This is a genomic window from Shewanella sp. MM_2022_3 (assembly GCF_022557375.1).
GTDB classification, from domain to species: Bacteria; Pseudomonadota; Gammaproteobacteria; order Enterobacterales; family Shewanellaceae; genus Shewanella; species Shewanella xiamenensis.
Window position 1 is genome coordinate 1 of record NZ_JAKZGV010000026.1, and the last position, 57,553, is coordinate 57,553.

The window sequence follows — 57,553 nt, forward strand, 5'->3', positions numbered from 1 at the left end:
ACCAAGCGGACAGGCCGGGCTTGTGTAGAGGTATTGTGGGAAGGATGGTTTAGGTTACAAACCATCCTTGAGGGTTACGAATTGGCCATGTCTCTCAATCACGAAGACTTGTGATCAAGAGACAGGCAATAGCAGGCTTTTTTGTTAAACATTTCAACGCTTAATTGGTTTTTTGCTGGCGGGCTAAGCCTTCGCTTGCTACCAGTTGCAGCCAGTTTTGCACTAAGGCCGAGTTGGCGCTGTGGCGGCGGTAGGCGCCAAATAGCGGGCGCTTTAAGCCTTCTTGGCCGAGTTTGACTGAAGCTAAACTCAAGCCATGTCCCTCATTGATAGACCAATTTGGTAAGGCGGCGATACCGTCCTTACAGGCAATCCGCTGCAATAACATCATAGTCAAATCGCAGGTCTTTTGTTCGCCCGCCTCAACACCTGCGGGTTCTAAAAAGTGGCGATAAATATCTAAACGCGCCAGTGGCACTGGGTAGCTGATTATGGGTAAACGCGCTAATTGCTTAGGCGTAACATAGGCTTCTTTCGCTAAGGGATGATCCTTGGCAACCACTAACTTCACTTCAAAATCAAACAAATGCTGATAGGCGAGCGAGTGTCCCGGCACGGGATCTGAGGTCAGCACTATATCCAGTTCGCCCATTTCTAGGGCATTGAGCGAGTCGAATAGATGACGGCTGGAAAGATCTAACTCGGCTTGGGGATGATCTTGCCTAAATTGTTCCATCACCGGCATTAGCCAGCGAAAACAGCTGTGGCATTCAATGCCAACTCTGAGCTGATTGGTTTCAGTTTCCAGCCCATTTTTGAGATCGGTTTCCGTCTCTAACACCTTAGGCAGGATCTCTTCGGCGAGGTGCAACAGGCGTGCACCTTCCTGAGTAAAGGAGAGCGGTTTGCTCTTACGCACAAAAATGGGCGAGTTAATTCGTTGCTCTAACTCCTTAATTTGATGGGAGAGAGCCGATTGAGTGACAAAACGTTTTTTGGCTGCGCCCGCCAAGCTGCCACTTTCCTTCAGGGCCATTAAGGTTCGCAGATGTCTTAGTTCGATCATGATCACTCCAAGTGAATTTCGCTCATGTTGTGCTTGAAATCAATTCGGTTGCTGGCATAGAGACTATCACAATAAACTTCTAGACGTCCAGACGCCCATTGTGATTTATCTAGGCTTAAATGCAAAAAGTTGCCAAGAAAACACCATCAGCTGGGTGCTAGTGCCGAATATGGCTTATCTCAAATAAAGGAAGATATGGTATGCAATTAAACAGTCTTGGTTTTCCCCGTATCGGGCGTCGTCGTGAACTGAAATTTGCCCTCGAAAAATACTGGCGTGGTGAGAGCACTCAAGCTGAACTGCATGAGGTGGCCAAGGAGTTACGTCGTACCCATTGGCAATGGCAAGTGGCCGCAGGGATAGAGCAAGTACCTGTAGGGGATTTTGCCTTTTACGATCAAGTGTTAACCCTGAGTGCGACCCTTAACGCTATCCCTGATCGCCACCGTGGCGAGGGCGCAATCGATCTTGATACCTTATTTCGCGTTGCCCGTGGCCGTGCACCAACGGGGGCCGATGCGCCAGCCTCGGAAATGACTAAGTATTTCAACACTAACTATCACTACTTAGTGCCAGAGCTTAAGCAAGACCAAGTGTTCACTATCGCTTATGAGCAGTTCTTTGATGAAGTCGCCGAGGCGCAGTCCTTAGGTTATCAAGCCAAACCCGTGTTATTAGGCCCTGTGAGTTACTTGTATCTGGCCAAAACCGTGGGTCAGGATTTCGATAAGCTGAGTTTATTGCCCAATCTAGTAAAGGCTTATGCCGACATTCTTGCGCGTTTTGCTGCGCAGGGCGTAACTTGGGTGCAACTTGAAGAACCAATCCTCGCGCTCGAATTAACTCACGAGTGGCAAGCAGCGATTAGCGAATCTTATCAAGCGCTTAAAACGGCTCAAGTAAAGATTTTACTCACCAGCTACTATGGCAGCATTAGCCATCATCAGGCGCTGGTTTCCGCGCTGCCAGTGGCGGGTCTGCACCTAGATTTAGTGACTGCCCCTGAGCAATTAGCTTTGTTTGCTAATGCCTTAAGACCAGATCAAATTTTGTCAGTTGGCGTAGTTAATGGCCGTAACGTGTGGGCGGCTGAAGTTGACCTGATTGTCGAGCGTATCGGCAGTGTTGCCAGAGACTTATGCTCACAAGACGGCTCGCGCCTATGGATTGGTACCTCCTGTTCATTGCTGCACAGCCCAGTGGATTTAGAGGTAGAGACAACGCTCACGCCGGCGCTACGTCAGCAGCTCGCGTTTGCTAAGCAAAAGCTGTTGGAACTGGCGAATGTGCGTCAATTGCTGCTGGCCCCTGAGTCTGTCGCGGCCAAAGAGATAGTTAACACCTGCGTGGCTCGCCGTGAGGCTAAAGCACAGGCGGCGGATGCTAAAGTAATCGCCCGTGTGAATGCGCTGACCCCAGCCGACTATGAACGTGTGAGCGAATTTACTGAGCGCCAAGCGGTGCAGCAGCGTAAGTACCGTTTGCCTTTGCTGCCAACAACCACGATTGGCTCATTCCCACAAACGCCCGCCATTCGTGGCTTACGTAGTCGCTGGCGCAAGGGTGAGCTAAGCGATGCCCAATATACCGAGCAGTTGCAGCAAGTGACCCGCGATACCATCGACCGCCAGCTTAAACTCGGTATCGATGTGCTGGTACACGGTGAGGCCGAGCGTAACGACATGGTCGAATACTTCGGTGAGCAGCTCGAAGGCGTGGGCTTTACCAAAAATGGTTGGGTACAGAGTTATGGTTCTCGCTGCGTTAAGCCGCCATTGATTTATGGTGATGTGAGTCGCCCGAAAGCCATGACGGTTGATTGGGCTGTATTTGCCCAAAGCCTGACGGACAAACCCGTCAAAGGCATGCTAACGGGCCCGGTGACGATTCTACATTGGTCGTTTGCCCGTGAAGATATCAGCCGCGATACCATTGCCACCCAATTGGCGCTGGCAATTCGTGATGAAGTGGTGGATTTACAAAATGCAGGTATTGGCATTATTCAAATTGATGAGCCAGCCTTCCGCGAAGGTCTGCCATTAAAGCAAAGCGAGTGGCAGGCTTACTTAGATTGGGCGGTGAATGCCTTTAAATTGAGTGCGGCGGGTGTGATTGATGAAACCCAAATCCATACCCATATGTGTTACAGCGAGTTTAACGATACGATTGCCGCGATTGCCGCCATGGATGCGGACGTGATCACCATCGAGACTTCGCGCTCACGCATGGAACTGCTCAACGCCTTTGAAGATTTTGAATATCCAAATGAAATTGGCCCAGGCGTTTACGATATCCACTCGCCAAATACGCCAAGTGTTGAGGCCATGGTACACCTTATCGAAAAAGCGGCGCAAAAAGTGCCAGTGCGCCAACTTTGGGTTAACCCCGACTGCGGCCTTAAGACACGCACTTGGGCTGAAGTCGAACCCGCGCTGAAGAACATGGTCGATGCGACCCGCGAACTGCGTCGCCGCCTTGGCTAAGCACTGTAAAATCTGCAATGAATGCCTCTTTGGCATAGCGTAAACAACAGGGATACCTAAGGTATCCCTGTTTTGCTATTGGTTGTTTGAACAGACCTTTGCTTATAAAAATCAGCGTTTCACGCCATGACCCTTTAGTTTGAGGTATGCAGACAATCTCAAGTAACACGGATTTATATGGTTCAAAGTGTTATCCGTATATTTAAAGGTCTAGGGCGCAAACTTCTACACAGATATTTGCAAATCTTTACCTGATATCGACACTTCCTTCGTCTACTGCGCTTAGCTAACTCTATATACTGGCTGCACTATTTTTCTTCCCGCAAGATACACGCTTGCGCCCATTGGCATTGATGGACACCTAGATTCAGATGAAAAAATCCTCAAAGCGTAAATTGATATTGATCCTAAGCGGCCTCATCCTCCTTGGGGGCGGCGCTTATTTTCTGCTACATAAACCCGAGGCGGCCCCAAGCTATGTGACGGAGCCCGTTAGACGCGGCGACATTGAAAACTCGGTGCTCGCCAACGGCATGTTGCAGGCCTCCAAGCTGGTGAGTGTGGGCGCGCAAGTCTCGGGGCAAATTCTGAGTTTGCCTGTGGAGCTAGGACAAGAGGTGAAAAAAGGCGATCTTATCGCGCAAATCGACAGTCTTGCCCAGCAAAACAACCTGCAAAATGCGCTGGCATCCCTTAAAAACATCAATGCCCAGTATCGTGCTAAGCAGGCGCAAATACGTCAGGCAAAACTCGAATATACCCGTCAGCAGCAAATGCTCGCCGATAAGGCCAGCTCCCGCGCAGACTTTGAAGCCGCCGAAGCCACGCTCACGGTGTATCAAGCCGAGCTTGAGCAGTTAGAAGCGCAAAAACAACAGGCTGAAATTAATGTCGACAGTGCCAGAATCGATTTAGGTTATACCAAGATCACTGCGCCTATGGATGGCACAGTCGTTTACTCTGCGGTCGAAGTGGGTCAAACCGTTAACGCCAATCAAACCACACCAACCATAGTCGAGATGGCGCAGCTCGATACCATGACGGTCAAGGCGCAGATCTCCGAAGCCGATATCGTCAATGTGCGCCCAGGACAGCCAGTGTATTTCACTATTCTTGGTAGACCTAACCATCCCTATCGCGGCACTTTAAGGGCGATTGAGCCTGGCCCGACGTCAATGGATGGTGACGATAGCAATATGAGCTCGAGCGATTCAGACGCCATTTATTACCATGGCCTGTTCGATGTCGAAAACCCCGACCGTACCCTACGCATTGGGATGACGGCGCAGATTTCGATTGTGCTTGCCAAGTCTGATGATGCGCTGTTAGTACCATCGCAAGTGCTGAGGGTAAAACCAAGGGATAAAGCGGCTCCGCCAGCGGAAGGCAAGTCCCGTGGGCCGCAATATCAAGTGCCTGTATTGGTGAATAATCAAGTGCAATATGTGGATGTAACTGTTGGTATTAATAACAAAATCAATGCCGAAATCCTGTCTGGCCTGAACGAAGGCGACCAAGTGGTGCTCGGAATGCCCGCCGACGGCTCGACCATGAAGTTCCGTGGCCCACCAATGAGGTTTTAAGCGTGACTAAGCCATTACTGGAAGTGTCAGCTTGCTACCGCAGTTTTCAGGCGGGTGAGCAACAACTGACTGTACTCAAAGATGTTAATCTTTCCATCGCCCGTGGTGAGATGGTGGCGATCGTCGGTGCCTCGGGTTCGGGTAAGTCGACACTTATGAATATCTTGGGCTGTTTAGATAAACCCTCAAAGGGCGCGTACTTTATCGATGGCCAAGATACCTCGCAGATGGATGTGGATGAACTGGCAAAGCTGAGGCGCGAGCATTTTGGCTTTATTTTTCAGCGATATCATTTGCTTGGCGATCTTAATGCCGTCGGTAACGTCGAAGTGCCCGCCGTCTACGCGGGTAAAGATCGTCTTGAACGTAGACAGCGCGCTGAGCACTTATTGTCGCGCTTGGGTTTAGGTGAGCGCCTCGATCATAAGCCGAATCAGCTCAGCGGCGGCCAGCAGCAGAGGGTGAGTGTGGCGCGGGCGCTAATGAATGGCGGTGATGTGATCCTTGCCGACGAACCGACGGGCGCTTTAGATAGTCACAGCGGCGAAGAAATGATGCGGTTACTACAGGAACTGCACCGCGAAGGCCACACCATTATCATCGTGACCCACGATATGCATGTGGCGCAGCATGCCGACCGTATTATTGAGATTAAGGACGGGGTGATTATCAGCGATGAGCCTAATCTCGCCTCAAACGTTGCGGCTGCGCCTAAGACTGAAGTGATCCCCGCCAAGACTAAGGTACGCGCCCGCGTGGCGGCATGGGACAGATATGCCGAAGCCCTGAAAATGGCGCTGCTGGCGATGTCGACCCATAGATTGCGCACCTTTTTAACTATGCTCGGCATTATTATCGGTATCGCTTCAGTCGTGTCTGTGGTGGCGCTGGGTGAAGGCTCGCAGCGGGAAATCTTAAAGAGCATTAGTTCAATGGGCACCAATACCATAGACATTCGCCCCGGCTCAGGCTTTGGCGATAGGCGTTCGGCAAAGGTACGAACTTTGACTGCAAGCGATGCTAATGCACTGAAAAACTTACCCTATGTCGATAGCGTCACCCCGAGCATCGGTTCGAGCGCGACGGTGCGTTATGGCAATAAGGCGGTGACGGCGACTGTGAATGGCGTGGGGCCAGAGTTCTTCCGGGTTAGAGGCTATGAGCTCGCCCAAGGGCAGTTTTGGGACGATGACAGTGTTAATGCGTTAGCCCAAGATGCGGTGATCGACGAGAACACCCGTAAACAGCTGTTCCCTAACAGTAGCGGCGTCATGGGCTCTGCCATCGGGGAAGTCATCTTCCTCGGGGATTTGCCGGTGCGGATTATTGGTGTCACTCAGCCTAAGGAAAGCGCCTTTGGTAACAGTGATGCCCTCAATCTGTGGGTGCCTTACACCACGGTATCAGGCCGAATGGTAGGCAAGAAATACTTAGATGGGATTACCGTGCGGCTCGATGAGTCGGTGCCGAGCAATGCGGCGGAGCAGGGCATTATTAGCCTGCTGAAGATGCGCCACGGTACACAGGATTTCTTTACCATTAACACGGATACCATTCGCCAGAATATCGAGAAAACCACCGCGACCATGACACTATTAATCTCGGCTATTGCGGTGATTTCCCTCGTGGTGGGTGGCATTGGGGTAATGAATATCATGTTGGTGTCCGTGACCGAACGCACCCGCGAGATTGGCGTGCGCATGGCGGTTGGGGCGCGCCAGAGTGATATTCTGCGGCAGTTTTTAATTGAGGCTGTGTTGGTTTGTCTGTGCGGCGGCGCGCTTGGGGTGGCCTTGGCCTATTTGATTGGCGTGGTGTTTGCCCAAGCGGGAGGCAGTTTCCAGATGATTTATTCGACGACTTCTATTGTTGCCGCCTTCGCCTGCTCCACCTTAATCGGGGTGTTGTTTGGCTTCCTCCCTGCCCGTAATGCGGCGCGTTTAGACCCAGTTGATGCACTAGCAAGAGAGTAACGCAATGAATGATCAAGTTTTAACGCATCAAAACAAATTAAACTGCCGTGTCGGTTTATCGCTCAAGGTCAGTGTGATTGCCATCAGCATCGCACTGCTGTCAGGCTGTGGCGCGCTGATGCGCTCCGACTTTGAGCCGCCGGCATTACAAGTGCCTGAGCAATGGCAGCGCACCCAAGTGAATGGTCAAGTGAGCCTCGACCCTTGGTGGCAGAAGTTTAATCAACCCGAATTAAATCAGCTGATTAGCCAAGTGCTTAGCAGCAATAATGATTTGACTCTTGCGACCTTAACCTTGCAAAAGGCGCGTTTACAGGCGGGGTTAGCGCGGGATGATTTGTATCCACAGCTCAGCTCTAATAATACCGCGTCTATGAATAAACCGCTGGAGGGCGGCAGTTCGAGCAAGACATTTCAGGCGAACCTGTCGGTAAGCTATGAGGTGGATTTGTGGGGTAAAGTGTCGGCCAATATCGACCAAGCTCAATGGACTGCGCTGGCAAGTCTCGAAGATCGGGAGAGCACGGCGCAGAGTTTAGTCGCGACGACGGCATCCCTCTATTGGCAGATTGGCTATCTGCATCAGCGGATTGAACTAAGCAATAAGAGTATTGAACACAGTCGGCAAACACTGGCGTTAACCCAGCGCCAATATGTCTCGGGCGCCGTGACTGAGCTGAATGTGCTCGAATCCCAACGCAGTTTAGCGGGACAAGAGGCTTCCCACAGCCAATTGCAGCAACAGTTAGCTGAAGCCGAAAATGCGCTTGCGATCTTACTCAATCGCGCACCGGGGCAAGTGGCGGTTGAGATTAAGCAATTGCCGGACAGTGCGGTGCCTGAGGTTGGCGTTGGCATTCCCGCCGAATTGGTCGGCCGTCGTCCCGATGTGAAGGCGGCTTTGTACCAATTGCGCTCGGCGCTGGCCAGTAAGGATGCGACCTACGCCAGTTACTTCCCAAGTTTGAGTTTGACTGGCAGCGTGGGGGAGTCGACCTCCGAGCTAAAAGAGCTGTTGCGCAATCCCGTGGGGAGTTTAGGTGCGGGTTTAGTGCTGCCTTTTTTGCAATGGAATCAAATGCAAATCAACAATGATCTTGCTGATATCGACTATCAAACGGCGATTGTGAATTACCGTAAAACCCTCTACAGCGCTTTTGAAGATGTGGATAACGCTATCTCGGCCAAGCAGCAATACGCCTACCAAGGTGAGAAGCTTGAGCAGCAATTTAGCGCCGCCGCCCAGGCCGAAGCGATTTATGAGAGCCAATATCGCCATGGCGCTATTGGCATTCAAAATTGGATTGATGCGCAGGAGAATCGCCGCAGCGCCGAGGCCGCATTGCTGGAGAATCGTTATAACCAATTAACGGCCCAAGCGACACTCTACCAAGCCCTCGGTGGGAGCGATATTACGCCAACGCTTGCTCAGGTTTCCAACTAAGTTTGTCTTATCTCTAAAAACCGCAGCGCCCATTGTTGTTGCGGTTTTTTTATATAAGTTGCCCCAATCTGAAAAATTAGCGAATACCATTTCGTCTGATTTGCCAAACACTTGCTATTATATAACCTAGGGACAAATTGCAATTAGTGGGGCCGTGATGCTGAGATTATTTACAATGAAAGACAACGATCTTAGTACTAACTCCCTTGCAGCTTCTCAAGAGGCGTTGCAACTACTCAATGGCATTAAGCCATTTGCTATGACTATAAATGGCATTTTTGCAATTCTGTTTGTATTTTTATCCGTATGGCCTTTGGCATTTATTTATGCTTTAGGATTAAGTTATCACCTTTGGGTGAATTACTGCGCTCAAATCCGTCCAGAACAATTACCGCCAATCATACAGTGGTCTTGGTTGGTGGTATTTATCCAATCCATATTCGCGGTGCTTATTTTAGGCGCTGATGCTGGATTTCAATATTATCTCCTTGCCACTATACCACCCTCATTTGCCAGTATTTTTAAACCACTACTTTATAAAATAATGCAGACTGTGATTATCATTATCTTCTTTCTAATTTGTGATGTGTGGTTTATCAATTACGAGCCTTATTACCAGCATTCTGAAGAATTGATTAGTTTGTTTCGTCATATCAATGTACTCGGGGCATGTGCTTTACTGGCGGGAGTATCTTATGCCTATTCTCAAATGGTGATATCAGCCGTTACTGTTTTACGTAATGTGGCAAATACTGATGAGCTAACAGGGTTGATTAATCGTCGGAGCTTAACGGCACTAATTGACCGAGAAGTGGCAAGATCATTGCGCACTCATATCCCCATGAGCCTGATTTTATGCGATATAGATTATTTTAAGCGTATTAATGATACCTATGGTCACGCTGCGGGTGACCATGTGCTGGCTAATGTGGCTAATGCATTACAAGGAGCGCTAAGGGAATATGATGTCCTTGCACGCTGGGGCGGAGAAGAGTTTTTATTACTGTTGCCTAGCACCGATATCGAAGAAGCTTTGAATGTTGCTGAGCGATTACGTGAAGTTGTTGCTGGGAGTCACGTTAGCTTTGAAACACACATTATCCCGATAACCATGACACTTGGCGTTGCCGTTTTAGGAAATGAAAATTGGCACAGTACGTTAGCCCGAGCTGATGACGCACTTTATCGGGGCAAAAAACAAGGCCGAAATTGTGTTGTACGGGCTCTTGCCCCGTAATGATACGGGGCTGTATTGCGTTTAGCTGCGCAGGATCTGGAGTGGCAGGCTTAACATATCATCGCCCGTGCCCGCTAAGTGCCAGATAATCCCAACGAGGGCGGCAACGGTCACTAAGTACCAAATGGTTGAGAATATCTGCCCATATCTGTCTAGCGGCAACAGGTGGCTTTGATGACGAGTACGCCACTCGAACACTATCTCTAAGCTACCGATAAGCAATAGGAAACCGAGCAGGGCAAGGCCTAAGGTGTAGCTGATATACACCCCAAAGGCGGCGCCGATGACGCAGGCAATTAACCCCATAATGCTGTTCATGGAGAAGCTAATGCTTTTTAAAATATGGCCACCATCGAGGGGTAAAATTGGCAATAAATTAAATAGGTTAAGTAGCGCATTAAAGGCTGCGAGTCCTGCAAAGAAGATATTGTCCGTCATGTGGTAAGCGATAAGCGAGCCTACCGACATCAACAGGCCGAAGGTTGGCCCCATAATCGAGATGACTACATCCTGCCAGCGGGTGTTAATCTTTTCGTCGCTGAGGGCGAGTCCCCCCATAAAGGGGATGAGGTAAATTCCTTTGGTTTTCATCCCAAAGTACTTCATCGCGCGAATATGGCCGTACTCGTGGAATACCAAACAGGCGATAAGTGCCAAGGCAAATTGGAATGAAAACAACCAAGAGTAGGCCGCCACACTCGCGCCCGCGAGAACCACTTTGATGACCTTAGCGCTTTTGAGTAGCTTAAATCCAAGGGAAGCTAAACCAACAAAGCTAAATTTTTGTGGTGTAGTCACTGGGATTTCAGGGGTTTGGCGTTCGATATCTTTTTCGGTACGAGTGCCTTGGGCAATCACTTCTTCATCAATAAGCAGTCGATAGTCGAATCTAAAGGGCTGCCAAACCACATCGGTTTCAAGCCGCACAAGGATTTTATGCTCAAGAACTTGCGCTTCGCCATGCTCGCTGGCCAATTGGCTATGCTGTTGAGTGAGTTCAAATTCATGGACTTTGAGACCGCCATTATCCACTGAAGCGGCTTTTTGTGAGACTAAGGTATTGTCCCAAAAGAGTTGTTGCCAACCTGCGAGGGAGCCTTCCAAACGCAGTGATTTGCCTAAGCAGTCAATCTTAAGTAGTTCCAATTTAGGTTCCGTTTGTTGGTGTATCCGAATGATGTCCAGCGTTGATTTGGCACTTTAAGGCAAAGTATGCAGACCAATTGCTTTGGACATAACGGGCTGGGCCGTTCGTGATAAATTATGCCTGCTAAATGTGGTTGAGGATATTAGCTTTTTGGATCATCTCGTCGAAGACTGTGAATCCTATCAGATTTTACTTTGCTTCTGCTTAGTCATCTAAGCTATGGACGATTTCCATCCCTTGGGCGAATGTTGTAAACGCTAATTTGGCCACACAGCATTGGCCTAAGGCATTGGCATGTTTTTGTACCCATTTAATAAAATCGGTGAGGGGCAATTTGTGCTCTTGTTTTAGCAGGTTAGGTAGCTCACCAATAGGATCTTCATGAATAGTGGTTGGGGTGGCGCGGATCAAATATTGGTTACCTAAGCTGTCGAGTAACAGGTCCGTATCGATAAATTGATGCTGGTAAAGGCAGGCGAGTTCTAACCAATCACGTTGATGGCCAAGATAAAGGAGTTCATCATTTTGAGTCAGCTTAACTACTGCAGGCCATTGAATATCAGCCATTTTTACTTGAGTCATGTGTATTCCTGGGGCCATGTTCTACTTCAACCTATCACATTTATCCTTATCCCCCAACGCTGGCGTTTACGTGGGGAATCGTAGGCAGTATGCCACCGACTAGGTCAAAGAAGAAAGCCATTGAAATGTTCTTGGGTGAGGATTCACTCGTGGATAACAATGAGGGGGCTATGATTGAGGCAGTAGCCCTAAGGGGCGCGCCACGTTGAATGACATGTGCGCCCTTAGTAAAACGCTTTGAACGTTATTTAACTGGCTGCCGCTTGTGCTTTAGGTTTGGCATTGTAATCAAAGTTAATCTCTTGATTAAGATTGGTGATGGAGCAAGTGCCATGTTCGCGGGTAGTTCTATGATTAGCTTGGCCAATATGAAATTCGACATTGAGGAATACATGCTTAATCACATCGATGTGATACTTATCGAAATAACTTTCCACTTCCTGTTTTAGGCTATCAAATTCGAGCTCTTCACGGGTGCGCTCGTTTAAAATCCGGTTCTTCTCATCGAGCATCATCTTAATCTGCTCAATCATTACTGGATCATTTTGCCATTCGGATTTTGGGGGAAGTCTTTTTAGGCGAGCTTCAATATCGAGGGTGGCTATCACCATTGATTGGACACTTTCCTCCAGCTGTTTGAGGTTTTGCTTGAGCTCGCCTTGCTCCATTGCACAAAAGACTTCTGTTTTTGTCCCCGCAGTGGCGCCAATGGCAACGGCAATGAGTCCTTTTTCGGCATGGGCGACGCCACCAGTTAAATCGCCGCGGCGACCGCTAGTGTCACTTATCGTCAGGGTTCCTGCTGTTTTGGTATTACTATGAAGTAATTGCTTAGTGATCAGAATATTCCCCTTTGCAGTTAATTGGGAATATTGCACAAACTGGGCGCTGATTTGCCCTTGAGCTGTGAGGTTAGTCGAAAACTCATTGACGCGAATTTGCCGACCAATGACGCCTTTACTAACGGTAATATCGCCTTCTGCCTCAAGGGTCGCTGAATCGACAAAGCCCATCACAGTAATATCACCGGAGCTTTTCACTATCATGCCTTCGTGTACATCACCTGTGATTAAAATACTGCCTTTAAAGGTGACATGGCCCGTGCTGATATCGACATCTTTTAGCTGTAAAACATCATCAACATTCATGCCTGTGCGGGTTTCAACGGGTTGCCCTGCTACAGTGGCGATGAGTTTGTTGGGATCATTCGGATGGATGCTGGTACCTGTTCCTGCGAGTAAAGGCAGATCCTTGCCAGGCTTTTGCTTAAGGACTTCTCCTTTAATGTTATAACCGGGAGAGCCTTCGGTCCCTGGGTGTTTGATCATCAAAATATCGTTAGGCTTGACCATTATCATGGAGCCAAGATTACGCATATCCACAGTACCATCTTCGCGCTCCTGCGGCTGGAGTAAGCGCTCACGGGCCAGCGAAACCTTACGCTCTAGCACGGCATTTTGGCCGTTTACTGGGTGCTTGCCTTGGGCGATTTCACTTTGACAGCTATCGCCGGGTTTGAGCTTAGTGATTTTTTGCAGCAAGGTTTGGATTTTAAGTTTGCTTAAGCCCATGCAAACATTATTTTTTTTAAGTTCAGTAAGAATTTCAGGTAAATCGACCGCTTTACCTCCACAAGGGGCGGTTAGGGTCATGGTGGCGAGCATTTTATCTGGGCTGATCTCAATCTTAACGCTACCATCTCGGCGTTCAGCCAGTACGGAAAACAGTTCAAATTTACCGTCTTCTTGATGGTACAGAGAGTTGGTTTGCGCCACCACTTTATCGATGGCCTGATCAAGTGGATACAGTGAGCAAAACTCTGGGAGCGATAACAGGCGCATCACATCATCACGGGTGATGGGGCCATGCTCTTTGGGGATCAGGCGTAATTCCGCCTTGCTTTTGTCACTGCTTAACTCGAGGAGTTCAGGGGCCAACATAAAGCGCTTCCTTACTCGTTTGTTTTATTATTGTTTTATCGGCTAACGCGAGTATAACAGTAGAAACTTTGCGCAAAGAAGCCTTTTCGACGCGAAAAAATGTAAATGTTGTGTTTTTGTTGTGATGGTCTATTGGTTGATTTATCAATAGATTTTTTATTTGATTAACGATAGTTAATCTAGTGTAATCTCTGGTTTTTTTCAAAATCTCAGCACGGGTGTTGATTGGGAAAGTTTTTTAGCTTAACAAAAAATAAACTTTACAACGCTGTCGGGTATGTTAGGGGAGAAGTAGACTGGACAACATTCTTGATAATTTAGCGTTTACTGCATTTGATACTGTTCACAAAATGATGAAAATCTTATCTAGATAGCAGCAAGTCTTCGGTTGCGGATCACGACTCTATTGAGGTGTTTTTGAGGGGATAACTAGTCTATCCAGACGCGTGCGGTACGTTAAAATCTTCGAATAGCCTAACTTAGGGGCAAAAGTAAGCTAGGTGCTTTGCTTCAATTTGTGGGGTTAGGATTAAATCGTGGGATTAAAAATTCTATGGTTAGCATTTGATTACCTCTACTCTATTCTTGTGTTACACCCCCATGAGTCAGCTCAAATCTGGGTTCTTTATTGCTTGGCCATGTCGGCTTTTCTATGGGAGATTCAAAAGTGGTCAGCCAAACCTCAAGCTCACCGGAGCCAGATAAACACCCCATGAAGGAAAAACACATGCCGCTATTTATCATGTTATTGGCAAATTGAATTGCCTCTTCAAGCGAGCCTTCTTCCTTGTTATGGCTGAATGTTTCATCGTCCCACACCCAGTTAATCGGTGCTCCATTTTCATCACAAGCAAGGTATCTTACGTTCTTATAACCTTCGCTAGCCGCTCTTAATGAATCCAAAAAGGATTCTCTGATTTCTGAGAATCTTTTTTTAAATTCTTCAATGCCGATATTTTTACTAATAATGTGCTTCATACTTGCCTTAGAGGTTAACGCCCTGTTAAGGTGTGAGCGACGCAATACCGAAGCTGCCGCATACCACCTTAAACACTAAAACCAACGCATAGTAAAAATGCCACGCGTTGCGAATCACTCTTAAACAGTTTGTTAGTAATCATCACGCTGAATATCAAATAGGCGATTGTAGAAAAGCCTTACATCACCATTAGTTTTATGTAATTCAGATATAGCCTCACTAATAGATAACGATTTATCTTTAACGTCATAATAATATGAACCAATAAGAACCGTCTTGTCCCATTCATATAAAGTGTCATCATCATTTGCAAAAGCGACACGGATTTCCTTTATGGCATTGAGGCTTGTTAGCAGCTGGGATACTTGATCATATGTAAGATACCTGCCAATACCAACAACAAACTCAGGTATCCAATTCTTTTGCCCAAACTCTTTAGTTATTGGAATCTCGGAATTCTCGAGACACTGCTTTACAAGGTCTGAGATTTTTAAGTGTGGATTGAACATTACTGTTGTATCAGACCATAAACCTGTATCGATAACCTCTTCAGCTTCTATAATTGGAAGTTCAACAATCTCCGGTTTTGATTGAAAATCTCTACCCAATTTATCTTTGAGGTATTGACTATAATAATGATCTTCTTGTATTTCAGCTCTAAATTTTGTTTGCAAAAGAAACAACGACACTAAAAATATAGGAACATTTGCGATAGAGGCTATAACCAAAGATGCTGCTAACCATTCAATAGAAATTAGCGATTGAGCAGTCATCAAAAATGTACCGTTAACAAAAATTAAGCCTACTAACCATGCTGCCAACAACTGAATTGGTTTTGTTATGGACTTTGCCTCAATTCCACCTTGTTTACCTAGACTCAAGTTATATTTCCTCGAATTTATAATGATGACTAACATTTTGTTCATGCGCATGCGCGTTTACCTTGTTGGAACAGTGAAAACGCACACAGTTAACTATCTGTATGCAAAGAACTTATCAGCTTTCTGCCGCTTTTCATATAAGTAATCCATCTGGAAAAACGCCCATGTGCGTTTTTCAAACCTATTAACTAAAAGTCGGTCTCTATAGTTAGTTGATTTTATAGGATTTTATTTTTGTAATAGGAGTTAATGCGCACTGTTCTTGTCTTCAAATTATTCAAAAATACCTCAATTTAAAGATGACTGTGTCCCCATACATTGTCAGTCGATTTATAGCAGGGCCAAACATAGGCAAATAGATAAGAATTGTATGGCAGCAGGTGTGGGAATTTTCGATTGTGCTAACGAGCCGAAGCACGGAATGGAGCATTAGCTTTTTAGTTAGATGAACAGTTCCATGGCAATAAATGCTATTTAAGAGATGGCTGCGTTAATTTGTTTGTGGGGGTATTTTTGATTTCAAATGCGCGTATTTGATAGGGTCGGCGTTATTCTCGTAATTCTTAACGAGTCTTTATTCCTTGGTACAGCATAGAGTCAAATTAAGTTAGCCCCACTCACAATCGAGCGGGGCGAAAGATTAGGCCTGTTGGAAGGAATAGAGTTTGTACTTGTTGTTTTCCGCTGGCACGGTTAATTGGCCGAACTCGGCGGCGATGGTATCCGAATAGGGCAGGTGGCGGTTAGCGACGATTTGCCAAATCCCTTTAGATTGTAATTGCTTGGCGCTATCGGCGACAAAGCGTTGGGCAATGCTGGTCGTGCTGGCAAGGCCATCGTGGAACGGGGGGTTGGAGATAATACCGTCGAATTTTCCACTGGTTTGCGCTAGTCCATCGGAGGGATAGACCTTGCCCGTCATGCCGTTTGCTGCCAACGTAAGTTCGCAGGAGGCTAGCGCCATAGCATTGATATCAATACATTCTAGCGACAGTGTCGGCTGCGCCTTTAACAGCGCCGCGGCAATCACACCGGCGCCGCAGCCAAAATCCAGTACTCGGCCAGAAAGCGTTGGCAGATGCGACAGCAATAGCTCTGTGCCTTGGTCTAAATGTTTTTCACTGAACACACCGACTAAGTTGCAGATGGTGATATTGCCCTGCGGAGTGGCAAGTTGATACTGGCTGGTCCAATCGCTGAGTTTAATCTCGGGCGCAGTATCGATTAGGCTGCTGCCAAAGAGTAGGCAATGACGCGCGTTATCGAGTTTGACCCCAGTGGCGAAGTATTTGGGCAACAGTTTGACTAAGGATTTAACCCCGCCTTTGTTCTCACCCACGACTAAGAGTTGACCATCGGCCACTAAATGCTGTGCGGCCAGATTAAACAAGTAGGGCGCTAACGGCTTAGCCTTAGGAAAGTACACAATCACAGTGTCGTACTTATCCTGGTGGGGCAGTTGATGGCCAAAATAGCAGCGCAGTTTGCCATTAGCCTGCGGCGCTAAATGCAGATAATGGTGGTAATCCAAGGCGAGGGCATCGACGGACTGGGCGACATCGAGCAGTGCTTTGGGCAGAGAGTCTGCCTCATGGTTTAGCACTAAAACTTTATGTTGGCTCAGGGTTTCCTGATTGCGGATAATGACTTGCGATGGATTCGTTAACACTGCATGGCTACCGTAAAAAATAAGTGCGGGCATTATACCCCTTATTCGGCTACGAGCCAGCCTGCAAGCCGCCGACTTAAGGGATGCAGCAAAACAGCGCTCACTCGAACGGTGCGAACTGAAAGCCAATAAAAAAGGCAACTGTGTTAATACGGTTGCCTTTTATCTGTTAGCTGGCGCGATATTCGATTGGCTTATTTTTAGCTAATCACAGCAAATTAGCCCTGTGGCTGCACTGGTGCTGGAGCTGGAGTTGATACAGGTGCGGGGGCTTTTGGCTTTTTAGGCTTAGGTAACAGGCTAAAAATCTTATTGGCGATATCAGTATTGTCCTGATGACCGTTAAACAGCCCAGCTGCGGGACCTGCGGCAAACACTTGCACATCGGTGCCTGTGTGTCCGTCCGTTGTCCAACCCGTATCGGTACGTTTATCAATCACATGACGAATAGCCATTGCCATGGTTTCTAAGCCCTGCATTCTGGCTACATTGAGTTTAGCCAGTTCTTCTTCCGTTAATTCAAAGCCTAAACCACGGGATAAGTCGGCTTGCCAGGTTTCCCCACCGATAGCGGCTTGCGCTAAGGTATCTGAACTGGCGGAAATATTGCGCAGGATCTCAGGATTCCAGTTGTAGTTTCCATCGACACCAATCGATAAACCGCCGGTATTATGGTCGGCGGTGATCACCATTAAGGTATCGGGATTTTGCCGCACAAATTGCTCAACGACTTCAATGGTGTTAGCAAACTCATCCATTTCGCCCATAGCGGCGGCGATATCATTGTTATGTCCTGCCCAGTCGATAAGGCTACCCTCGACCAGCAGTACAAAGCCTTGATCATTTTGCGACAGTAAACTGAGGGCTTTTTGGGTCAAGGTGCTAAGTTTTTTAGCATCTTTTTCATCGATAGCCCAAGGCAGTTGTACTTCGGCAAACAAACCTAAGACCTTAGGCTGGGTAATGCTGGCCAGATCATCAAAGCGGGTAATATGTTGATAGCCCTTGGCGGTAAATTGGGCCAACAGCTCGGGTGGAAAGTACTTTTGCCCGCCACCTAAAAACACATCGGCGTTGGTGTCGAGATAACTTAATGCCAGTGCATCGTAATTTTTACGGCTTTCGTTATGGGATAAAAAGGCCGCTGGCGTGGCATGGTTGATTTGTGAGGTAACGGCAACCCCAGTGCTCAAGCCTAAGGATTTGGCTTTTTCAAGAATGGTGGGCAGAGGCTGTTTTTGGGTATCAACCGAGATGGCGCCGTTATAGGATTTGACTCCTGTCGCGAGGGCGGTTGCGGCGGCGGCCGAGTCGGTCACATAACCACTGACACTGGCGGGATACGTACTTGCCATGCCAACCAATAAACGGTCAAAGACGGTTTGTTCTACTTCTTCGGTATCTGGATTGTCCTTGTAATAGCGATAGGCACTGGTATAGGAAGGCCCCATGCCGTCACCAATCATAATCACAATATTTTTGGGGCGTGATGGCGCCTTGGCTGGGCCCGTCTCATTCGCCCCAGCTTCCGCTGCAAATACGGGGCTTGAGAGCCATAAACTCATACCAAGCAGTAACAGTGGCGCTTTGGTGAAACTCATATCAGATCCCTAGAAGTCGTAGGCGCTCTTAAGGCGCCTTCAATGAATATTATTATCTTGTAGGTGTACAAGCTTACTGGGCGAGACGGGCTTCGATGGCATCGAACAGCATGCCAGTAATGTCCACATCGAATGCCGCTTGGATTTCACGGATACAGGTTGGGCTGGTGACGTTAATCTCGGTCAGCTTGTCACCAATCACATCCAGACCCACAAAAATCAGGCCGCGTTTTTTCAGCTCTGGGCCAATGGCGCGCGCGATTTTCCAATCTGAGTCCGATAGCGGCTGGGCAACACCGCTGCCGCCTGCGGCCAAGTTACCGCGGGTTTCGCCTTTTTTCGGAATGCGCGCCAAGGCGTAGGGCACGGGCTCGCCATCCACCACCAGAATGCGCTTGTCGCCCTTGGTGATTTCAGGAATAAAGGCCTGCGCCATTGCGTATTGGTTGCCATATTGGGTTAAGGTTTCGATGATCACCCCAAGGTTAGGGTCGTCCTGCTTGACGCGGAAAATCGAGGTGCCGCCCATGCCATCTAGTGGCTTGAGGATAATATCGCCCTTGGCTTGGTGGAACGCGCGGATCCGATTGGCATCGCGAGTCACAATGGTCTCTGGAGTAAATTCGCTAAACCATGCGGTGAATAGTTTTTCGTTGGCATCGCGCAAGCTTTGTGGCTTGTTGACGATTAATACACCTTGTTCTTCGGCGCGCTCTAACATGTAAGTGGCGTAGATATATTCGGTATCGAACGGCGGGTCTTTACGCATTAACACCACGTTCAGATCGCTCAGTGGCGTGTCTTGGGCATCGCCCAGTTCAAACCATTTATTGGCATCGTTGATGACTTTTAATGGACGCATATTGCCCATGGCTACGCCGTTGACCATAGCAAGGTCGGCCATTTCCATATAAAACAGCTGGTAACCCCTTTCCTGCGCCGCCATCAGCATGGCAAAACTGGAGTCTTTCTTAATGTTGATCTCACTGATGGGGTCCATCACTATGCCGAGTTTTATCATTAATCTGTTCCTTATTGGTTGCCGTCGCAGGCAAAAAGCATTTATGGATTAGCCAGTAATCAATTCGCTAGTTAGCGGTTAACCTTTAACCTAAATCACCGAATCTAAGTTGCAGCGCGGTAATCGCCGTGAGTGAGGCGGTTTCAGTGCGCAGCACTCGGGGGCCGAGTAACACGTCGGTAAACTGATAGGTTTCCGTCATAGCGATTTCTTCCGCCGATAATCCCCCTTCGGGACCGATCAGTAGGCGTACGCGGGTATGGGATAAATCTAACCCATTGATACCGTGCGCTGCCCTTGGATGCAAGTTGAGTTTGAGTGCGCTGGTCGGTTCGCTGCACCATTGCTGTAATTCCATGGCGGGGCGAACGATGGGCACTTGGCTACGGCCCGATTGCTCACAGGCGCTGATCACAATCTTTTGCCATTGCTGGATTTTCTTTTCGAGACGCTCACCAGTGAGCTTGACACCGCAGCGATCAGAAAATAGCGGCGTGATGGTATTTACCCCTAGCTCAACGGATTTTTGAATGGTGAACTCCATCCGATCGCCGCGGGAAATCACTTGGCCTAAATGCAGGTTGAGGGGCGACTCCGATGGATTGGCCTCACAGGACAGCACTTTTACCGTGACCGATTTTTTACCCGCATCGACAATTTCGGCAAGATAATCATTACCATCGCCATTAAACAGGCTAATTTGCTCGCCACTGCCCATACGCAGCACTTTGCCGATATGGGCTGCGCCATCTTCGTCTAGATTCAGCTGTTGGTTTACGGCTAATGGCTGAGGTTGATAAATTCTTGGAACTCTCATTGTCGACCTTATTCGGCTAATTGTTGGCGCAGTGGTGGTGCATTGCAGGCATTCTGCACAAAGGGATTATGATTACCTTGGATCTGCGCTATGGCGTTATCGCGTTTGCATTCAATAGTATCAACTGGATAGCTTTTATCCCATGCTTTGAACAATTTTAATTGCTGTGAGGCGATTTTAAGGCCATAGGTCTGCTGCATATACAGGTAAGTGCGGGCTATTTTGCCGCGGGCGTGAGCGGGTGGCTGGGCTTGGCGATTCTTAAAGTCGATAACCATAGCGCATTGACCATATTGGTCGGCCTTACCGTTCCATTGGCTAAAACGGAAGTTGCTGCGATCGCCGTTCACTTCACCAATGGCGGGCACCAGATTGTGCATATCCGCTTCCATTTTATTGAATTCTTGGCTGTTATCGGCGCAGTTTTTACGGCCACCCTTTTGCCAGCATTGTAATTGGTGGCCAAACTCCCATGCTGGGACGATATGCTCCCACTCGATACGGTTGGCACGAGTCTCTTGTTTACGCACTTGATAGCCGCAGCTATTGAGATCGGGCTTCCAGGATTTGCCCTTAATTTGGATATCACAGCCACAGTAAAAACTGACCGCGGGCAAGGTGCCTTGGCGAGTGCCTTGGTATAAGGATTGAGACAAGACCTTGGCTTGGCTAAAACTATTGGGGTGCGAAGGAGAGGCATTGGCTGAGGCCAACACCGCCAGCCAACTGAAAAGGCACAGCAAGGTTTGCCGAGACCTTAAGGCTATCTTGGAGTTGTTCAATATTTATCCCAAAAATAATCAATACTACGCGAGCCTGTGGCTCGTCTTTTATGCCTGAATGGTAAGGGAAATACCGCGTCCTATGCAAATCGCTCGTACTTTTGGCCGAGGATTTTTACGCTATGTGGGTTATTCCGCTGCTTCGGTAAAGGTGAGGTGGGTATGGCAGCGTTTACACAGATAACGGGTTTCACCACGCAGTACTTTATTATGGCGGCGAATACTTAGCCGAACTGGGCCGCAGGCACAGCGGTACTCAAAGTCTTTCCCTTTAACCGACTGAGTATCGAAACTGTGGGTGGTATTGGGGCTCACCTTAAACAACTTGAGCATGATGGATTGCCACTCGCGGCCATGGGGTTTGGTTTTGCCAAAGAGTTGGAAGCAGAGTAAGTGGCTGATTTCGTGGGGCACTACTTCGGATAAGAAGGCTTCGCTATTTTCCCTGAGTAATACGGGGTTAAAGCGCAGGCGATTCTGCTGCAAATGCGCTGTGCCCGCACTCCGTCCCTGCTGGGTAAATTGGGTCAACGGCCGCGCAAATGGACGCTTAAAGTAGATTTCTGCCTGCTGATAACAGTCTTCGATACGCGTAAGGATTTGCTGCTGCAGGGGTGTCAGTGGCTTTGGCTGCTGTTGTGGCGTGTTGGTTTTCGCCATCTTGGTCGCAGTCGGCGTGGTGATACTCTCGGATGAGATAGCTTTACGGCGCAGGCTATTGAGTAGGGATCTCGGGTTAAACATAGACTTAGGTGTTAACTCTTATTTTGCAAAGCATCAAGTGTGGCTAGGTGTGTCAGATGGATACCATGATGCGACCCGATAAGGCGCATAAAGCAAGCGTTCGCATCATAACCAACGCTTGCTGACAATGCCAGTATTGCGGCGGTTACAGGCTCGCCGCGGCCTGCATCACCATAGTACGCACTTGCTCGACAATGGCTTGTTCGGTGGCATTGTCGTAGCCCTTCACCCTCGGGGTGTGGATATGGCCCACCTTAGCGCGGCTATTGAACTTTTGCTGTAACACAATGGCGCGATAAGAAATCTCGTTTGAGAGATACCCACCACCAGAGCCTTCGACCGAGGTTTCATTTTGCAGCTCACTTAGGGAGCTGGCATTCAATTCGCCGCGCGCTAGGGTGGTCACAGTATGGTTATCGTTGACTTTCCACTGACCACCTTGCACTTGCATCGCTGCGACGGGTAATGAAAATTCAACAAATTCAGGGCCGATAAAGTCTTTACCGTTGAGTTTGGGGGCGATAGGCGCGGTTTTGCTTGCGCCTGTGTATAGATTTTGGTTATCGGGCGCTGCTGCACTACGGTTACGGCCTGGGAAGCGTTCAATATCAAAGTCGCTGCGCCCCATGCTGACGGTAAAGATAAACTGGGTTTTAGGGTCGCGATAAATGGGGCTGAGTAAGGATTCGATAATACCTTGGTCGAAATCCTCGAAGCGTACTGGGATCATGGCGGTTTCGATTTGGGCCTTTTTGCCATTGATATCAAATTTAAAACCATCGAGGGCGAGGGCGACTAAGCCCGAAGGATTGCTCTGACTGATGTCTTTGTCGAGGAAGAAGGGGTCGAATCCCGTCAGGAAGATTTTTATCTGCACATCATCATCGTATTGGATATCACTGAAGCCTCGCGATGCCTTCTCAACCGCGCTGGCTAAAATCTGTTGCTGCCAATCAGCCATTTTAAAGTTAGCACTGTTGTTTTTAAGGCTATTTAACATTGAGAGTCGCGCCCAATACAGAGATCTGTCATCAAAGTGTCCTGACTGCACATCACGCACAGCCTGTTGCCATAATCTATGTCCTTGGCGGGCGGCAAGTTGGGTAGCGTCGCGTTCATTTTTCTGTGCGGATAATTGATTCGCTAAGCCTTCATCCAATGCTTGATAACGGTTTACCACTTCAGCCATGACTTTTTCAGCGGTAGGAATGCGAGACACTTCCACATCGCCGAGGAGTTGTACGGCACCAGCGGTTTGCGCCACTGTGCTAGCGAGGATAAAAGCGAGGCAGGGCTTTAACATTGGCGTTTCCTTTTTTATTTTAATCACTTATTTTGCTGGAAATAGACGATGTTTCTAGGGCGTTCAGGCTTACTTCATCTTAGAAATAATGAAACTTATGCCAAAAAGCCACAATGATTGTTTTGAGTATAAGAGTTTACCTATAGTGATTCGAGGATCTTATTCCTATTTTGCATATCAGATCGATACTGACGAGTTGCTATGATTTTGGACTGGCGTTTAGTTGGGATAGCTAATAGTTAAATCTTGTAAAGCTTGTGCCTGATTGTTGCCACAATTGGTCAGCAGTTTGCTAGGGAATGAGAGGGCAGAGAATGATAAGCTTAGCACTTAATTTGTATGGATATATTGCATTAAGCAAGGGGACGTTATGCGTGTATTAGCCTTATCGGCTGTGTTTTTGGTGGCATCGATTATCGGAATGCCTGCGGTAGCAAAGGAATGGCAAGAAAACAAAAGTTGGAATGCTCACTTTACTGAACATAAATCACAGGGCGTAGTTGTGCTCTGGAATGAGAATAAGCAGCAAGGATTTACCAATAATCTTAAACGGGCGAACCAAGCATTTTTACCCGCATCTACCTTTAAAATTCCCAATAGCTTGATCGCCCTCGATTTGGGCGTGGTTAAGGATGAACACCAAGTCTTTAAGTGGGATGGACAGACGCGCGATATCGCCACTTGGAATCGCGATCATAATCTAATCACCGCGATGAAATATTCAGTTGTGCCTGTTTATCAAGAATTTGCCCGCCAAATTGGCGAGGCACGTATGAGCAAGATGCTACATGCTTTCGATTATGGTAATGAGGACATTTCGGGCAATGTAGACAGTTTCTGGCTCGATGGTGGTATTCGAATTTCGGCCACTGAGCAAATCACCTTTTTAAGAAAGCTGTATCACAATAAGTTACACGTATCGGAGCGCAGCCAGCGTATTGTCAAACAAGCCATGCTGACCGAAGCCAATGGCGACTATATTATTCGGGCTAAAACGGGATACTCGACTAGAATCGAACCTAAGATTGGCTGGTGGGTCGGTTGGGTTGAACTTGATGATAATGTGTGGTTTTTTGCGATGAATATGGATATGCCCACATCGGATGGTTTAGGGCTGCGCCAAGCCATCACAAAAGAAGTGCTAAAACAGGAAAAAATTATTCCCTAGAAGTGGTTAGCGCGTATTTGTGTGAAATAGCCGTCATATAAGCTGTAAAGATATATGGACAAAATGCTGATGCTCGATGCGCTTGTAGTTAATGGCTCATACTTAATCGGTTAGGCCAAATCGACTTAAGCTCCGCGCGTTAACTTTTAGCTTGAGCATTAGCATCACATTCCTAAACGTAAAAAGCCTAGCCAATTTGCTAGGCTTTTTTGTTATCTAAATGGTCATGGTCACTCAACATTGGGATGTGTATAAAGGAATGGCGATGTCAGTAAAGGTGAATGCCGCTGCGATAAAGTGCCTAGCCCATCAAGGATTGTAGGCTTTCTTGGCTGCTAAAGCGTTTGACGAAAAAGTCCAAGAAGGCGCTGATATTGGTGGCTAATTGTCTGCGGCTCGAATACACCCCGTAGACCTTAAAGGGTTCAATCGGCCATTCCTGTAAGATTGGCACTAGCTGGCCGTTGGCGAGTTCGGTTTTGCAGGCGGAGTTTGATAGCATTGCAATCCCAAAGTCATCGAGGGCTAACTGCTTAACCATTATCGGGCTATTGACCCTGACTTTACGCTGAAAGTTTACCATGGTTTTGCGAGCCCCTTTGCCTAAGGGCCATATGGGTGCTGAGCGGGATGTCCCTAGCAGAATACCACTATGGTCGCTCAGCTCCTTAGGTGTTGCGGGGGTGCCGCGTGCTTTTAAATAGCCAGGACTTGCTACCAGAATTGGTTGACGCTCGAACAGTAATCTTGCAACAAGATCAGAGGATTGCAGTGGTCCATATTTGATAGCTATGTCATATCCTTCACCCACCAAACCGATATCGTTGTCGGTAAACTGGACATCTAATTCCACATTGGGATATAAACGCATGAATCCGCTACAGAGGTTAGCAATTAATTCTTGGCTAAAAGAGACCGGAATGGCTATCCGTAATGATCCTGATACATCATCATGGGTACTCTCGATAACAGCCTTGGCCGCTTCCACCTCATTGCGAATGGAATCACAGTGTTGATAAAAGAGTGCCCCGACTTGGGTAAGACTCAGGTTACGGGTGTCGCGTTGTAACAATCGCACGCCTAGTTGTTCTTCAAGCTGCGCGATTTTGCGACTTATGGTGGATTTTGGATGGCCGGTTTCACGTGCAGCTTGGGAGAATCCCTTTGCTCTCACTACGGCTGCAAATAGCATCATACCGTTTAAATCTGGCATGTTTTTCCCACTGTCTCATATTTGGAACATAGCGTCTTATGCAGTTTAATGGCATTTGGCGGGATAACAAAGTTATATTTATTGGCTAAAAATTTTCAGAGGCTAAAGCAGAGGATCTTTTGATGACCAGCAATAATCAGCCCAAACACATGACTCAAGCCCAAACGCCCGATCCGCTTTTTTTACAGGCCGAGCATTTGGCAAAGGATTTTTCTCTGTTTCCTAAACACAGTAAACAGAGCTTATCAGAAGAAATTAAAGGTCTTTTAAATGAAGATGCCATTCAGGCAAATTTAAAAGACTTGGCATCGTTAGATGTTGACGGTTACGTCGCAAAAGTGATCCAACCGACCCAAGACAAAGGTCGTCCTGGTGCTAAACGTATCATTGCGGACCTAAAGGGGCGCTTGATTACCGAAACTCACTTGGGCTCTTTCTACAGTGCTGAGGTCGAGCTGAATTTCGGTTCACGCACTCGTCGTATCGGCTTTATTGCTCAAGAGCGCACAACGGCTAACGGTGCATGGATGCCTGAGCATCACTATGCCGCCTGTAAAGCGATTCGTCATTTTGCCGAATTGTCTATGCCTATCGTCTATTTAATCGATACCCCAGGGGCCGATGCTGGCGAAGTGGCCAACAGCCAAAACCAAGCACATTCTATTTCTAAGGCGATTGCCGAGAGTGCCAACGTTGACGTACCGACAGTCGGTATCGTTATCGGTGCGGGTTACTCGGGGGGTGCGATTCCATTAGCGGCGGCCAACATCCTGTTATCGCTGCGCGATGGTATTTTCAACACGATTCAGCCACAAGGTCTACAAAGTATTGCGCGTAAGTACAACCTGTCATGGCAGGAATGTGCTAAGTCTGTGGGTGTGTCTCCAGAAGAGCTTTACACCGCCGGTTGTATCGATGGCATTATCGATTTTTCTCCAGGTGACCGTGACGAGCGTCAGCACAATTTACGCCGCGCGATTATCAGTAGTATCGAAGCGGTTGAGCGCGCAGCAGTGAACTTTGTACGTGAATCTAAAGATTTACGTGAGCACTATGACCGCAGTTTAGCGCGTTTCCTTAACCCATCTAAAAACTTGATGGCATTGGAGTTAAACGCTGAATTGGCTGTGGCAACGAGCCCAACCAACCACCACAACTTGTTTGGTAGCGCTTACCGTTACCTGCGTTATTTAACGCTGCGTAGCCGTATTCATTCGATCTCTCAGGAGCAATACGGACGTTTGTCACGTGTTAGCGTGCCTGAAGGTGACTTGTTAGCGCGTATCCAGCAAGAGCAAGATCGTGTATTCCAAGCTTGGCTATCTAGCCCTGATAAGCTGGTTTACGATGAAGATCTGAACAAATTGTGGGCGAACTTTATTGCTAAGCGCGATGAAATTTCAACCGAACGTAATATGCTGACACGTTTTATTTTGGGTGAACCAAAAGAAAACTATAAAAAAGCTCGTAAGGCACTGTTATTTAACATCGGTTGGTCTTTATATCACCGTTGGAAGAGCAACGCGGCAAACAACTTTAAGGGCTTAATTCAGCATCTTGAAAATCTGCCTAAGTCTGTAACTCAAGCAAAATGGCCTGAGCTTAATCAATTGACTGTGCTCGATGTCGTTGTAAACGATGAGCTGCGTGAAGACTTTATTTGGCAATGCCATAACATCCTGATTTTTAACTCACTTTACGACAACGTTGTGGGTAGCTTAGCGTCTATCGCGAAAGAAGCCATGATGTCTAAGAGTCTGTCACGCAACTCTGTGAACAATCTACTGCACAAGTCGATTGACCATGCGCTGTCTACTCAGGATACCGCAAACGACAAGGCTAAATTCTACAAGTGGCTTAAGTACTTTATGAGCCAATCTAACCGTGCCGATCTCTTGGTGCGTGTAGAGCAGTGGAAGAGTGTGGGCTTCCCACAACTTAACGACAGTTTATTCGTTATCCTGACTTACTTCTTCGAACGTTTATTGCCTGAATACTTCGACAGTGAAAGCGACCACAGCAAATACACTGGTGCGATTAACCCTGTGCGTATCGGTCGTCGTAAGGACTTCTGGAACCGCTTGACCATGGGTTATCAGGACTTACTGATCCAAAAAGTATTACGTGACGAAAAACGTACCGGCAAGATGACGTGGGAAAATGTGATTAAGCAATTTTTCACTAATTTCGACGAAATCAATGGCGACAAAATGTCGGCTAACTTGCTCAACTTCCCTGGTTTCCGTTTATCGATTGAAGATGCGTTAGATAAAGGTATTCGTCCTTGCGGCCTGATCACCGGTATTGCTGACTTTAAAGAAAAGGGACAAAAAGTCCGTGTGGGTCTGGCGGTATCTAACACTGCATTCCAAGCGGGTGCCTTCGATATGGCGAGTGCTGAGAAATTCTCTGCGCTGCTGATCGAATGTGCTAAGCGTAAATTGCCAGTAGTTTGTTTTATCAGCTCAGGCGGTATGCAGACTAAAGAAGGTGCTGCGGCACTGTTCTCAATGGCTGTTGTGAACGACCGTATCACACGCTTTATCCGTGATAACGAATTGCCAGTATTGATGTTTGGTTTTGGTGACTGTACCGGTGGTGCGCAAGCGAGTTTCGTGACTCACCCATTAGTGCAAACCTACTACCTGTCTGGTACTAACATGCCATTCGCGGGTCAAATGGTGGTTCCTGCTTACTTACCTTCAACGTCGACTCTGTCGAACTATCTGTCGAAAGTACCAGGTGCAATGGCGGGCTTAGTCCACAACCCATTCAGCGAAACCTTAGATAACCAATTGGCGAGCATCGATCCTCTGATGCCAATGCCAACGGCGAAGATTAATGACGTAATCATCAATGCTCTGTCGACTCTGGTTGTTGAAGCGCCTGTTGAAGAAGAAGTGATTGTTCAAAACGATCCTCGTAAGTTAATGAAACCAATTAATAAAGTATTGGTTCATGCCCGTGGTTGTACCGCTGTTAAGTTGATCCGTAAGGCTCACGATAACGATATCAACGTGGTATTGGTGGCGTCAGATCCTGACATGACTGCCGTACCTGCGGATATGCTGAAAGATTCTGACAAGTTAGTCTGTTTAGGGGGTAACACCTCTGACGAAAGTTACCTGAATGCTTACTCAGTGTTGAAAGTTGCCGAATACGAGCAAGTTGATGCACTGCACCCAGGTATCGGCTTCCTGTCTGAAAGTCCACAATTTGCGGCATTGTGTGTGAATAATGGGGTTAACTTTGTGGGCCCTAGCGTGCATTCAATGACGACTATGGGTAACAAGTCGAACGCGATTAAGACGTCACAAAGCCAAAACGTACCAGTGGTACCAGGTTCACACGGTATTCTGACTAACGCTGAGCAAGCGGTAAACGTGGCCAATGAAATTGGTTACCCAGTGCTGCTCAAAGCGGTACAAGGCGGCGGTGGTAAAGGTATTCAGGTCGTTAAACGTCCTGAGGATATGATTGGTTTATTCCAAAAAACCGCTACCGAAGCGGCAGCCGCCTTCGGTAACGGCGACCTGTACTTAGAGAAATATGTTACGTCACTACGTCATATCGAAGTGCAATTACTGCGCGACCAATTTGGTCACGCTAAAGTATTGGGTTTACGTGACTGTTCAGTACAACGTAACAACCAGAAAGTGGTCGAAGAGTCTGGCTCAACCATGTTGCCAGATGAACTGAAGAAACAAGTGCTGGATTACACCCGTGCCTTAGGTGATGCGACCGATTATATGGGTGCAGGTACTGTAGAGTTCATCTACAACCTAGACGCAAACGAAGTGTACTTCATGGAGATGAACACTCGTCTGCAAGTAGAGCATCCAGTAACCGAAGCGACTTCTGGTATCGATATCGTAAGCGCGCAGTTTGATATTGCTGCGGGTCGTTCAATCGAGCATTTAGAGCCGAAAGAAATCGGTTATGCGATGGAAGTGCGTGTAACGGCTGAGAAAGCCGCACTCGACAGCCATGGCGTACTGCAACTGGTTCCAAACCCTGGCAAGATCACCGAATGTGTATTCCCTGATCATCCAGATGTAGAAATCATCTCGATTGCAGCACCGGGCAAAGAAGTTTCGCCTTATTACGATAGCTTAATCGCCCAGGTGATTATGCGCGGTGAAAACCGTGAAGACGTTATTGCGAAGCTACATGCTTACCTCGACAGCGTAGTGCTCAAAGGTATCGCGACTAACATTCCATTGCTGAAGTTAATCCTAAGCGATGGCACTTTCAAAGAAGGCGTATACGACACTAACTATCTGCCACGCTTTATGGCTGAGCTAGATATTCCAGCACTGATTGCTGAAATGGAAGCCGCTGCTGAAACCGTTGGTGTGGATACTGAGTCGCTGCGTGTGGGTGAAAGTAACGAGCTTAAAGTATTAGCCCAAGGCGCAGGTATCTTCTATACCTCTCCAGCGCCAGGCGAACCTGATTTCGTTAAAGAAGGTGATATTGTAACCGTTGAGCAAACCCTTGCCTTGACTGAAGCAATGAAGATGTTCTCGCAGGTTAACTTGGCTGGCTTTAACCGCCAAGGCGCCGTGCTCTATCCTGAGGATAAGAAGTACCGCATCGAGCGTATTCTGAACAGCAATGGTCAGCAAGTATCGCAAGGTGACCTACTCTTTGTTGTGTCACCAGTTGAAGATTAATCTTGTAAAAATAGATTAAGTAAACGAAATACCCGTCAATTTGGCGGGTATTTTTTTATCGGTAACAAGATTACGTTTCTCAGGTTCGGTGCATTTTTCTGCTTAGGATGAGCGCATTGGTATTATCTTAATATCATGTATACACTTTTTATCTACGTCAGCGAATTACGAATGTATTTGAGAAGCGACATGGGTTGTCGATTTTGGTTTTTATTCTTCTGTTTATGCTCACCCTTAACTGTGAGTGCAGAGCGTTTGGCTTCGCGCTATCTCAAAACCTCTGATGACGGTGCTAGCAGTAGGCAGTTAGTCCGTTACTGTGTTGATCCCGACTGGCTGCCCTATGAAGCGATACGAGAGGGAAAACATGTAGGGGTCTCATCGGACTATATTCGTTACATTGAGTCCCATTCTCCCCTTAAATTCATTCTTGTTCCCACAACATCTTGGTCTGAAACCCTTAATTTTTTACAAACTGGGCGCTGTGATTTAACTCCAATGTTGAACAAAACCGCTACCCGAGAGCAATTTTTACATTTTAGCCATGTGTATTTTCACTCGCCAAATGTGTTGGTTTCGCTAAAAGAACAGCCATTTTTACAAGGATTTGAAAACATAGGCTCACGAACATTAGCCGTGCCTAAAGGCTATCGTCTCGCTGAGTATATTCAGCAATATTACCCTAGAGTCAAAATCATCGAAGTGGCCAGTGAACCAGCGGGACTCGAGGCTGTGCTCGATAAGCGCGCTGATTTATTTGTTGGGTCAATGTTTTCGGTGAATGCTTATATTCAGCAGACAGGTTTTAACCATCTTAAAATTGCGGGGTGGGGCGGGCCAGAAGATGAACTACGCATGGGAGTGAGTTTAGGCCATGAAGCACTGCTGCCGATACTTAATCAAGTACTTGATGATGTTGATGAGCTTGAGCGAATTAGGATTTACCAGAAATGGAACAATATTACTGTTATCGATGAGACTAACTATTGGCTTATCTATCAAGTGATTGCAGGCACTCTGCTGGTGATATTTTTACTTGCGACTCGGACTTATTTTATCAGTCGCTATAATCGACGCTTAACCGATAAAAATACACAGCTTGAAGCCCTACGTCGGCAATTAGAACAAACCAATACTGAACTCGAGTTTTTATCTACCCATGATCCGCTCACCAAACTCTATAATCGCCATTACTTTAACCGCCAGTTTGTGCATGAGCATCGTTCTGAGACCGCATCAGAAAGTAGCATCTGCCTTGTCATGTTAGATATCGATTTCTTTAAAGAGATTAATGATACCTTAGGTCATACCGTCGGAGATAATATTTTGATGGAGCTGTCTACAGTGCTGCAGCATTGTGTGCGTGAATCAGATGTTGTTGCCCGTTGGGGAGGTGAAGAGTTCGTGATCCTTTGCCATCAGACTTCAATTACTTTAGTTAACTCATTGTGCCAGCGGATTGCTGCGGCGATTAAGGATTATCGCTTTAGTGGTGATGTGCGGCTCACCTGTAGTTTTGGGATTGCCAAATTAGCGAGTAATGAACCAATGCAGTCCTGCTTTGAACGAGCAGATAAAGCATTGTATCAAGCGAAAGCCTTGGGCAGAAATCAGATTTGTATTGATGAATCCAATGCTTAGTTTGCGAAATTAGATGCATTGCTAAGCCCATTGACACTTTACTCGATCAATTTCACATTTATGCTAATCAACTTTTAGGTTAAACCGAGTTTTAACCTGAGTTGAAGTTTGTATTGAGGTTGCATTGGGCTGGTCTTTTGCCATTTGTGAGTCCTTAAAGTATGAGAAATCTGCAATATCGGTAAAAAAACGCTTATTTTTAGGCTTTTTACTAATTGTTTGAAAACTGAGCTAAATTTTTTTATTTAATTGTTTTAATGCATTTTTCTTATTTTTTTTTAATTTTTTCCGCGACTTTATCGTGAAAAATTGCAAGAGCCATTTGCGCATAGCGGGGTTCCAATTTACAATATGCGCCTAAAATAATCTGATGTGCGGTGTGTCGGTGGTTTGTCGCATACTCCGTCTACTTCTTAAACTAATCATTAAAGTTGAATCATGACCGAATTATCCAAATACAGAAACATTGGTATCTTCGCTCACGTTGACGCGGGTAAAACCACGACCACCGAGCGTATTCTTAAGCTAACCGGTAAAATCCATAAAATCGGTGAAGTTCACGATGGTGAATCAACAACTGACTTCATGGTTCAGGAAGCTGAGCGCGGTATTACCATTCAGTCAGCGGCAGTAAGCTGCTTCTGGAAAGATCACCGTTTCAACGTTATTGACACCCCTGGGCACGTTGACTTCACTGTTGAAGTTTACCGTTCTCTGAAGGTTCTTGACGGCGGTATCGCTGTATTCTGTGGTTCTGGTGGTGTTGAGCCTCAATCAGAAACGAACTGGCGCTATGCGAACGAATCTGAAGTTGCTCGTATCATCTTCGTAAACAAGTTAGACCGTATGGGTGCTGACTTCTTACGTGTTGTTAAGCAAACTAAAGACGTTTTAGCTGCTAACCCACTGGTTATGGTTCTGCCAATCGGTATTGAAGATGAGTTCTGTGGTGTTGTTGACCTGCTAACTCGTAAAGCCTACGTATGGGACGATTCTGGTATTCCAGAAAACTTCGAAGTTAAAGATGTTCCAGCGGACATGGTTGACTTAGTTGAAGAATACCGTGAAATGCTGATCGAAACTGCTGTTGAGCAAGATGACGATCTGCTAGAAGCTTACATGGAAGGCGAAGAGCCATCTGTTGAAGACCTGAAACGTTGTATCCGTAAGGGTACTCGTACTATGGCATTCTTCCCAACATTCTGTGGTTCTGCCTTCAAAAACAAAGGTATGCAACTGGTTCTGGATGCTGTTGTTGATTATCTGCCAGCGCCAGATGAAGTTGATCCACAACCTTTAACTGACGAAGAAGGTAACGAAACTGGCGAATACGCTATCGTTTCTGCTGATGAGTCATTAAAAGCATTAGCGTTCAAGATCATGGATGACCGTTTCGGTGCCCTGACTTTCGTACGTATTTATGCTGGCCGTCTGAAGAAAGGCGATACCATTCTTAACAGTGCAACTGGTAAGACTGAGCGTATCGGCCGTATGTGCGAAATGTATGCTAACGATCGTATCGAAATTGAATCAGCTGAAGCTGGTGACATTATCGCAATCGTGGGTATGAAGAACGTACAAACTGGTCACACACTGTGTGATGTTAAGCACCCATGTACTCTGGAAGCCATGGTGTTCCCAGAGCCAGTTATCTCTATCGCAGTAGCGCCAAAAGATAAAGGCGGCAGCGAGAAGATGGCTATCGCTATCGGTAAGATGATCGCAGAAGATCCATCATTCCGCGTAGAAACTGACGAAGATTCAGGCGAAACCATCCTTAAAGGTATGGGTGAACTGCACTTAGATATTAAAGTAGACATCCTGAAGCGTACTTATGGTGTTGAGCTGATCGTAGGTGAGCCACAAGTGGCCTACCGTGAAACCATTACTCAAATGGTTGAAGACCAATACACCCACAAGAAACAATCTGGTGGTTCTGGTCAATTCGGTAAGATCGAATACATCATTCGCCCAGGTGAGCCAAACTCTGGCTTCGTGTTCAAGTCTTCAGTTGTTGGTGGTAACGTTCCTAAGGAATACTGGCCAGCAGTTGAAAAAGGCTTCGCGAGCATGATGAACACCGGTACTATCGCTGGCTTCCCAGTGTTAGACGTTGAGTTTGAACTGACTGACGGTGCTTACCACGCAGTTGACTCTTCAGCTATCGCGTTCGAAATCGCTGCTAAAGCGGCATTCCGTCAATCTATGGCTAAAGCTAAACCACAACTACTTGAGCCAATCATGAAAGTTGACGTGTTCAGCCCAGAAGACAACGTGGGTGACGTGATCGGTGACTTAAACCGTCGCCGCGGTATGATCAAAGACCAAGTTGCTGGTGTAACTGGTGTTCGCGTTAAGGCTGACGTACCGTTATCAGAAATGTTCGGTTACATCGGTACTCTGCGTACAATGACTTCAGGCCGTGGTCAGTTCTCTATGGAGTTCTCACACTACAGCCCATGTCCAAACAGTGTTGCGGAAAAAGTTGTTGAGCAAGTTAAAGAGCGTAAAGCTGCTGAAGCTAAGAAGTAATTCTTAACTTCCTCTAAATAGAAACCGCTGCTAAGCCTAGGCTAGCAGCGGTTTTTTTATGGGCGATGCACTGGTTGACGATAGGTTGACGAGTCAGCATTCAGCATTTAAGCTTTTTGTTTGCTTAATTCCAGTAGAGCATTTGCCGCGGGAGTTAACGGTAAGTTCTGCCGCCAAATCAGGGCTAAATCCCAAGTTAATGCCGGTTGCATCGGTCTAAAGACTAGTTTGCTGTGACTGAGTTTTTGGCAAATAGGTTCGGGTAATATGGCCAGTCCCATGTCGGCTTCAACCATGGTTGCAAGAAAGTCCCATTGACCACTGCGAAAGGCGATATTTAATTGCACGCCAGCCTTACGGCTGAGGCGAGTTATCAATTTGGCAAGTGAGAAGTCCTCGTTATAGAGAATAAACGGATAAGCTTCAAAATCTTGCCAGTTGAGATATGACTTAGCTGCAAGCGGGTGCCCATCAGGCAGGCAAGCTAACAGAGGATATTTTGTTAGCGGTTGGTTGACTAGCTCAGTCTCATGGGTTGTGGGTAACGCAGTAAAGGCAATATCTAAACTGTTATTTAGCAGTGCCTGCTCGCAGCCAAATCCCCCGTATTCATACATTTGTAGTTCAACCCCTGGATAACGCTTACGATAGCTCGTCAGTAATCCAATAATTAAGCTACTCATCATGGGGCAGACACCGAGTCTAAGCCGCCCCGATTTTAGGCCGCTTAAGTTACTCATATCCTCCTGCAATCTATGCCATTGTCCGAGGATCTCCCGCGCACTGTGTTCAAACAGTTGCCCAGCTTGGGTTAGCTCCACCTTTTGATTGTTACGGATCAGCAGGGTTTCTCCTACGCTTTCTTCAAGCCTTTGGATGATTTTGCTGAGCGTTGGTTGAGTGATAAAGCATTTTTGTGCTGCACGGGTGAAGTTTTCCGTTTCAACTAAGATCAGAAAACATTGTAAGGTCTTGATTGGAATGTTCATGCTCAAATGGAATCCATTGTATGGCGTTAATTCATTTTACTGATGATGGTCTAAGTATTACTTTGAACTTGTTAACAGAACAGGAGATTTGGTCATGAAGTCAACGTCAAGTTTATGGGTAGGTGCTTTGTGGCAGGCGGCGATGCCTGAAACAAAGAATGTGCAAACAGCAAAGGCAGCGCAAACAAGAGTAACGGCTCCGGCGGGTGATTTGCATAAAGCAAAACAACAAGTTAACCCAGCCTAGGCTGGGTTTTTACTTTTCCATTTTATCTATTGTCCCGTCTGCTTATTTTTCAGTTCGTCCAACATCTCCCCCACTGAGTTTTTAAGTTTATCTCTAATTTTGTTATGGATAATAAAAAGCCACTGGATGATCAGTGGCTTTGGTGCGGGCAGGGGAGGATTGTTTTACTGAGTTGAGAACTTATTATCAACTAAAGGCGCTTTGTTTTCTGCTTGTGCAACATGGCACTGGGTGCAGAAATAATTATGGCCATTGAGCGTGCCCTTATCGTCGATAACGTGGGATTTCGCCACTGGTGTGGCTTTCATCCGTGGTGCTTTATCCCAGCTATGGCAAGTTAAACAGCCATTTTTATCTAAGGTTATTTTGTAATCATCCTTATGTGGGATGAGTGGCGGTTGGTCAGTAAAACTGCGTTCCAACGCCTTACCGCGAGCTGGGTAAACGGGCATAGCATCAGCGGGGCGAATATCGGTCACTGCGCTATCGCCGGCGAGGGATTTGATATTGACTGGTGTTGCTTGAGAGTCTGCTTGTTGGCCTGAGCAGCCGCCGATGGCTAATACAATCGCGGCTAAGGTGAGTATTTTTTTCATTGGTCATTCTCCGCCTTGGGGGCAATGTGTTGACGAATTGGTGAAGTGGTTGATGGCGAGTGACAATCGGTCGAATCGCCTGAACTAAGTTGAGCCTGAGTGGCCGTAAAACGTGTTTGATAGCGAAATACGCGCTTTGCGCAGACATCGATACAGCGGCCGCATTGGGTGCAGTCTGGGCTAGTGATTACCGGATTTTGCCCTTTTAACGCGGGCTTTAATACTTGGCGCTCGGGGCATACGGCAAAGCAATCCATGCAGTTATCACAGGCGCTAGCTTTGCTGGCGACGATCTTAATGGGGCTCCATTTGCCGATTAAGCCAAATAGGGCGCCCGTTGGGCACAGATGACCACACCAAGCGCGCTCGGCGATAAATAGATCCAGCAGAAATATCGCCGCTAAAATCCATAAACCACTGAGACTGCCAAATAGCACGGCGCGATAGACTAAGGGGACGGGATTAATCCATTCCCAAATCAAGTTGCCCGTGAGCAGTGGCAATAACAGCACGAGAGCCAGCAGGTAATAACGTAAATTACGCGGTAACTCGCTGGTGCGAGGGAGGTTTAGTTTACGTCTGAGCCAGCTTGCGGAGTCAGTTACCAGATTGACTGGACACACCCAACTGCAAAACACCCGGCCACCGGCGAGGGCATAAAACAGTATGACCAAGGCTGCACCTATCAATAGGCTAAGCTCGGGAATATGCCCGCTAATGAGCATTTGTAAGCTCACTAGCGGATCGGCAAAGGGAATGATATCGAGCAGTAAACTGGCCGATAAATTACCCTTAAATAACCAAATCCCTAGTAGCGGCCCTAGTGCAAATAGCCCTAACAAGCCGAATTGCACTGCGCGGCGTAGTAGCAAATATTTGTGTGCGCCAAACCAACCGAGTTCTGCAATGGCTGCGACATGCTCGCCTTGCATGCGGGCTTTTGAGTTCATGGTCTTATGACTTATAGACTTGTTACTCATAGACTCATTGCTCATAACGTCAGCCCCTTATTCAACATCTCTAAGGTGGTTTCCTCGGTGTTGAGATAAGTATCATGCTCCGCTGCCTTACCGAGTGCTAATGCCGTCGGTAAGACTTTTATGGCGGCGGTATCGAGTACGCAGGCGTGCTCGCATTTGCCACAACCCGTGCAGGTATCACTGTTGACTGTGGGTAAAAACATCGCGTGGTGATCGCTATGTTGATTACGTTGGCGTTCTAAGGTGATGGCGTTGTCGATTAACGGACAAACCCGATAACAGACATCACAGCGTAATCCCTTAAAGTTAAGGCAATTTTTCTCATCGATCAGTACCGCAACACCCATTTTGGCATCGCTAATGTGCTCAAGTTGAGGATCAAGCGCGCCCGATGGGCAGGCTTTGATGCAGGGAATATCCTCACACATTTCGCAGGGAATGCGTCTTGCGGTAAAGAATGGCGTGCCAGTGGCGGCGCCATCGAACCACCGTGCCAGTGTTAGCGTGTCGTAAGGGCAAGCCGCAACACACAAACCGCAGCGCACGCAGGCCGAGAGAAAATCGCTTTCTTCAAGGGCGCCCGGCGGTCTGCAAGCTTGGGAGGCGAGTTGACCTTGGCTTTTTGCCGTGGCCGTCAAGCCTAATCCCACAAGCCCCATCACACAGCCAGCCTTAGCCGTCGTGGCCAAAAACTGGCGACGGTTGACTTGTTTGACTGTGAATGGACTCTTCACTTGCTGACTCACCTTAGACTCCTTAATCGCTTTCAAATACGCTTATCGCTATCAAATGAGGGCTTAGGCCTTCATCACTTTTACTGGGCACTTCTTAAAGTCAGTTTCTTTTGACAGTGGATCGGTAGCATCCAGAATCAACTTGTTGACTAACTGACGCGCATCGAAGAAGGGCATAAACACCACGCCGCGTGGCGGTTTGTTTCGGCCTTTGGTTTCGACACGGGTTTTGACCTCACCACGGGGAGATGCCACGATCACTTCATCACCACGTTGCAGACCGCGAGCCTTAGCGTCTTCAGGATGCATAAAGATTTGTGCATCAGGATAGGCGCGGTATAGCTCAGGTACACGGGCGGTCATCGAACCTGTATGCCAGTGTTCGAGCACACGGCCGGTAGACATCCACAGATCGTATTCTGAGTTAGGCTCTTCCGCTGCTGGTTCGTAAGGCAGGGCGAAAATTACCGCTTTACCATCGGGTTTACCGTAGAACTTAAAGCCTTCACCTGCCTTAACATAAGGATCGCTACCTTCAACGAAGCGACGCAGGGTTTCTTTCCCCTCAACCACTGGCCAGCGTAGGCCGCGGGTTTCGTGGTAACGGTCAAAGTCGGCTAAGTCATGGCCATGGCCGCGACCGAAGGCGGCGTATTCTTCGAAGATGCCTTTTTGTAGATAGAAGCCAAAGTGTTCACTTTCGTCGTTGAGGTCGCCCTTACAATCGGTAGTCGGGAACTTGTTGATGACACCATTGGCAAACAGTACTTCATAAAGGGTCTTGTCAGCGTATTCAGGCTTTTTAGCGATAAGCTCTGCGGGCCACACTTCAGACACTTTAAAGCGTTTTGAAAACTCGACTAATTGCCACAGATCCGATTTAGCTCCCTCAGGCGCTTTAACCTGTTGATGCCACATATGGGTGCGGCGCTCGGCGTTACCGTAGGCGCCTTCTTTCTCGACCCACATGGCGGTCGGTAGAATAAGGTCTGCTGCCATGGCGGTGACGGTTGGGTAAGGATCGGATACCACGATAAAGTTCTCTGGATTACGGAATCCCGGGTAAATTTCATCATTGATATTCGGGCCGGCTTGCATGTTATTGGTACACATAGTCCAATAACAGTTTAGCTTACCGTCTTTGAGCATCCGGCTTTGCAGTACGGCATGGTAGCCAGGTTTAGGTGGAATCGTGCCTTCAGGCACTTGCCACATTTTTTCGGTGATCGCGCGATGCTTATCGTTATCCACCACCATATCTGCGGGGAGGCGATGGGCAAAGGTGCCGACTTCACGGGCGGTACCACAGGCTGAAGGTTGGCCTGTCAGTGAGAATGGGCTGTTGCCAGGTGTAGCGATTTTGCCCGTCAGTAAGTGAATGTTATAGAGCATGTTGTTTGCCCACACTCCACGAACGTGTTGGTTAATCCCCATGGTCCACAGGCTCATAACCTTCACTTTAGGATCGGCATAGGCCTTGGCTAAGGTTTCTAATTTTTCAGGCTCTACACCACTCATTTTTGCTGCGTATTCCAGCGTATAAGTGCTGACGAACTTAGCGTATTCTTCGAAGCTAATAGGGCTAGATTTACCATTGCCAGGATTTTTGGCTTTCTTCTCTAACGGATGATCTGGACGCAGGCCATAGCCGATATCATCTACACCGAGGGCAAACTTAGTGTGTTTAGTCACAAAGTCAGTATTTACCGCTTTGTTTTGAATGATGTAGTTGGCGATATAGTTGAGGATCACCAGATCTGATTGCGGATGGAAAACCATCGGGTTATCCGCAAGATCGAAGCTACGGTTCTCGAAGGTGGATAGTACATGCACGCGACAGTCTTTACTGCTTAAACGGCGATCAGATAAACGTGCCCACAGGATCGGATGCATCTCGGCCATGTTGGCGCCCCAGAGCACAAAGTGATCGGCGGCTTCTAAGTCGTCGTAACAGCCCATCGGTTCATCAATACCGAAGGTACGCATAAACCCAACGACCGCTGAGGCCATACAGTGGCGGGCGTTAGGGTCGATGTTGTTGGTTAAGAATCCGGCTTTATGCAGTTTAGATGCGGCATAACCTTCCCAAATCGTCCACTGACCAGAACCGAACATACCGACAGAGGTTGGGCCTTTAGTGGCGATGCTGTGTTTCCATTTAGCGGCCATAGTATCGAAGGCGACATCCCAGCTGACGGGGGTAAATTCACCTTCTTTGTGGTATTTGCCGTCTTTCATGCGTAGTAATGGCGTGGTTAATCTGTCTTTGCCGTACATGATTTTCGACAGGAAGTAACCTTTAATACAGTTTAGCCCGCGGTTAACTGGGCTTTCTGGATCGCCTTTGGTGGCAACCACTTTACCCGCTTTAGTACCGACTAATACGCTACAACCCACACCGCAAAAACGGCAGGGGGCTTTATCCCACTTGATGTTATCTGACTCGGCGGCTTCAACCATTTTCACGGGAAGCGTGACGCCAACGGCCGTCGCAGCGGCAACCGCTGCGTTAGCCTTGAGAAACTCGCGGCGGCTAATGCTCATAGTGTTTCCTCACTCTCTTTTTCTAACAGTTCTTGTTCTAGGGGTTCTACTTGGTGGTAAATCAAACTGGCGGATAACACACCGGACAGGCCATTGATGGCTTCTACATTGTCGAGAATGGCTTTTTGGGTATTCCCTTCGAGGGTAATAACCAACTTGCCTTCGGGTGAAATGGCGTGGATATCGCAGCCTTTTAGCGCGGCAATATCGGCTTCAACCTGTTGCAAGGCATTAGGGGCTGCATGTACCACGAGGCTGGTGACATGGTATTCCTGACTCATAGCGGTGACCTTTATCTTGAGATGCACTCAGCTGCTTTGCATAAACATCTGTACAACTGAATGTGGATAACTGCGAGTCTAGACCTGATAAAAAATGTGGGTATACCTCACAAGAGGTATTGCAGGGGATAGTCGATCGGGATCAAAGTTTTGCGCGTGATCTAACTCTCAGTTTGAAATTTAAACAATCGCTATCTCTTTGGAGAGGGAATGGCGAGATTGATTAGATTAGCGAAAGATCCGGCAGTCAAACATCACTATGAGTGGATTAATATCCCGTCAGCTCCATATAACCCATGCCAGTATGGCTACCGCTAAGTTTAATTGGGCCTTCCCAATAGGAGGTGGATAACGCCATGGCGCTATTGGGGTTTAACGGTGAGATACGGATATCGATTTGCTCACTCGGGATTTGGACTTGCCAGCTTACAGGGTATTTGCCGGAGCGGGTGGTTTGCCATTCAAGCGGCGTCATTTTTATTCCATCTGGCATGTCTCGGGAGTTGATCTTGCGGCCTGTGCCATCGGCAAACATTCGTCTGGCGCTGTAAAAGGCTAATGGAGTTTGAGATTTATCGGTGGATTGCTCCCTTAACTGAAAGAGCATTAGCGCCGAACCATCATTGAGGCGCAGGGCAAACCAATCCCAACCCTGCTGGCTTTTAGTTAAAAATTGTGAGCTCCATTCTCTGTCTAGCCAGCCTTGGCCAGTGACTTTCTCTACCCGACTTTCGGCTTGGCCATTGATGTTGATATGGCGGGTGATCTGGCCAGTAATGCTGATAAAAGGTTGACTGTAGTAGTAGGAAGCGACATTCCCCTCGCGGTTTTTAATGCTATAGCCATTATCGCCTTGATATTGCAGCGGTGCTTGGCTGGTCAGCGTTAGCTCGTAACTAAAGTCTGTGGTCTCAACCCTTAAGGTTGCCGGAAATAACTCGCTCGATTCACTCTGCCATTGCCAGTTATCGAGATGAATTTGATAGGGATTGACATTGACGCCGGCAAGCTTTGGATGTCCGCGAGACCATTTCTCATGGGCCAGATGTGCTGCGCTAGAGGTCAGTGCGCTATGGGCAAAATAGAGTTGTTCAGTGGCCCAAGCGGGCTTAAGGGTAGGCGGTTGCGCATTCTGCGATTCTGTATATTGAGGTTTTAGTGCCACCCTAAATTGGGTCCATTGCGCGCCAAGTTGCTCACCTTTTTCGGTGGTTAAGTTAGCGGTGAGATACCACCATTCTTGCCGAAAGCCGTTGTGGGCAAGATGATCTTGGGGAAAATGAAACTGATGCTCAGGTGTCACCTTTGCAAAGGCTTGTTGCGTTGAGGTTGTTTCGCCTTCTTTTGTTTGCCCTAGCAAAGCTCCCATGGATTTGGATTCTGAAACGCTCGCGGGCGCATTATCGCAGCCGCTTATCGTGAAAAAGAGTAATCCACCGATGATGAGTTGACTGATTAAGCGTGCGTTTGTACGGCACTTAAGCCAGTTCATTGTGAGTAAACCATTCACTTTCAATTGGGTAATGGTATATGGACGACTGTTCATAGGGTTTCCTGCTGCAAACTGGCGATTAGTGGCCTGCGGGTTTGCCAGTAAAGCGGTAAGAGCACGGCTAAGGTACAAGTCACCAGTGCGATGAGGATGGCTTTGGCATAAGCAAACCAGTCCCAGATCATTTGGATGGTCCAACCAAAGGCTTGCAGGGTGATTTTATCGATTAATAAATACCCGAGCAGAGCGCCCGTAGGCATCGCAATCAGGCAAGTGATTACTACAACCAGTAGCATTTGGCTAAATACCATAGTACGCAGTTTGCTGCGACTCACCCCTAGAGAATAAAGCCGTGCCAGTGGCGCTTGCCGTGCTTGGGTTAACATTAAGCAGGCGCTAAATAGCCCAATGGCGGCCACCAGCAAGGTTAAACTATTGAGCACTAACGTGATTGAAAAAGTGCGTTTAAACATGGCAATGGCTTGGGCCTTTATGTTGGCTTGGCTATAAATTTGCGCCTGAGCCAACTCTAGCTCTGTGGCGAGCTGCATTTGCAGTTCATCCAGTTCGGCCTCGCTGCGCTTGCTGTTCGTGGGTATTGGTTGCGTTAGCACTGATGAGGATGATTTATCAGCTTGTTCCAGAGGATGAAAACTGGCCGCAAGGCTGATGGGTAACAGTGGCAGTTGTGCCTGTTGCCACAGTTGATGGCTAATAATGAGCTCATTGCGGGTATTACCATGGTCGTAATAAATTCCTGCGATAACCACTTGGTTATTGGTGGTTTTATCGAGCACGTTTAAAGTGACTTTATCGCCCAGCATCAACTGATACTTAATCGCCATTGGCTCACTCACCAAGACAAATTGTCCGCCAAAATAGTGTTGCCATAGGTCAGGTAAACTGTCTTTGAGTGTACTTGTGTACTTTATCGATTCATCATCACGGCTGATAAGATTCACGGGGATCGTTTGAGGCGTTGGGCCTTGGATCGATATCTCTGCATCGACTTGCCATTGTTGATATAGGCCGCTGACACGAGGATCTTGGCTTAATTTATCCCGCACATCGGCAATTCGGTTAGCCCTCGGGCGCAGGTATAAATCGGCATGTAAGCGGGTTTCTAACCAACTTCTTAGGGTTTGCTCAAAGCTGCCCACCAGGGTATTCATCGCCACATTTGCACTTAATGCCAGCAAAATGGCCATCATCGCAAGGGAAAGTGGTGCGATAAGCTCGCGGGTTTCGGCAAGCAAATAGTGCTTAAGCCCAGGGCGAGTGAAGGGGAGCAGTAAGCTTACTCCCCAATGCAATACTTGGGGCAACAGCAGAGGAATCGCGACCGTCACTATGCCTAGTAATATCAAACTGGTGTTGTAACTTTGGCTGAAGGGAAACAGTATCGCCGCGAGTACGAGTAACCCACAGGCTAAGATAAATTGCCGCTGGTGGGTTTGGTTGTGGGCCTTGGTTTGCTGATAACGGTTAGCGCCTTGGGCAAGGGATTGGCGCGTAAGATCAAAATACAAGGGCATGCAAGCAGCAAGTGCTGCCACTAAGGTGAGCGCGATCGCCTGTGCTAACCAATGCCATTGCCAAATGCCAGGCAGCAAGTGAGCACCATAGAGCTGCTCTAGCGTCATAGCAACCATAGGTTGTAACCAATGGCTGAGTTGTAAACCTAAAATAAACCCGATGATCGATCCTAAGATAACCAAAAATAGTAATTCGGCGAGCAGGGCAAGCATCACATCGAGTCGTTCTAGCCCCTGTTGCAGCAGTTGAATCAGCAGACGTTGGCGTTTCATTAGGCTGTAACGCACGCCGTTATAGGCAATAAACAGCCCAACCACAAAGGCTAACATACTCATCGCATTGAGATTTAAATGAAAACTGCGGGTAAGCGCCATTAAGGCTTGCCCTTGATCCTGCTGACTGTAGCTGGCGAGATCTGGGGTGATACCTAAGGTGTCGAGCCGTTGTTTTAACGCGGCTAGTTTATCCCTATCGTTAAATAGGGCGATATAACTGAGTTTGCCCTGCATGCCAAGTAAGTTTTGGGCGAGGGAAATATCGGTCAAGATGGCGCTGCCAAGTCCCCAACTATCATCGACACGGATCACTTTTAGGGTCGATGGTGTTATGGATTGGGCTAGGCTGAGCTGGCCATTGGGCGCGATTTTACTGGCTAGACTGTCACACATCACCACCACGGGCTCACCGCTCATTAGGTCGGCAAGGGGCAGATCTCCCATTGAGACTGTAGAATTAGCCGTTGCTTTATTATTTGAGGACGGTGAAGCGTTTTTTGAGGTTAATGTGGCAGTCAATGCCGCGACAATATCGCTGCCTTCAATTTGCCAATACTGGCCGTTTTGGCCAGCAACTCTGCCACTGACTACCGCAAGACTTTGGCTAATCCCAGCCTGCCTTAAACTGAAATACACCGATTCATCGAGATTATCTTGGCCAACGGGTGAGGTCAGCAGTACATCGGCCCGCTGACTTAATAGCTCTGTGGCTTCGCTATAGCTACGAATCGCATTATCGTTGGTGGCTTTTACCCCGATGAGCAGCGTCACGGCGAGGGCGATTCCGAGTAGAATCGCCCCAGCCTGCAATGGCGCGTGGCGATAATGGGCTAAAAATACCTTGAGTACCCAAGTGATACGTAGCCATTGTCCACTCTTGCTTAAGTGGTGGTATGGATTGGCTTTATGTTGTGGTTGTGTGTTATTCATCATGCTAGCCGGAGATCGACACTGCGGCGTGGGACAGATGCCAGCGTTTGTTCATAAAGGCGGCGCACTCTTCGCTGTGGGTGACCATCAAAATGCTGGTTTGGCTCTCTTTGGCGAGTTCGCATAGCAGTGACATCACCTGTTTACCAGATTCGTCATCTAAGTTACCCGTGGGTTCGTCGGCCAGCAGTAAACTCGGATTGTGGGCTAATGCCCTGGCTATCGCGACCCGTTGTTGTTGTCCGCCGGAAAGCGCTTCAACCTGCCGGTTTAACAATGCCGCTAACCCGAGCTTTTCTACCAAATAATCGCACCAAGGATTCCAGCTATCACCGTTAAGGTGCAGGGAAAAGCCGATATTATTTTTAACATTCAGCGGAGTGAGTAAATTAAATTGCTGGAATACCACGCCTAAATGGGTACGCCTAAACTCACTCCATTGCTTATCTTGCCACTTGGTGGTGGATTGATGATTCAGCACTATCTGGCCACTGTCTGCCGTTTCAAAGCCCGCAATCAGATTCAGTAAAGTGCTTTTGCCGCTGCCACTTGGGCCGGTGAGTGCGATAGTCTCCCCTTGATGCAAAGTTAAATCGACCGCTTGCAGTACAGTGTGGCGCTGCTCGCCGTCGCGAAAACTTTTACTTACTTGGATAAGCTTGGCGACTTCTTTCATCTATCTCTTCCAATTGGGATTTAGCCAACCTAGGCATTAGGCTAAAGATAAAGCATTTTACAATCCTATAGATACCGATATTTGGGCAAGTTAGATCAATTCACATCGATTAAGACTTAGGATTGAGCCTGTTTGAATTTTCTGCGATTAACGGCTTGGCTCTCATTTCTGTGAGCAAATGGGCTTGAGCTATTGTGGTGTTTGTTGCATGCTGTGCGCCCTGTTAAAACGATAGCTGGCTATCGTTTTAACAATCCGTTCGGATGAAGGTAGCAGGAGAGTGGGGAATTAACCCCACACCGACGAGGCAACTTTGTTGTTGGAAGCATTCCATAAACAAAGCACTCTTTCAGGTGCCGTAAGGCGTGGACTGTTACTGGACGAGCCTCTGGAGAGACTACCGATTGCATTAACTTGCAATAATAGGTGGCGCCGAAGGCGAAAGTGTCGCAGTGTGTTAAGCGACGCGAAACGCTCAGGCAAAAGGACAGAGGAGAGGATGACTGCACAGTCCCTGTCGTTTGTCTTTGTGGACTATTTTCCTGCCGTTATTGGCTGGGAAGATGGTATTTCTTTAGGCTGGCAGCGATGTGTCACAGCCATTTCTTTTCCTCCTCCTTTATTAATTTAGTTGTTTAATAATTGAGGAATATCATGAGTTTTGAAGCCTTACTCAGCAGCCTAAACGGTATTGTCTGGGGTCCTATCACACTTTGTTTGTTAGTTGGCACAGGGATTTATCTCACTGCGCGACTAAAGCTTATCCAAGTATTTCGTCTGCCAATGGCGCTTAGCCTATTGTTCAAACCCGCTAAGGGGCATGGTGATCTATCGTCCTTCGCCGCGCTTTGTACTGCATTGTCTGCAACCATAGGTACGGGCAATATTGTTGGGGTCGCAACGGCGATTAAGATGGGCGGCCCTGGTGCGTTATTTTGGATGTGGCTTGCCGCCTTTTTTGGCATGGCGACTAAGTATGCCGAGTGTATGTTGGCGGTAAAATACCGCACTACCGATGCGCGTGGACAGATTGCCGGTGGCCCGATGTATTACATAGAGCGTGGCCTCGGTTTGCGTTGGATGGCGAAGTTATTTGCGCTGTTTGGCGTGGGGGTTGCATTTTTCGGCATTGGGACTTTTGCTCAAGTGAATGCGATAAGTGATGCCTTAACTATCGCCTTTGATGTACCAACATGGGCGACTGCGCTGGTGCTAACCCTACTGGTGGCGGCTGTCACCTTAGGCGGCGTCAAACGTATCTCCAACGTGGCGCAAAAGTTAGTACCGGCGATGTCAATTGGTTATGTGTTGGCCTGTGTGTGGATTTTAGTGGTTTTTGCCGATGCCATTCTACCCGCGTTGCAATTAGTGGTGGAGTCGGCTTTTACGCCAGTATCGGCTGCGGGGGGATTTTTAGGGGCGACCGTAGCGCAAGCGATTCAAATGGGGATTGCCCGCGGGGTATTTTCTAATGAGTCAGGCTTAGGTAGTGCGCCTATTGCTGCGGCTGCGGCAAAAACCAATGAGCCCGTCGAGCAGGGCTTAGTGAGTATGACTGGCACCTTTTTCGATACTATTATCATCTGCACTATGACGGGATTAGTGCTTATCATCACTGGAGTATGGAGCGGTGACACTGCGGGCGCGGCCATGACCAGTGCAGCGTTTAGCTTAGGCGGATCGGCTGCCATCGGCCAGTATTTAGTCACTATCGCCTTGGTCTGCTTTGCGTTTACGACCATTTTAGGCTGGCATTACTATGGTGAACGTTGCTGGTACTACTTAGTGGGCGAGCGCGGGCTGCGTGCCTATCAAATCTTGTTTTTAGGCCTGATTGCTGGTGGGGCTTTTATCAAGTTGGATGTGATTTGGTTACTGGCTGATACGGTAAATGGCTTAATGGCCATACCTAATTTGATTGCGATTATTGGATTGCGGCACATTATCATTGCTGAAACCCAAAGCTATTTTGTTCGAACATTCACTAACCGTACGCTAAACCCTGTTTATTAATGTTGTGAAAACAATATATTAGTTCACATTATTTTAACTTTGAGATTGTCGCCACAGCGTTCTTCGTTTACTTTATAAGAGCTACCCCAAAAAGGGGGGGACTTAAAACGGGGGCTTTGAGGCGACGCCATGGATAAAAGTAAACTTCGTACTTTCCGCAGCAAAATTTTATCCCATATTGCGCTGCCTTTGATTCTTATCATGGCGGCCGTTTATGGGATTACTTCATGGTTTAATTATCTTTCCCTTGAAAAGCGGCTTTACGATCATTTAGCTCAACAGTCGGCACATTCAGCCTCTCGATTGCAATTATTACTCGAACACGCTCAAACAAATACTCAAGGGCTTGCTGATTTTATTGGTTTTTTGGCTGACAAGAATGATATTAACGATTCTGATAAGCTGCAAAAAGTCTTAACTAATCGCCTCGAGCGTAACCCCGATTTTTATGGTTCTGCCGTTGCCTTTAAACCGGGCACTTTTCTCAATAAAAAACTTTTTTCTCCCTATGTATACCGCAGTGGTAATAGTTTCCATTATTTAGATATTGGCGCCGAGGGGTACGATTATACCGATGGGACTTGGGATTGGTGGACGCAAGCCATCAATAAGGTCGAAGGTTATTGGTCAAAAGCCTATTTCGACGAGGGTGCTGGTAATACTTTAATGATTACTTATGCGGTTCCTTTTGGAGTGCAGCCGAACTATTTTGGGGTTACAACCGTTGATTTGGCCTTAGATAGATTACCTGAGCAACTAGGGATAGCCCCTAATCGGCTGATGATATTAGATGAGCAAGGTCGGCTTATCTTTCATGGGGATAAAGAAAAGGTTTTAGCCACATCAGTCTCGGAATGGCTGGATAAAGGAAATCACAAAAATAATACCTTTGGCGCTTTGCTGGAAGATGGGCTGACTGGGCAAGCCAGTTTTGTTGATGATACTGGTACAGTTTATCTTGCCAGCATTGCAGAAGTGGCAAAGTTAAAATGGCACGTGGTTGTTATGGTGCCACAGCAGGAGTTATTTACCTCGCTACTGGACGATATTTCCTCAGTTGTCCTCAACTTAAGTTTATTAACCTTACTGCTGTTATTGACCTGCTATATCGCCGCTAAACGGTTAACTCGTCCACTGGAAACCCTTGAATCCGGCATTTTGGCTTTCGGTCAAGGTAAAACACAGCAGTTGGTTATCCCTAAAGGTGCGATTAGCGAGATAGTGACCTTAAGTGAAACCTTTAACAAAATGGCAGATCTGCTTGCTCAGCGTGAGCAAGCTATTTTAGATTCCCGCGGTAACCGCTTCGCTCGCTTGATCGACGGTATGAGCGATAAATCCTTTTATTGCTCACTTGATCCTGACGGACAACTTGCACAGGTCAGTGAAGGGGTGACCAAAGTATTGGGCATACCGCCCGAATTACTTAAGCGCAAATATCAAAGATTGTTTTCGGCCAACCCCCTTAATGAGAAAAACTGGGAATACACCGATCTGGCACTCAAAGGGCAGAACGTCCCTTCACATCAAGTTGAACTCATCGATTCAAAAGGTCAGTCAAGGCGGCTCGATGTTTTTATGCAGCCTTTAGTGTCAGATACTGGCGAGTTAATGTCAGTGGAGATGCTATTTACCGATGTGACAGAGCAATTTTCCGCCGCTGCTTGGTCTAGCGCGGTACTTGAGGCCGCACCTGAGGCCATGCTGATTGTCGATCAGAGTGGCCAAATAGTATTTAGCAATAGTCGCTGTCAGCAGCTGTTTGGTTATGACGCAAAAGCTATGTTGGGATTACAAATTGAAGCTTTGCTACCCGAAGATTTAAGGAGTCCCCATGCCAAAGAAAGATTACAGTTTCTACGTGAGGGGCGTGATAGGCCGATGGCAAATGCACGCCATGTGCGGGCGCTTAAGTCTGATGGGGATGAGTTTGTTGCCGAAATCGCCTTAAGTATTTTACCGAGTGATTTTGATGGTCGTCGCCAAGTGGCCGCATCGATCCGTGATATGACCCAAAAAATAGCGGTTGAACAAAAAATCCGTGATAGTGAAGTTCGCTTCCGTGGTTTGGTGACCAATATTCCAGGGGCTGTCTACCGCACTCGCATCGGCGAGGAGTGGGTGATGGAATATGTCAGTGACAATATTGCCGATATTACCGGTTATGCCGCGAGCCAGTTTATTGAGAATCGTCAACGTAGCTTTGCTTCATTGATTTTGGAGGAAGATCGCGAGCTGTGTCATCAGCATATTGATAGAGCCCTCGCGCAGCAGGAAACCTTTGAGGTGGAATATCGTATTCGCCACCGTGACGGTAGCATCCGTTGGGTGCATGAAAAGGGCAAGGCGAGTTATACCGAAGAGGGTTTTCCCCTATGGTTTGACGGCAGTATTGACGATATAACCAAGAGTAAGTTAGCCATCGTCGAGCTTGAAGCTTCACGGCTGCAATTAACCAATATCACTGAGTCCATTCCTTGTACTGTGTATCAATTGCGCTGGGTTTCTCCTAGCGATCGCCGTTTTACCTTCCTTTCTGGCGCAGCATTTCACATGTTGGGCTTACACCGCGAAGATTTACTCAGTAACTTTAATATTATTGCTGAGCGGATTTTTGATGAGGAACGACCAGAAGTTATACGTGCGCTTGAGGGAATGAGTGACGATAAATTAAGCTGGATCCGCGAGTTCCGCTATCGTCATCCTAATGGTGGCATTCGCTGGATGGAAGCCGGAGCCAGTGGTCATTATGCCGATGATGGTGCCATTATCTGGAATGGCTATGTGATGGATGTGACTGAACGCAAGTCTATTGAAGAAGAACTTGCGGTCAGTGAGGCGCACTTTAAGGCCTTATTTGATGGGGCAACCATTGGTATCGTGAATGTCGATATCAAAGGACTTATCCTCGATTGTAATGATCAATTCTGTGAGGATATGGGGCTGAGCCGTAATGAATTACGTAGTACGCCTATTTTTGATGTCTTGAGTGCACAGGATAAAGAAGTTGCAAAAGCGCAGTTTAAGGAACTTGTAGAAGGTAAAGTTGATCACTATCGAGGGGAAAGAAGCTTTATTCGTCCCTCCGGTGAGCATTTATGGATGACTGTTAACGTTTCAAGCTTATTGGACAGCCAGAACCAATTTGAGTCAGCTGTGGTAAGCATGGTCGATATGACTGAGTTAAAACTGCTTTCAGAACAATTGCTTGTTGCCAAGGAAGAGGCTGATGCCGCCAGTAAGGCAAAAGGCGATTTCCTCGCGAATATGTCCCATGAAATCCGCACGCCAATGAATGCCATTATCGGGATGTCGCAACTTTGCTTACAGACTGATCTAGACAAAAAACAGAAAAATTATCTCGAAAAAATTGAGCGCGCATCGCAATCTTTATTATCAATCATTAACGATATCCTTGATTTTTCTAAGATTGAAGCTGGCAAGCTTGATATCGAAAATGTGCCTTTTCAACTCGATACCATGCTTGAAGATTTGAGCGATATCTTCTCCGAAAGGGCGGCTCAAAAGCAGATTGAATTGCTGTTTGCTGTCGCACCCAATGTTCCACGTTATCTGCTTGGCGATCCGTTGCGGTTGGGGCAAGTGCTGATCAACCTAATGAATAATGCGATCAAATTTACCGAAAGAGGAGAGGTATTACTGTCCCTCAGCTTGGTCGAGCAGCAAAACGATGATGTCATATTACGTTGTAGTGTGCGTGACAGTGGCATTGGGTTAACCCATGAACAACAAGCCAAACTGTTTAAGTCGTTTACGCAAGCAGACACGTCTACTACCCGTAAATATGGTGGTACAGGATTAGGGCTGGCGATTTGTAAACAGCTGGTTGAATTAATGGGGGGAAGTATCGGGGTCGAAAGCCAGCAAGGCCATGGCAGTACTTTCTTTTTTACCGTTAAATTGCGCATCTCCAGTGGACAAAAGCTCATCGTAGGTCAAGAGCTTGAAGGTATGCCAGTATTAGTTGCCGACGACAATGCCACCGCAAGGGACATTATGCGAACCACTCTAGAGAGCATGGGCTTTCAAGTGGATACAGTGCGTTCTGGCGACGAGGCGGTGATGCGGTGCAGTCAGCAGGATTATGCTGTGGCATTGATTGATTGGAAAATGCCACATCTTGATGGGCTCGAAACCGCAAAACAAATCCTGCAACGGGCAAAAAAAGCGCCGCGGATCTTGATGGTATCAGCCCATGCGAATCAAGATTTCTTGACCCAAATCGAGCAACTTGGGTTAGCGGGCTACATCAGCAAACCTATCAGCGCATCAAGATTGCTTGATGGCATTATGAACGCACTTGGTCGCGCAGGGTTCCTACCCGTCAGGCGCCATCAAGACAGTATTGCGCCTGAGTTATTATTGCCCCTTAAAGGTAAGCGTATTCTGTTAGTCGAAGATAACGAAATGAACCTTGAGGTGGCGACCGAATTTTTAGAGCAAGTGGGGATTATTTTATCCATTGCCACCAACGGCCAAATTGCGTTGGATAAGTTAGCTCAGCAGAGCTTTGATTTGGTATTGATGGATTGTCAAATGCCAGTGATGGATGGTTATCAGGCAACAAAAGCACTGAGACAAAGGCCCGAGTTAGCACAATTACCTGTGATAGCAATGACCGCCAATGCCATGGCTGGCGACAAGGAAATGTGTTTAAGAGCGGGAATGAATGATCATATCGCCAAGCCGATAGAGGTTAACTTACTGTATCAAACCCTCCTAAAATATTTAGGCGCACCGTTACCGCCTCAAGAGCTTATTAATGATTCACCCAAGCCTGTGAATATTGATGTTGATTCTGTCGTGAAATGGCCTGAACACCCTGAGCTTGATATTGATAGAGGCTTGCAGTTAGTGCAAAACTCCACGCGCCTTTACCAAAGGATCTTTGATCGTTTTGTTACTAGTCAACGTAATGTTGTGGAGCAAATCAACAAGGCCGTTGCCAGCAATAAACGTGAGGATGCGGTGCGAATGGCCCATACGCTTAAGGGACTTGCGGGCAATTTAAGTTCCACAACGCTTGCGGAATTGGCTCGGCAATTGGAACTTCACTTAAGTGAAAATACTGAGTTCCAAGCGGAGTTGGACCAAATCCAAACGTTAGTGGCATCGATTTGCCAAGCAATTGAAAAAGTTAAACCTGAGTTTGAAGAATCTAGTGGGCCGACGGCGGAGCATTTACCACCAGAAGCCCTCATTGAGGCCTTAACGCGATTACGCCAAAGTTTAGAAGAAGCGGATTCCGATGCAGTTGCCCAAATGGATGCACTTAAACCGCAAGTGAGTGCTCAGTTATGGCAGCAGTTGAGTCCAGCGCTAACGATGATTAATCAATATCAATTCGATGAGGCCGTCGAGTTGATTGATGAAGTACTTGTAGACTTAAAGTAAAACGGTCAATTATGCGCAGTATTGATCATTGATAAAGCCACTGGAAAGGTGAATGTGTTGATGGATAAGGCAACAATATTAGTCGTCGATGATACTCCAGAAAATATCGATATTTTGGTGGGCATACTCGGTGATGACTATAAGGTCAAAGTCGCGATTGATGGACCAAGGGCGCTAGCCCTTGTAGCCAAAACACTGCCTGATTTAATTTTACTCGATGTCATGATGCCCGGCATGAATGGTTATGAAGTCTGTAAGCAGCTTAAACAGGAGCCCTTAACTTGCCACATTCCTGTGATTTTTGTGACGGCATTATCTGAGGTTGCCGATGAAGCACAGGGCTTTGCCTTAGGTGCGGTTGACTACATTACCAAACCAGTCAGCGCTCCCGTGGTGAAGGCGCGAGTCAAAACTCATCTCGCGCTGTACGATCAAAAACGCTTGCTAGAGCAACAAGTTAAAGAACGTACCCAAGAGTTAGAAGAAACCCGCTTTGAAATCATTCGCCGTTTAGGTCGCGCCGCCGAATACAAAGACAACGAAACGGGTCTGCACGTTGTGCGTATGAGCCATTATGCGCGGCTGCTCGCTATCAAACTAGGTTTACCGAGTACCTTCTGTGAGTTGTTGTATAACGCGGCGCCTATGCATGACATTGGCAAAATCGGCACGCCCGATGCGGTACTGAAAAAGCCGGGTAAGCTCGATGCCGAAGAGTGGAAAATCATGCAGCAACATGCCGCCATTGGTGCTGAGATCATTGGTGAGCATGGCGACCCACTGCTGCAAATGGCGCGGCGTATCGCCTTAACCCACCATGAGAAATGGGATGGTTCGGGTTATCCTAATGGCTTGTCTGGGGAAAATATTCCGATCGAAGGTCGGATTGTGGCGATAGCGGACGTCTTTGACGCGCTGACTTCGCGCCGTCCTTACAAGGAGCCTTGGACAATAGAGGCCACGCTCGAGTTACTCGAAAGCCAAGCAGGGCAACATTTTGACCCTAAGCTGGTGGCCGAATTTAAGCAAATCTTGCCCGAGGTGGTGGCGATTCGAGATACTTATTTCGAACATTAAAGCAGAAAGGCGCCTAGGGCGCCTTTTTCAATACGATCCGCTTATCAGCGAGAAACTAGTCTTCGAGCGAGTAGGGCAATGCTTGAATACGTAAGCTAGATTGCTCGTCATCAGCGAAACGCAGTTTGGCATCACTCTCGGTATCGTTGGCGAGCACGGCGGTGAGCAGCACTTGATTACCACGTTGAACAAATTCAATGATTTGTCCACCCTTGCGATAACCGTCTTCCAATTCTATCTCGATACTAGTTTCCAAATTGATATTTAAAGAAGTGGTGCCTTGAAGAATATAGAGCGCACGCTTGTTACCACCACGGTATTTCATCCGAGCCACAGTTTCTTGACCCATGTAGCAGCCTTTGTTAAAGCTAATGCCGTTAATAGCCTGTAGGTTACACATCTGCGGTACGTACTGATTAGCATGGCTTGGCGCTAGATTGGGGTAACCCGCAGCAATTTCTAATGCTTGCCAAGCGCTGGCATCAAATACGGTATGCTCGGCAATGAGGGCACTTGCGGCTTGTGGTTGTAGAACCAATATAAATCGCTCCGCATCTTTTAAAATGGCGCCTTGCTCGATGAGAGTGAGTTCCTGAGTGACTTCACCGTAGTGTTGGCTGACAAATTGTTTAGCCTGTTCACCCGCCACACCGAGTAATGTCCACTCATCAGAGGCATTGGTCAGGGTCGCCTTACTAAATACCGCATATTTTTGCAGTTGTGGCAGATCCACTGCAATAGTGTCCTTTGGCATCAACATCAACAGCGCATCTTGGATGGCAAAGGTGCGGAAGCTAGCCAGCATCTTTCCCTTAGGATCACAATGTGCGCCCCAGCGCCATTGGTTGGTTTCGAGTGAGCTGATATCTGTGGTCACTTGGCCATGGATAAAACTGCGGCCCTGTTCGCCAACCACTTTGATAAGGCCTAGGTGGGATAAGTTGGCGAGCATAAGTGGAGGCGTGGAGGCGTCCAGATCCCAATTGGGTGTCGAAACTGCAATAGTCATAGCGAGATCCTGAAAATGAAGGCGATGCAAGAGGCTTGATTGTAGCGGAATTCCTCTGGCCTCAAAAGCATAAGGCGCACATATCTTAAATGAAATGTGCGCCTTAGATGGGGGCAAACCTAAGCGGTTTAGGCTTTAGAACAACACGCGAGTACGCAGTGTGCCTTCAATGGCTTTAAGCTCAACCAAGGCTTCTTCTGCTTGGTGAGTGTCGACTTCCATTACCACATAACCGATTTCTGCCGTGGTTTGCAGATACTGAGCGGCAATGTTAATGCCTTTTTCAGAGAAGGCTTTGTTGATTTTGATCAGCACGCCTGGACGATTTTGGTGGATATGCAGTAGGCGTGAGGTACCTTTATGCATTGGCAGAGACACTTCAGGGAAGTTAACGGCCGATACGGTTGAACCGTTATCTGAGTATTTGGCTAATTTGCCTGCCACTTCGATACCGATATTTTCCTGTGCTTCGGCGGTGCTACCACCCACATGTGGCGTGAGTAGCACATTATCTAAACCGCGTAATGGGCTGATAAATTCATCATCATTCGATTGTGGCTCAATGGGGAAAACGTCAATCGCCGCGCCCGCAAGGTGACGCTCTTTTAGTGCCACCGTAAGCGCATCGATATCGACCACAGTACCGCGGGAAGCGTTGATAAAGATGCTGCCTTTACGCATAGCGGCGAATTCGGCAGTACTTATCATGTCTTTGGTTTGCGGCGTTTCAGGCACGTGCAAGCTCACTACATCGGACTGTGCCAGCAATTGCTCCATTGAATGGATTTGCTGGGCATTACCCAATGGCAATTTGTCTTCGATATCGAAGAACACCACACGCATGCCTAAGGTTTCTGCCAGGATCCCCAGCTGAGTTCCAATATGGCCATAGCCTATCACGCCTAAAGTTTTGCCACGGACTTCGTAACTGCCTGCGGCAGTTTTCATCCAACCACCACGATGGGCGATAGCGTTACGTTCAGGAATACCGCGCATCAGCATGATGATTTCGCCTAATACCAGTTCAGCCACGCTGCGAGTATTAGAGAATGGTGCGTTAAAAACGGGGATACCGAGTAATTCGGCGGTCGCTAAATCCACTTGGTTAGTGCCGATACAGAAACAACCAATCGCAATTAATTTTTCGGCACGTTTTAATACATCGGCGGTGAGTTGGGTACGGGAACGAATACCAACAAAATGAGCATCTTTGATGGATTCGTGCAGGGCTTCATCACCTAACGAGGCTTTGTGATACTCAATATTGGTGTATCCCGCGCGTTCAAACACATCTACCGCAGATTGGTGGACGCCTTCCAACAACAGGATTTTGATCTTATCCTTGTCAAGCGAATGTTTCGCCATGATATGGGTACCCTCTAATTAATTGAAGTGGTTCTTGTATGTTATGCTGACAACCTTGGCTCATCAAAGTAGCACTTTTTTTGCTCACTGTGGAGGGCTAGATGGCTAAAGTTAATATTCTAAAATTAGAACAATATCGCATAAGAGGAAGAAACATTGAATAATAAAATCGCTTGGTGCGGTATTTACCTCTCAGTATTAGTCTGGTCGGCGATAAAACCTGCTGATACTTTCACTTGGTGGCTTGAAGCTTTACCTGCATTAGTGGCGGTTCCGCTATTATTTTTTACCCGCAAACGCTTTGAGCTAACCCCAATAGTGTATTTTTTAGTACTTGTACATTGCTGTGTGCTGTTTGTCGGTGCGCACTATACCTATGCTGAAGTGCCATTATTTGACACCATTGCCCAATGGATGGGCAGTGAACGTAACAATTACGACAAGGTCGGGCATTTCGCTCAAGGCTTTATTCCTGCCATGTTGGCCCGTGAGATTATGTTACGCAATCAAGCCGTCAAACCCGGCGCTTGGTGCGCTTTTTTGGTCACTTGTTTTGTACTCGCTTTCAGTGCTTTCTATGAGCTTATTGAGTGGTGGGTGGCCGCTGCAACGGGCGAAGGTGCTGAGGCATTCTTAGGCACACAAGGTTACATGTGGGATACTCAATCGGATATGTTTTTAGCCTTAATTGGGGCCATCGTGGCGCTACTCAGTTTATCCCGTGTGCAGGATAAGCAAATCACTAAACTCCTGACTCAAGCCTAATCGTAGTCTGAGAACATCCAATCCCCTTTGAATTAGATTCAAAGGGGATTTTTATTCTCAAAAATGTCATCTTCAGGTGTTAATTTTTTGTTTAAACTTTCGATTGATGTTTTCATAGACTAAGGTATAAAGATGAATGTGATCTCT

General features: G+C 47.4%; 39 protein-coding genes and 1 riboswitch. Of the genes, 14 read left to right on the forward strand and 25 right to left on the reverse strand.

Annotation, left to right across the window (positions count from 1 at the left end; translation table 11 throughout):
• Nucleotides 1–160 precede the first annotated feature (160 nt).
• The gene (locus tag MMG82_RS13530; protein ID WP_037414410.1) at nt 161–1,066 is read right to left on the reverse strand and encodes a LysR family transcriptional regulator; all 906 of its coding nucleotides are present in this window, start codon (nt 1,064–1,066) and stop codon (nt 161–163) included.
• 200 nt (nt 1,067–1,266) lie between these two features.
• Between MMG82_RS13530 and metE the strand changes: the two genes are divergently transcribed.
• The 5 genes from metE to MMG82_RS13555 all read left to right on the forward strand — a co-directional run bounded on the left by metE (nt 1,267) and on the right by MMG82_RS13555 (nt 9,786).
• Nucleotides 1,267–3,549, forward strand: a complete 2,283-nt coding sequence (metE, locus tag MMG82_RS13535; RefSeq protein WP_241406967.1) for a 5-methyltetrahydropteroyltriglutamate--homocysteine S-methyltransferase — start codon at nt 1,267–1,269, stop codon at nt 3,547–3,549.
• A gap of 371 nt (nt 3,550–3,920) precedes the next feature.
• Nucleotides 3,921–5,132 (forward strand): efflux RND transporter periplasmic adaptor subunit, encoded by a 1,212-nt coding sequence (locus MMG82_RS13540; protein WP_088586117.1) that lies wholly within the window; start codon nt 3,921–3,923, stop codon nt 5,130–5,132.
• A gap of 2 nt (nt 5,133–5,134) precedes the next feature.
• The gene (locus MMG82_RS13545; RefSeq protein WP_241406968.1) at nt 5,135–7,105 is read left to right on the forward strand and encodes a MacB family efflux pump subunit; all 1,971 of its coding nucleotides are present in this window, start codon (nt 5,135–5,137) and stop codon (nt 7,103–7,105) included.
• A 4-nt stretch (nt 7,106–7,109) separates the two neighbouring features.
• The gene (locus tag MMG82_RS13550; RefSeq protein WP_241406969.1) at nt 7,110–8,549 is read left to right on the forward strand and encodes an efflux transporter outer membrane subunit; all 1,440 of its coding nucleotides are present in this window, start codon (nt 7,110–7,112) and stop codon (nt 8,547–8,549) included.
• A 175-nt stretch (nt 8,550–8,724) separates the two neighbouring features.
• Nucleotides 8,725–9,786 (forward strand): GGDEF domain-containing protein, encoded by a 1,062-nt coding sequence (locus MMG82_RS13555; RefSeq protein WP_241406970.1) that lies wholly within the window; start codon nt 8,725–8,727, stop codon nt 9,784–9,786.
• 21 nt (nt 9,787–9,807) lie between these two features.
• On the opposite strand, the gene MMG82_RS13560 is transcribed toward MMG82_RS13555, so the two are convergent.
• The 12 genes from MMG82_RS13560 to MMG82_RS13620 form a co-directional block, all read right to left on the reverse strand.
• The gene (locus tag MMG82_RS13560) at nt 9,808–10,932 is read right to left on the reverse strand and encodes a site-2 protease family protein (RefSeq protein ID WP_037414405.1); all 1,125 of its coding nucleotides are present in this window, start codon (nt 10,930–10,932) and stop codon (nt 9,808–9,810) included.
• Between the two features lie 205 nt (nt 10,933–11,137).
• Nucleotides 11,138–11,515, reverse strand: coding sequence for a DUF4144 domain-containing protein (locus MMG82_RS13565; RefSeq protein WP_203432199.1), 378 nt, complete (start codon nt 11,513–11,515; stop codon nt 11,138–11,140).
• A gap of 248 nt (nt 11,516–11,763) precedes the next feature.
• Nucleotides 11,764–13,455 carry a FapA family protein gene (locus MMG82_RS13570; RefSeq protein WP_047534553.1) on the reverse strand — a complete coding sequence of 564 codons (1,692 nt, stop codon included), beginning with the start codon at nt 13,453–13,455 and terminating at the stop codon, nt 11,764–11,766.
• A 579-nt stretch (nt 13,456–14,034) separates the two neighbouring features.
• A complete protein-coding gene (locus MMG82_RS13575; RefSeq protein ID WP_241406971.1) occupies nt 14,035–14,433 on the reverse strand; it encodes a hypothetical protein in 399 nt (132 codons plus the stop codon).
• Between the two features lie 132 nt (nt 14,434–14,565).
• Nucleotides 14,566–15,315, reverse strand: coding sequence for a hypothetical protein (locus MMG82_RS13585; RefSeq protein WP_241406972.1), 750 nt, complete (start codon nt 15,313–15,315; stop codon nt 14,566–14,568).
• A gap of 640 nt (nt 15,316–15,955) precedes the next feature.
• Nucleotides 15,956–16,984 carry a methyltransferase gene (locus tag MMG82_RS13590; protein WP_241406978.1) on the reverse strand — a complete coding sequence of 343 codons (1,029 nt, stop codon included), beginning with the start codon at nt 16,982–16,984 and terminating at the stop codon, nt 15,956–15,958.
• 218 nt (nt 16,985–17,202) lie between these two features.
• A complete protein-coding gene (locus MMG82_RS13595; protein WP_172587708.1) occupies nt 17,203–18,585 on the reverse strand; it encodes an alkaline phosphatase in 1,383 nt (460 codons plus the stop codon).
• Nucleotides 18,586–18,658: 73 nt separating this feature from the next.
• On the reverse strand, nt 18,659–19,606 hold the full coding sequence (gene gshB, locus MMG82_RS13600) for a glutathione synthase (protein ID WP_037414494.1): 948 nt from the start codon (nt 19,604–19,606) through the stop codon (nt 18,659–18,661).
• 85 nt (nt 19,607–19,691) lie between these two features.
• Nucleotides 19,692–20,423 carry a 16S rRNA (uracil(1498)-N(3))-methyltransferase gene (gene rsmE, locus MMG82_RS13605; RefSeq protein ID WP_037414496.1) on the reverse strand — a complete coding sequence of 244 codons (732 nt, stop codon included), beginning with the start codon at nt 20,421–20,423 and terminating at the stop codon, nt 19,692–19,694.
• An 8-nt stretch (nt 20,424–20,431) separates the two neighbouring features.
• Nucleotides 20,432–21,208: an endonuclease EndA gene (gene endA / locus MMG82_RS13610; RefSeq protein ID WP_241406979.1), complete on the reverse strand. Its 777-nt coding sequence runs from the start codon at nt 21,206–21,208 to the stop codon at nt 20,432–20,434.
• Between the two features lie 126 nt (nt 21,209–21,334).
• Entirely contained in the window at nt 21,335–21,949 is a 615-nt protein-coding gene (locus tag MMG82_RS13615) for a SprT family zinc-dependent metalloprotease (protein WP_241406973.1), read from the reverse strand.
• A gap of 145 nt (nt 21,950–22,094) precedes the next feature.
• A complete protein-coding gene (locus tag MMG82_RS13620; RefSeq protein ID WP_241406974.1) occupies nt 22,095–23,252 on the reverse strand; it encodes a hypothetical protein in 1,158 nt (385 codons plus the stop codon).
• 370 nt (nt 23,253–23,622) lie between these two features.
• On the opposite strand from MMG82_RS13620, the gene MMG82_RS13625 reads away from it, so the two are divergent.
• A complete protein-coding gene (locus tag MMG82_RS13625; protein WP_037414505.1) occupies nt 23,623–24,420 on the forward strand; it encodes an OXA-48 family carbapenem-hydrolyzing class D beta-lactamase OXA-1039 in 798 nt (265 codons plus the stop codon).
• A 301-nt stretch (nt 24,421–24,721) separates the two neighbouring features.
• Here MMG82_RS13625 and MMG82_RS13630 read toward each other — a convergent pair whose 3' ends face one another.
• Nucleotides 24,722–25,633, reverse strand: coding sequence for a LysR family transcriptional regulator (locus tag MMG82_RS13630; RefSeq protein WP_015586033.1), 912 nt, complete (start codon nt 25,631–25,633; stop codon nt 24,722–24,724).
• Nucleotides 25,634–25,755: 122 nt separating this feature from the next.
• On the opposite strand from MMG82_RS13630, the gene MMG82_RS13635 reads away from it, so the two are divergent.
• The 3 genes from MMG82_RS13635 to fusA all read left to right on the forward strand — a co-directional run bounded on the left by MMG82_RS13635 (nt 25,756) and on the right by fusA (nt 34,482).
• Nucleotides 25,756–30,309 carry a biotin carboxylase N-terminal domain-containing protein gene (locus tag MMG82_RS13635; RefSeq protein ID WP_037414507.1) on the forward strand — a complete coding sequence of 1,518 codons (4,554 nt, stop codon included), beginning with the start codon at nt 25,756–25,758 and terminating at the stop codon, nt 30,307–30,309.
• A 189-nt stretch (nt 30,310–30,498) separates the two neighbouring features.
• The gene (locus MMG82_RS13640) at nt 30,499–31,950 is read left to right on the forward strand and encodes a diguanylate cyclase (protein ID WP_241406975.1); all 1,452 of its coding nucleotides are present in this window, start codon (nt 30,499–30,501) and stop codon (nt 31,948–31,950) included.
• Between the two features lie 438 nt (nt 31,951–32,388).
• The gene (gene fusA, locus MMG82_RS13645) at nt 32,389–34,482 is read left to right on the forward strand and encodes an elongation factor G (RefSeq protein WP_037414509.1); all 2,094 of its coding nucleotides are present in this window, start codon (nt 32,389–32,391) and stop codon (nt 34,480–34,482) included.
• 107 nt (nt 34,483–34,589) lie between these two features.
• On the opposite strand, the gene MMG82_RS13650 is transcribed toward fusA, so the two are convergent.
• On the reverse strand, nt 34,590–35,471 hold the full coding sequence (locus MMG82_RS13650) for a LysR family transcriptional regulator (RefSeq protein ID WP_037414510.1): 882 nt from the start codon (nt 35,469–35,471) through the stop codon (nt 34,590–34,592).
• Between the two features lie 94 nt (nt 35,472–35,565).
• On the opposite strand from MMG82_RS13650, the gene MMG82_RS13655 reads away from it, so the two are divergent.
• Nucleotides 35,566–35,718 carry a hypothetical protein gene (locus MMG82_RS13655; protein WP_037414512.1) on the forward strand — a complete coding sequence of 51 codons (153 nt, stop codon included), beginning with the start codon at nt 35,566–35,568 and terminating at the stop codon, nt 35,716–35,718.
• 164 nt (nt 35,719–35,882) lie between these two features.
• Here MMG82_RS13655 and napB read toward each other — a convergent pair whose 3' ends face one another.
• The 8 genes from napB to MMG82_RS13695 all read right to left on the reverse strand — a co-directional run bounded on the left by napB (nt 35,883) and on the right by MMG82_RS13695 (nt 45,762).
• Entirely contained in the window at nt 35,883–36,314 is a 432-nt protein-coding gene (gene napB, locus MMG82_RS13660) for a nitrate reductase cytochrome c-type subunit NapB (protein WP_037429719.1), read from the reverse strand.
• The gene (gene napH / locus MMG82_RS13665; RefSeq protein ID WP_229777697.1) at nt 36,311–37,264 is read right to left on the reverse strand and encodes a quinol dehydrogenase ferredoxin subunit NapH; all 954 of its coding nucleotides are present in this window, start codon (nt 37,262–37,264) and stop codon (nt 36,311–36,313) included. The genes napB and napH overlap by 4 nt, the downstream gene beginning before the upstream one ends.
• Nucleotides 37,265–37,305: 41 nt before the next feature.
• Complete coding sequence (napG, locus tag MMG82_RS13670) at nt 37,306–38,040, reverse strand: ferredoxin-type protein NapG (RefSeq protein ID WP_144345421.1); 735 nt, start codon at nt 38,038–38,040, stop codon at nt 37,306–37,308.
• Nucleotides 38,041–38,091: 51 nt separating this feature from the next.
• The gene (napA, locus tag MMG82_RS13675) at nt 38,092–40,572 is read right to left on the reverse strand and encodes a nitrate reductase catalytic subunit NapA (protein WP_037414520.1); all 2,481 of its coding nucleotides are present in this window, start codon (nt 40,570–40,572) and stop codon (nt 38,092–38,094) included.
• The gene (locus tag MMG82_RS13680) at nt 40,569–40,853 is read right to left on the reverse strand and encodes a chaperone NapD (RefSeq protein WP_037414522.1); all 285 of its coding nucleotides are present in this window, start codon (nt 40,851–40,853) and stop codon (nt 40,569–40,571) included. The genes napA and MMG82_RS13680 overlap by 4 nt, the downstream gene beginning before the upstream one ends.
• Before the next feature lie 268 nt (nt 40,854–41,121).
• Complete coding sequence (locus tag MMG82_RS13685; protein WP_241406980.1) at nt 41,122–42,345, reverse strand: lipocalin-like domain-containing protein; 1,224 nt, start codon at nt 42,343–42,345, stop codon at nt 41,122–41,124.
• Between the two features lie 50 nt (nt 42,346–42,395).
• Entirely contained in the window at nt 42,396–45,086 is a 2,691-nt protein-coding gene (locus MMG82_RS13690) for an ABC transporter permease (protein ID WP_241406981.1), read from the reverse strand.
• 4 nt (nt 45,087–45,090) lie between these two features.
• Nucleotides 45,091–45,762 (reverse strand): ABC transporter ATP-binding protein, encoded by a 672-nt coding sequence (locus MMG82_RS13695; protein WP_037429713.1) that lies wholly within the window; start codon nt 45,760–45,762, stop codon nt 45,091–45,093.
• 378 nt (nt 45,763–46,140) lie between these two features.
• Nucleotides 46,141–46,263: riboswitch (glycine riboswitch) on the forward strand.
• A gap of 153 nt (nt 46,264–46,416) precedes the next feature.
• On the opposite strand from MMG82_RS13695, the gene MMG82_RS13700 reads away from it, so the two are divergent.
• From MMG82_RS13700 to MMG82_RS13710, 3 genes are all read left to right on the forward strand, one after another.
• Nucleotides 46,417–47,775, forward strand: coding sequence for a sodium:alanine symporter family protein (locus MMG82_RS13700; RefSeq protein ID WP_144345424.1), 1,359 nt, complete (start codon nt 46,417–46,419; stop codon nt 47,773–47,775).
• A gap of 129 nt (nt 47,776–47,904) precedes the next feature.
• Nucleotides 47,905–53,190 carry a PAS domain S-box protein gene (locus tag MMG82_RS13705; protein ID WP_241406976.1) on the forward strand — a complete coding sequence of 1,762 codons (5,286 nt, stop codon included), beginning with the start codon at nt 47,905–47,907 and terminating at the stop codon, nt 53,188–53,190.
• Between the two features lie 60 nt (nt 53,191–53,250).
• On the forward strand, nt 53,251–54,267 hold the full coding sequence (locus MMG82_RS13710) for a two-component system response regulator (protein ID WP_037414530.1): 1,017 nt from the start codon (nt 53,251–53,253) through the stop codon (nt 54,265–54,267).
• A 55-nt stretch (nt 54,268–54,322) separates the two neighbouring features.
• On the opposite strand, the gene ygfZ is transcribed toward MMG82_RS13710, so the two are convergent.
• Both ygfZ and serA read right to left on the reverse strand, forming a co-directional pair.
• Nucleotides 54,323–55,276 (reverse strand): tRNA-modifying protein YgfZ, encoded by a 954-nt coding sequence (gene ygfZ / locus MMG82_RS13715; protein WP_241406977.1) that lies wholly within the window; start codon nt 55,274–55,276, stop codon nt 54,323–54,325.
• A gap of 135 nt (nt 55,277–55,411) precedes the next feature.
• The gene (gene serA, locus MMG82_RS13720; RefSeq protein ID WP_047539679.1) at nt 55,412–56,641 is read right to left on the reverse strand and encodes a phosphoglycerate dehydrogenase; all 1,230 of its coding nucleotides are present in this window, start codon (nt 56,639–56,641) and stop codon (nt 55,412–55,414) included.
• A gap of 156 nt (nt 56,642–56,797) precedes the next feature.
• Between serA and MMG82_RS13725 the strand changes: the two genes are divergently transcribed.
• On the forward strand, nt 56,798–57,406 hold the full coding sequence (locus tag MMG82_RS13725; RefSeq protein WP_037414536.1) for a DUF2238 domain-containing protein: 609 nt from the start codon (nt 56,798–56,800) through the stop codon (nt 57,404–57,406).
• The last annotated feature ends 147 nt before the right edge of the window (nt 57,407–57,553 follow it).

Coding starts and splice junctions, on each gene's coding strand:
- MMG82_RS13640 (WP_241406975.1), top strand. CDS start 30,499: ATGGGTTGTCGATTTTGGTTTTTATTCTTCTGTTTATGCTCACCCTTA.
- MMG82_RS13710 (WP_037414530.1), top strand. CDS start 53,251: ATGGATAAGGCAACAATATTAGTCGTCGATGATACTCCAGAAAATATC.
- MMG82_RS13650 (WP_037414510.1), bottom strand. CDS start 35,471: ATGAACATTCCAATCAAGACCTTACAATGTTTTCTGATCTTAGTTGAA.
- MMG82_RS13595 (WP_172587708.1), bottom strand. CDS start 18,585: ATGAGTTTCACCAAAGCGCCACTGTTACTGCTTGGTATGAGTTTATGG.
- MMG82_RS13550 (WP_241406969.1), top strand. CDS start 7,110: ATGAATGATCAAGTTTTAACGCATCAAAACAAATTAAACTGCCGTGTC.
- rsmE (WP_037414496.1), bottom strand. CDS start 20,423: ATGAGAGTTCCAAGAATTTATCAACCTCAGCCATTAGCCGTAAACCAA.
- serA (WP_047539679.1), bottom strand. CDS start 56,641: ATGGCGAAACATTCGCTTGACAAGGATAAGATCAAAATCCTGTTGTTG.
- MMG82_RS13685 (WP_241406980.1), bottom strand. CDS start 42,345: ATGAACTGGCTTAAGTGCCGTACAAACGCACGCTTAATCAGTCAACTC.
- MMG82_RS13680 (WP_037414522.1), bottom strand. CDS start 40,853: ATGAGTCAGGAATACCATGTCACCAGCCTCGTGGTACATGCAGCCCCT.
- MMG82_RS13630 (WP_015586033.1), bottom strand. CDS start 25,633: ATGCCAGATTTAAACGGTATGATGCTATTTGCAGCCGTAGTGAGAGCA.
- MMG82_RS13655 (WP_037414512.1), top strand. CDS start 35,566: ATGAAGTCAACGTCAAGTTTATGGGTAGGTGCTTTGTGGCAGGCGGCG.
- MMG82_RS13695 (WP_037429713.1), bottom strand. CDS start 45,762: ATGAAAGAAGTCGCCAAGCTTATCCAAGTAAGTAAAAGTTTTCGCGAC.
- MMG82_RS13540 (WP_088586117.1), top strand. CDS start 3,921: ATGAAAAAATCCTCAAAGCGTAAATTGATATTGATCCTAAGCGGCCTC.
- ygfZ (WP_241406977.1), bottom strand. CDS start 55,276: ATGACTATTGCAGTTTCGACACCCAATTGGGATCTGGACGCCTCCACG.
- MMG82_RS13575 (WP_241406971.1), bottom strand. CDS start 14,433: ATGAAGCACATTATTAGTAAAAATATCGGCATTGAAGAATTTAAAAAA.
- MMG82_RS13625 (WP_037414505.1), top strand. CDS start 23,623: ATGCGTGTATTAGCCTTATCGGCTGTGTTTTTGGTGGCATCGATTATC.
- MMG82_RS13690 (WP_241406981.1), bottom strand. CDS start 45,086: ATGAATAACACACAACCACAACATAAAGCCAATCCATACCACCACTTA.
- MMG82_RS13635 (WP_037414507.1), top strand. CDS start 25,756: ATGACCAGCAATAATCAGCCCAAACACATGACTCAAGCCCAAACGCCC.
- MMG82_RS13530 (WP_037414410.1), bottom strand. CDS start 1,066: ATGATCGAACTAAGACATCTGCGAACCTTAATGGCCCTGAAGGAAAGT.
- MMG82_RS13565 (WP_203432199.1), bottom strand. CDS start 11,515: ATGACTCAAGTAAAAATGGCTGATATTCAATGGCCTGCAGTAGTTAAG.
- MMG82_RS13570 (WP_047534553.1), bottom strand. CDS start 13,455: ATGTTGGCCCCTGAACTCCTCGAGTTAAGCAGTGACAAAAGCAAGGCG.
- MMG82_RS13555 (WP_241406970.1), top strand. CDS start 8,725: ATGAAAGACAACGATCTTAGTACTAACTCCCTTGCAGCTTCTCAAGAG.
- fusA (WP_037414509.1), top strand. CDS start 32,389: ATGACCGAATTATCCAAATACAGAAACATTGGTATCTTCGCTCACGTT.
- gshB (WP_037414494.1), bottom strand. CDS start 19,606: ATGATAAAACTCGGCATAGTGATGGACCCCATCAGTGAGATCAACATT.
- napA (WP_037414520.1), bottom strand. CDS start 40,572: ATGAGCATTAGCCGCCGCGAGTTTCTCAAGGCTAACGCAGCGGTTGCC.
- MMG82_RS13615 (WP_241406973.1), bottom strand. CDS start 21,949: ATGTTTAACCCGAGATCCCTACTCAATAGCCTGCGCCGTAAAGCTATC.
- MMG82_RS13620 (WP_241406974.1), bottom strand. CDS start 23,252: ATGTTAAAGCCCTGCCTCGCTTTTATCCTCGCTAGCACAGTGGCGCAA.
- napH (WP_229777697.1), bottom strand. CDS start 37,264: ATGAACTCAAAAGCCCGCATGCAAGGCGAGCATGTCGCAGCCATTGCA.
- metE (WP_241406967.1), top strand. CDS start 1,267: ATGCAATTAAACAGTCTTGGTTTTCCCCGTATCGGGCGTCGTCGTGAA.
- napB (WP_037429719.1), bottom strand. CDS start 36,314: ATGAAAAAAATACTCACCTTAGCCGCGATTGTATTAGCCATCGGCGGC.
- MMG82_RS13700 (WP_144345424.1), top strand. CDS start 46,417: ATGAGTTTTGAAGCCTTACTCAGCAGCCTAAACGGTATTGTCTGGGGT.
- MMG82_RS13705 (WP_241406976.1), top strand. CDS start 47,905: ATGGATAAAAGTAAACTTCGTACTTTCCGCAGCAAAATTTTATCCCAT.